Origin of the sequence: Paractinoplanes durhamensis (genome assembly GCF_016862175.1) — a bacterium.
Lineage (GTDB): Bacteria > Actinomycetota > Actinomycetes > Mycobacteriales > Micromonosporaceae > Actinoplanes > Actinoplanes durhamensis.
Genome location: NZ_BOML01000029.1, coordinates 1 through 56,372 on the forward strand (window position 1 = coordinate 1; position 56,372 = coordinate 56,372).

Annotated in this window: 52 protein-coding genes, 1 tRNA gene and 1 pseudogene; 20 read left to right on the plus strand and 34 right to left on the minus strand. The window is 70.5% G+C overall.

Annotated features, from left to right (window positions below; all coding sequences use genetic code 11):
- Window positions 1-682: 682 nt before the first annotated feature.
- From Adu01nite_RS47805 to Adu01nite_RS16885, 6 genes and pseudogenes are all read right to left on the minus strand, one after another.
- On the minus strand, window positions 683-1,063 hold the full coding sequence (locus Adu01nite_RS47805; RefSeq protein WP_239132469.1) for a DUF4240 domain-containing protein: 381 nt from the start codon (window positions 1,061-1,063) through the stop codon (window positions 683-685).
- 5 nt (window positions 1,064-1,068) lie between these two features.
- Window positions 1,069-1,230 (minus strand): annotated as a pseudogene (locus Adu01nite_RS48930) (DUF4240 domain-containing protein); the annotation flags it as partial.
- 840 nt (window positions 1,231-2,070) lie between these two features.
- A complete protein-coding gene (locus Adu01nite_RS16870; RefSeq protein ID WP_203727826.1) occupies window positions 2,071-2,736 on the minus strand; it encodes a hypothetical protein in 666 nt (221 codons plus the stop codon).
- A complete protein-coding gene (locus Adu01nite_RS16875) occupies window positions 2,733-4,652 on the minus strand; it encodes a M48 family metalloprotease (protein WP_203727827.1) in 1,920 nt (639 codons plus the stop codon). Before Adu01nite_RS16875 ends, Adu01nite_RS16870 begins: the two co-directional genes overlap by 4 nt.
- Entirely contained in the window at window positions 4,652-5,098 is a 447-nt protein-coding gene (locus Adu01nite_RS16880; protein WP_203727828.1) for a hypothetical protein, read from the minus strand. Before Adu01nite_RS16880 ends, Adu01nite_RS16875 begins: the two co-directional genes overlap by 1 nt.
- Window positions 5,099-5,241: 143 nt before the next feature.
- Window positions 5,242-5,412, minus strand: coding sequence for a hypothetical protein (locus Adu01nite_RS16885; protein ID WP_203727829.1), 171 nt, complete (start codon window positions 5,410-5,412; stop codon window positions 5,242-5,244).
- A gap of 800 nt (window positions 5,413-6,212) precedes the next feature.
- Here Adu01nite_RS16885 and Adu01nite_RS16890 point away from each other — a divergent pair.
- Window positions 6,213-6,929: an SMI1/KNR4 family protein gene (locus Adu01nite_RS16890; protein WP_203727830.1), complete on the plus strand. Its 717-nt coding sequence runs from the start codon at window positions 6,213-6,215 to the stop codon at window positions 6,927-6,929.
- Window positions 6,930-7,041: 112 nt separating this feature from the next.
- Here Adu01nite_RS16890 and Adu01nite_RS16895 read toward each other — a convergent pair whose 3' ends face one another.
- The 5 genes from Adu01nite_RS16895 to Adu01nite_RS16915 form a co-directional block, all read right to left on the minus strand.
- Window positions 7,042-10,314 (minus strand): hypothetical protein, encoded by a 3,273-nt coding sequence (locus Adu01nite_RS16895; protein WP_203727831.1) that lies wholly within the window; start codon window positions 10,312-10,314, stop codon window positions 7,042-7,044.
- Window positions 10,315-10,414: 100 nt separating this feature from the next.
- Complete coding sequence (locus tag Adu01nite_RS16900) at window positions 10,415-11,830, minus strand: Ig-like domain-containing protein (RefSeq protein ID WP_203727832.1); 1,416 nt, start codon at window positions 11,828-11,830, stop codon at window positions 10,415-10,417.
- Between the two features lie 362 nt (window positions 11,831-12,192).
- Window positions 12,193-12,762, minus strand: coding sequence for a hypothetical protein (locus Adu01nite_RS16905; RefSeq protein ID WP_203727833.1), 570 nt, complete (start codon window positions 12,760-12,762; stop codon window positions 12,193-12,195).
- Window positions 12,763-13,532: 770 nt separating this feature from the next.
- The gene (locus Adu01nite_RS16910; protein WP_203727834.1) at window positions 13,533-13,949 is read right to left on the minus strand and encodes a PIN domain-containing protein; all 417 of its coding nucleotides are present in this window, start codon (window positions 13,947-13,949) and stop codon (window positions 13,533-13,535) included.
- The gene (locus Adu01nite_RS16915) at window positions 13,946-14,164 is read right to left on the minus strand and encodes a type II toxin-antitoxin system VapB family antitoxin (RefSeq protein WP_203727835.1); all 219 of its coding nucleotides are present in this window, start codon (window positions 14,162-14,164) and stop codon (window positions 13,946-13,948) included. Before Adu01nite_RS16915 ends, Adu01nite_RS16910 begins: the two co-directional genes overlap by 4 nt.
- 311 nt (window positions 14,165-14,475) lie before the next feature.
- Here Adu01nite_RS16915 and Adu01nite_RS16920 point away from each other — a divergent pair, with 311 nt between their 5' ends.
- Window positions 14,476-16,809 (plus strand): 2OG-Fe(II) oxygenase, encoded by a 2,334-nt coding sequence (locus Adu01nite_RS16920; protein WP_203727836.1) that lies wholly within the window; start codon window positions 14,476-14,478, stop codon window positions 16,807-16,809.
- A gap of 72 nt (window positions 16,810-16,881) precedes the next feature.
- The gene (locus Adu01nite_RS16925) at window positions 16,882-19,395 is read left to right on the plus strand and encodes an IS1096 element passenger TnpR family protein (RefSeq protein WP_203727837.1); all 2,514 of its coding nucleotides are present in this window, start codon (window positions 16,882-16,884) and stop codon (window positions 19,393-19,395) included.
- Between the two features lie 392 nt (window positions 19,396-19,787).
- Here the strand turns inward: Adu01nite_RS16925 and Adu01nite_RS16930 are convergent.
- Both Adu01nite_RS16930 and Adu01nite_RS16935 read right to left on the minus strand, forming a co-directional pair.
- Window positions 19,788-19,862: transfer RNA gene (locus Adu01nite_RS16930), tRNA-Val, on the minus strand.
- A gap of 54 nt (window positions 19,863-19,916) precedes the next feature.
- A complete protein-coding gene (locus Adu01nite_RS16935) occupies window positions 19,917-20,318 on the minus strand; it encodes a TIGR02611 family protein (RefSeq protein ID WP_203727838.1) in 402 nt (133 codons plus the stop codon).
- A 276-nt stretch (window positions 20,319-20,594) separates the two neighbouring features.
- On the opposite strand from Adu01nite_RS16935, the gene Adu01nite_RS16940 reads away from it, so the two are divergent.
- From Adu01nite_RS16940 to Adu01nite_RS16955, 4 genes are all read left to right on the plus strand, one after another.
- Window positions 20,595-21,026: an SsgA family sporulation/cell division regulator gene (locus tag Adu01nite_RS16940; RefSeq protein WP_020514863.1), complete on the plus strand. Its 432-nt coding sequence runs from the start codon at window positions 20,595-20,597 to the stop codon at window positions 21,024-21,026.
- 198 nt (window positions 21,027-21,224) lie between these two features.
- Window positions 21,225-22,088, plus strand: coding sequence for a helix-turn-helix transcriptional regulator (locus Adu01nite_RS16945; RefSeq protein ID WP_379132033.1), 864 nt, complete (start codon window positions 21,225-21,227; stop codon window positions 22,086-22,088).
- Window positions 22,089-22,153: 65 nt separating this feature from the next.
- Window positions 22,154-22,609, plus strand: a complete 456-nt coding sequence (locus tag Adu01nite_RS16950) for an RrF2 family transcriptional regulator (protein WP_203727839.1) — start codon at window positions 22,154-22,156, stop codon at window positions 22,607-22,609.
- 71 nt (window positions 22,610-22,680) lie between these two features.
- Window positions 22,681-22,854: a DUF4236 domain-containing protein gene (locus Adu01nite_RS16955; RefSeq protein WP_203727840.1), complete on the plus strand. Its 174-nt coding sequence runs from the start codon at window positions 22,681-22,683 to the stop codon at window positions 22,852-22,854.
- On the opposite strand, the gene Adu01nite_RS16960 is transcribed toward Adu01nite_RS16955, so the two are convergent.
- On the minus strand, window positions 22,851-23,726 hold the full coding sequence (locus tag Adu01nite_RS16960) for a hypothetical protein (protein WP_203727841.1): 876 nt from the start codon (window positions 23,724-23,726) through the stop codon (window positions 22,851-22,853). The genes Adu01nite_RS16955 and Adu01nite_RS16960 overlap by 4 nt on opposite strands.
- A gap of 90 nt (window positions 23,727-23,816) precedes the next feature.
- Here Adu01nite_RS16960 and Adu01nite_RS16965 point away from each other — a divergent pair, with 90 nt between their 5' ends.
- The 3 genes from Adu01nite_RS16965 to Adu01nite_RS16975 all read left to right on the plus strand — a co-directional run bounded on the left by Adu01nite_RS16965 (window position 23,817) and on the right by Adu01nite_RS16975 (window position 28,663).
- Window positions 23,817-25,376, plus strand: a complete 1,560-nt coding sequence (locus Adu01nite_RS16965; RefSeq protein ID WP_239132470.1) for a fibronectin type III domain-containing protein — start codon at window positions 23,817-23,819, stop codon at window positions 25,374-25,376.
- A 98-nt stretch (window positions 25,377-25,474) separates the two neighbouring features.
- Window positions 25,475-27,058: a GGDEF domain-containing protein gene (locus tag Adu01nite_RS16970; protein WP_203727842.1), complete on the plus strand. Its 1,584-nt coding sequence runs from the start codon at window positions 25,475-25,477 to the stop codon at window positions 27,056-27,058.
- A 63-nt stretch (window positions 27,059-27,121) separates the two neighbouring features.
- Window positions 27,122-28,663, plus strand: a complete 1,542-nt coding sequence (locus Adu01nite_RS16975; RefSeq protein ID WP_203727843.1) for a hypothetical protein — start codon at window positions 27,122-27,124, stop codon at window positions 28,661-28,663.
- A 147-nt stretch (window positions 28,664-28,810) separates the two neighbouring features.
- On the opposite strand, the gene Adu01nite_RS16980 is transcribed toward Adu01nite_RS16975, so the two are convergent.
- The 6 genes from Adu01nite_RS16980 to Adu01nite_RS17005 are packed head-to-tail and all read right to left on the minus strand — an operon-like array spanning window position 28,811 to window position 35,429.
- A complete protein-coding gene (locus tag Adu01nite_RS16980) occupies window positions 28,811-29,554 on the minus strand; it encodes an endonuclease/exonuclease/phosphatase family protein (protein WP_203727844.1) in 744 nt (247 codons plus the stop codon).
- Window positions 29,555-29,556: 2 nt separating this feature from the next.
- Complete coding sequence (locus Adu01nite_RS16985) at window positions 29,557-31,014, minus strand: phosphatase PAP2 family protein (RefSeq protein WP_203727845.1); 1,458 nt, start codon at window positions 31,012-31,014, stop codon at window positions 29,557-29,559.
- Window positions 31,015-31,043: 29 nt separating this feature from the next.
- The gene (locus tag Adu01nite_RS16990; RefSeq protein ID WP_203727846.1) at window positions 31,044-32,843 is read right to left on the minus strand and encodes a KGGVGR-motif variant AAA ATPase; all 1,800 of its coding nucleotides are present in this window, start codon (window positions 32,841-32,843) and stop codon (window positions 31,044-31,046) included.
- Window positions 32,840-33,454, minus strand: coding sequence for a toll/interleukin-1 receptor domain-containing protein (locus Adu01nite_RS16995; RefSeq protein WP_203727847.1), 615 nt, complete (start codon window positions 33,452-33,454; stop codon window positions 32,840-32,842). The genes Adu01nite_RS16990 and Adu01nite_RS16995 overlap by 4 nt, the downstream gene beginning before the upstream one ends.
- Before the next feature lie 8 nt (window positions 33,455-33,462).
- Window positions 33,463-34,434 (minus strand): YihY/virulence factor BrkB family protein, encoded by a 972-nt coding sequence (locus tag Adu01nite_RS17000; RefSeq protein WP_239132471.1) that lies wholly within the window; start codon window positions 34,432-34,434, stop codon window positions 33,463-33,465.
- A 32-nt stretch (window positions 34,435-34,466) separates the two neighbouring features.
- The gene (locus Adu01nite_RS17005) at window positions 34,467-35,429 is read right to left on the minus strand and encodes a diacylglycerol/lipid kinase family protein (protein ID WP_239132472.1); all 963 of its coding nucleotides are present in this window, start codon (window positions 35,427-35,429) and stop codon (window positions 34,467-34,469) included.
- A gap of 53 nt (window positions 35,430-35,482) precedes the next feature.
- Between Adu01nite_RS17005 and Adu01nite_RS17010 the strand changes: the two genes are divergently transcribed.
- The 4 genes from Adu01nite_RS17010 (at window position 35,483) to Adu01nite_RS17025 (ending at window position 38,339) form a co-directional block, all read left to right on the plus strand.
- Window positions 35,483-35,983, plus strand: coding sequence for a DUF1990 domain-containing protein (locus Adu01nite_RS17010; protein WP_203727849.1), 501 nt, complete (start codon window positions 35,483-35,485; stop codon window positions 35,981-35,983).
- A complete protein-coding gene (locus Adu01nite_RS17015) occupies window positions 35,980-36,756 on the plus strand; it encodes an MBL fold metallo-hydrolase (protein WP_203727850.1) in 777 nt (258 codons plus the stop codon). Before Adu01nite_RS17010 ends, Adu01nite_RS17015 begins: the two co-directional genes overlap by 4 nt.
- Complete coding sequence (locus Adu01nite_RS17020) at window positions 36,753-37,334, plus strand: DedA family protein (RefSeq protein WP_203727851.1); 582 nt, start codon at window positions 36,753-36,755, stop codon at window positions 37,332-37,334. The genes Adu01nite_RS17015 and Adu01nite_RS17020 overlap by 4 nt, the downstream gene beginning before the upstream one ends.
- Window positions 37,335-37,409: 75 nt before the next feature.
- Window positions 37,410-38,339: a DUF2157 domain-containing protein gene (locus Adu01nite_RS17025; RefSeq protein WP_203727852.1), complete on the plus strand. Its 930-nt coding sequence runs from the start codon at window positions 37,410-37,412 to the stop codon at window positions 38,337-38,339.
- On the opposite strand, the gene Adu01nite_RS17030 is transcribed toward Adu01nite_RS17025, so the two are convergent.
- On the minus strand, window positions 38,314-39,150 hold the full coding sequence (locus Adu01nite_RS17030; RefSeq protein WP_203727918.1) for a serine hydrolase: 837 nt from the start codon (window positions 39,148-39,150) through the stop codon (window positions 38,314-38,316). The two genes, Adu01nite_RS17025 and Adu01nite_RS17030, sit on opposite strands and share 26 nt — an antisense overlap.
- 222 nt (window positions 39,151-39,372) lie before the next feature.
- Between Adu01nite_RS17030 and Adu01nite_RS17035 the strand changes: the two genes are divergently transcribed.
- Window positions 39,373-40,161, plus strand: coding sequence for a hypothetical protein (locus tag Adu01nite_RS17035; protein WP_203727853.1), 789 nt, complete (start codon window positions 39,373-39,375; stop codon window positions 40,159-40,161).
- Between the two features lie 312 nt (window positions 40,162-40,473).
- Here Adu01nite_RS17035 and Adu01nite_RS17040 read toward each other — a convergent pair whose 3' ends face one another.
- From Adu01nite_RS17040 to Adu01nite_RS17080, 9 genes are all read right to left on the minus strand, one after another.
- Entirely contained in the window at window positions 40,474-40,953 is a 480-nt protein-coding gene (locus Adu01nite_RS17040) for a DinB family protein (protein WP_203727854.1), read from the minus strand.
- Window positions 40,954-41,027: 74 nt separating this feature from the next.
- Window positions 41,028-42,068, minus strand: a complete 1,041-nt coding sequence (locus Adu01nite_RS17045; protein WP_203727855.1) for a S1 family peptidase — start codon at window positions 42,066-42,068, stop codon at window positions 41,028-41,030.
- Between the two features lie 178 nt (window positions 42,069-42,246).
- A complete protein-coding gene (locus Adu01nite_RS17050; RefSeq protein ID WP_203727856.1) occupies window positions 42,247-43,503 on the minus strand; it encodes an FAD/NAD(P)-binding protein in 1,257 nt (418 codons plus the stop codon).
- 25 nt (window positions 43,504-43,528) lie between these two features.
- Window positions 43,529-44,032, minus strand: a complete 504-nt coding sequence (locus Adu01nite_RS17055) for a winged helix-turn-helix domain-containing protein (protein ID WP_203727857.1) — start codon at window positions 44,030-44,032, stop codon at window positions 43,529-43,531.
- Between the two features lie 102 nt (window positions 44,033-44,134).
- Window positions 44,135-45,229, minus strand: coding sequence for an LLM class flavin-dependent oxidoreductase (locus Adu01nite_RS17060; RefSeq protein WP_203727858.1), 1,095 nt, complete (start codon window positions 45,227-45,229; stop codon window positions 44,135-44,137).
- 1 nt (window position 45,230) lies between these two features.
- Window positions 45,231-45,653, minus strand: a complete 423-nt coding sequence (locus Adu01nite_RS17065; RefSeq protein ID WP_203727859.1) for a cupin domain-containing protein — start codon at window positions 45,651-45,653, stop codon at window positions 45,231-45,233.
- Window positions 45,650-46,342, minus strand: coding sequence for an ABC transporter ATP-binding protein (locus Adu01nite_RS17070; RefSeq protein ID WP_203727860.1), 693 nt, complete (start codon window positions 46,340-46,342; stop codon window positions 45,650-45,652). Before Adu01nite_RS17070 ends, Adu01nite_RS17065 begins: the two co-directional genes overlap by 4 nt.
- Window positions 46,339-47,304 (minus strand): NrtA/SsuA/CpmA family ABC transporter substrate-binding protein, encoded by a 966-nt coding sequence (locus tag Adu01nite_RS17075; RefSeq protein WP_203727861.1) that lies wholly within the window; start codon window positions 47,302-47,304, stop codon window positions 46,339-46,341. Before Adu01nite_RS17075 ends, Adu01nite_RS17070 begins: the two co-directional genes overlap by 4 nt.
- A complete protein-coding gene (locus tag Adu01nite_RS17080) occupies window positions 47,301-48,143 on the minus strand; it encodes an ABC transporter permease subunit (RefSeq protein ID WP_203727862.1) in 843 nt (280 codons plus the stop codon). Before Adu01nite_RS17080 ends, Adu01nite_RS17075 begins: the two co-directional genes overlap by 4 nt.
- Before the next feature lie 144 nt (window positions 48,144-48,287).
- Here Adu01nite_RS17080 and Adu01nite_RS17085 point away from each other — a divergent pair, with 144 nt between their 5' ends.
- Genes Adu01nite_RS17085 through Adu01nite_RS17100 form a run of 4 tightly spaced genes read left to right on the plus strand, consistent with a single transcriptional unit; the run spans window position 48,288 to window position 51,418 of the window.
- A complete protein-coding gene (locus Adu01nite_RS17085; protein WP_203727863.1) occupies window positions 48,288-49,352 on the plus strand; it encodes an LLM class flavin-dependent oxidoreductase in 1,065 nt (354 codons plus the stop codon).
- Between the two features lie 15 nt (window positions 49,353-49,367).
- The gene (locus Adu01nite_RS17090; protein ID WP_203727864.1) at window positions 49,368-49,868 is read left to right on the plus strand and encodes a flavin reductase family protein; all 501 of its coding nucleotides are present in this window, start codon (window positions 49,368-49,370) and stop codon (window positions 49,866-49,868) included.
- On the plus strand, window positions 49,869-50,939 hold the full coding sequence (locus Adu01nite_RS17095) for an LLM class flavin-dependent oxidoreductase (protein ID WP_203727865.1): 1,071 nt from the start codon (window positions 49,869-49,871) through the stop codon (window positions 50,937-50,939).
- Window positions 50,936-51,418 carry an NADPH-dependent FMN reductase gene (locus Adu01nite_RS17100; protein WP_203727866.1) on the plus strand — a complete coding sequence of 161 codons (483 nt, stop codon included), beginning with the start codon at window positions 50,936-50,938 and terminating at the stop codon, window positions 51,416-51,418. The genes Adu01nite_RS17095 and Adu01nite_RS17100 overlap by 4 nt, the downstream gene beginning before the upstream one ends.
- A 143-nt stretch (window positions 51,419-51,561) precedes the next feature.
- On the opposite strand, the gene Adu01nite_RS17105 is transcribed toward Adu01nite_RS17100, so the two are convergent.
- Window positions 51,562-53,187, minus strand: a complete 1,626-nt coding sequence (locus Adu01nite_RS17105) for a S8 family peptidase (RefSeq protein ID WP_239132473.1) — start codon at window positions 53,185-53,187, stop codon at window positions 51,562-51,564.
- Between the two features lie 126 nt (window positions 53,188-53,313).
- Between Adu01nite_RS17105 and Adu01nite_RS17110 the strand changes: the two genes are divergently transcribed.
- Complete coding sequence (locus Adu01nite_RS17110; protein WP_203727868.1) at window positions 53,314-53,436, plus strand: ribosomal protein bL36; 123 nt, start codon at window positions 53,314-53,316, stop codon at window positions 53,434-53,436.
- 120 nt (window positions 53,437-53,556) lie between these two features.
- On the opposite strand, the gene Adu01nite_RS17115 is transcribed toward Adu01nite_RS17110, so the two are convergent.
- Genes Adu01nite_RS17115 through Adu01nite_RS17125 form a run of 3 tightly spaced genes read right to left on the minus strand, consistent with a single transcriptional unit; the run spans window position 53,557 to window position 56,211 of the window.
- Entirely contained in the window at window positions 53,557-54,186 is a 630-nt protein-coding gene (locus Adu01nite_RS17115; protein WP_203727869.1) for a response regulator, read from the minus strand.
- Window positions 54,183-55,313: a sensor histidine kinase gene (locus Adu01nite_RS17120; protein WP_203727870.1), complete on the minus strand. Its 1,131-nt coding sequence runs from the start codon at window positions 55,311-55,313 to the stop codon at window positions 54,183-54,185. Before Adu01nite_RS17120 ends, Adu01nite_RS17115 begins: the two co-directional genes overlap by 4 nt.
- Window positions 55,314-55,323: 10 nt before the next feature.
- Window positions 55,324-56,211, minus strand: coding sequence for a hypothetical protein (locus Adu01nite_RS17125; RefSeq protein ID WP_203727871.1), 888 nt, complete (start codon window positions 56,209-56,211; stop codon window positions 55,324-55,326).
- Window positions 56,212-56,372: the final 161 nt, after the last annotated feature.

The window sequence follows — 56,372 nt, forward strand, 5'->3', positions numbered from 1 at the left end:
GACGGCCCGAAACCGCCCGGCGCGGTCGGCCCACATCTGCGACCGAGCTCGGGTCTCCCCGAGGCTTCGGACCGTAACACCTCCTGCCGCGAACCCGTTCACGACTGCTCGGGTCGACGCGTCGATCCAGCTTCACCTGCCGGTTCGTCGAGAGCCGGGGCGCCGACCGCGACGCGCAGGCCCAGAACCGAGGGTTCGGGTCGGCTGATCAGCCGACCCGTCGACGGCACCGGGGCTGGAGAACGACACCGGAAGGCGCCGCTAGCCGGGAAGACACAGGCGGCGGCCACTGCGATGCCGTGATCTGCGCCCCGGTGACCAGCAGGGTGGGCGAGATCTGGTCGAGTAAGCGCTGCGCCAAACTGGCGTCGATCTTGAGGTCGGCGCTGATGCGAACATCGGCTTCGGTCCAGCAGGGCCCGCACGTTGTCGACCCGGCCATGCACACTCGCGTGGTACAACGGCATCGACCCGCCCGGCCCGGCCATGTTCGCCTCAGCGCCGTCTCGCATGAGGCTGACGACACACTCAACGATGGCCCAGCCCGCCGCCTCCGTGAGGCGCTGCTGCAACTTCTTTCGGCGACGCCTGTTCACCGCCCTATTGTTAACGAACGCCCCATTCACGATCCGCGGCTACCGCCCATGACGCGGTTGGCCGATCGGTAAAATCGTGATCGGTGTCAGCGAAGCTCAGGGGCCGCCCAGTTCAGGATGGGCATGCCGGAACGCGGCCAGACGCGGGAACCGTCAACGGACAGCGCCCGGATCGCCGAGATCCACGCGCCCACCGAACAGATCCTCCGGCCCGTCAGGATCCCGGCCAGACGGCCATACGGCCAGGTGCCGCTCACGATGATGTGCGCCTCGGTGGTGAACTCGTCAAACCAGCCGGCGCGGGCATTGCCCGCGTCGCCGGCAAGATCTGCCAAGCTGTCCGGATCACGCGCGATCCGCTCGACCGTCGTCCGACCGTACGAGATGATCCAGTCCTGAACATGGCACAGTTCCCCTCCTCCTCGACCCGGCCGAGCAGCAGGCAGGCCGCGTCGGTAACCGGCCATGAGTACAGGCCCGATCTCGCCCGCTCCCAGATCCGGACGAAGTCGATGACCTCGGCTGCCTCGAGCAACCAGAGACGACGGAACAGGACACGTGCGGTGAACTCGGTGTCGTTTCGACTCTCCCGCCGGCACTGCTCGATCAGCGCCCAGAACGTGTCTCCGCCCACGTGCGGAAAGTATCAGTCGATGCAGCTGCACGACCTGCGCAAGCTGCCGGGGATTTGCCGCGATCCGCTCGCCACACAGCGCTACGCCCGCTCGGACGGCCAACTCCCCGCCATCGACCCGGAGCATCGGGAATTCAACCCGCGAAGCCGAGGCCCAGACGACGCGGCTGGCCGACAGTTCGGCCGCTACGCGGGCCAGGCACGAGACCATAGTTGGACACGAACCGCCTAAACGTTTCGCATTTCCGCAGGTCAGGAAGGTCTTGGAAGCCCACAACCGGACGCCCAAAATGGGACATCCGGTTGAAAAGACCCGCTGGTGGGCGATACTGGGATCGAACCAGTGACCTCTCCGGTGTGAAAGTAGTGGACACAAGCCGCTGAACAGCATAAAAGCATTTAATTACGGGTGAAAGGACGCTACTGGGCGCTGTCCGACGCCGTTCGACACCACCTACCGCCGCCAGGACAACCCCGTCTGCTCCCCGAACAACCACCAGTTCGGGGAGCAGCAACATCATCGACCCGCTGCTGGGCCCAGATCTACTATCTGGGCACTCCCACATGCGAAACCCCTGAGCGCTGACCAGCACAAACGAGCTCACGGTCAGAAGTCCGATGCTCCCAGCGCGCAGCGACCCAATCGCCGAAGCCCGGCGATCGTTCCCGTCAGCTTGACTCGTCGCGAACAGACGCTCTCCCAAGCGAGCGCCATCGGGGTTCAGCGGACGCCCCAGAGATCGAAGCGACGGTTTTTACCATGTCGGTGCTCCCACCAGCACCCGCTTTCGACGACCTAGCATCACCGCAGGCAGGCCAAACATGCTCAACAGAGCATGATCACGTGCGCGGATGGGACTGTTCAGCGGCCTCCTGGGCGCCGGCTCGGGACCGGGCCTTGGCCGCGATGCTGCCGGTCAGGCCGGCGTCGGGTGGGGTCGGTCCGGTGTGCGAGAGCACGATCATCTTGTCGGCGATCCGCGCGACCGTCAGGTTCTCGTACACGGTGAAGGCCGCGGCCCCGGCGGTGATCGTCGCGGTGAAGCCGTCGGCCGTGCTTCTGGTGATCGTCATCGTGACCTGGATCTGGCCGCCTGTGGCGTAGGTGAGCAGGTACTGCGGGCACGCGGCGATCATGGTGCGCGCCGCGGTGACCTGCTGGCTGGCGTCGCCGCCGTAGGTGCGCACGATCTCCTGGACGCGGCTGACGCCGAGCGCGTCGGTGAAGTTCACCCGCTGCTCCGCGACGCCGGAGTCGGTGGCCGGCAGCATCTCCAGGTGGTCCATGGCCGGCCCGCACGACTTCGGCTCCGACACCGACGTCTCCACCGGCATGGCCGTGGTCTGGGTGAACCCGGCCGGCAGGTCGGACAGCCGCAACAGCCCGCCGTCCGGCGTGGGCTCGGGCGAGGGCTCCGTCCGCGTGCACGCCGCGACGCAGGTCAGCACGGCCAGGACGGCCGTCAACCGGCGTACGCGGGTGGTCGGGTTTGCTCGGTTTCTCATGCTGTCCGTTTCGGTAACGGCCGGTCGAGCGCGCTCAGCAGCGAGTCGCAACGCGCCAGCACCAGATCGAGAGCGTCGGCGGCCTGCCGCCGATCGGTGGTGCCCGCCCCACCCGGTCCGGCCAGCGAGGCCGCGGCCCGCCGCAGCGGGAGGTCGTCAACCGTGGACAGGAACGCGCCGACCCGGCCGAGGCCGGTGACCTCGGCCGGCCCCGGCAGGCCGGCCGGACCCAGATGGTTCACCCAGAAGCAGGCGTACGCGGCGTTGGTGGTGGCCGGCGGCGGCACGGAGTCCCACCGCGGCGCGGACGCCCGCACGGTCCGCACCGCCGCGCCGAGGGAGGGATGCACGACGATCGCCAGCACGGCCAGAACCCACAGCGCGGCCACCGCCGGAACCCGGCGGACGACCGGCTGCCGGGACGGCTCCCCCGGCGACGACGACGCCCCGCGATGCCCGAGCAGCAGGGCGGCCGCGGCGGCGGTGACCACCACGATCAGCGGAACCTGCCGCGCCGGGGTCAGCAACAAGCCGACGAGGACGCCGGGCGACCAGCCGGAACCGGCCGCCAACCGCACTGCCAGCAACCCGGCGGCCAGCGGGACGCCGAGCAGCGGGACGCCAACCAGCCAGATCACCAGCCGGTGCCGGGCGAGGGCGGCCGCCCACCCGGTCACCGCCACGCCGAGCAGCAGCGCCGCGCCCGCGATCGCCGCCGCGGTTACGGGCGTCGCGGCGAGGAGACTCAGCTGGGCGGCCCGGCCACCGGCCGCCGGGAACGTGCGCCACCAGTCGGCCGACGCCCGCGGCGCCAACTGGGTGCCAGCCAGCAGCCCCGCGCCGAACAGCAGGCCCAGCCCGGCCACCCGCCACCGGCTCAGCCCGGGCGGCAGCCCCAGCGCGCCGATCGCCGGAACGGCGGTGACCAGCGCCGCGGTCAGGTACCCCGGCCAGGCATTCGCCGGGAAGGCGAGCTCGACCAGCAACGACAGTTCGGTGCCGAGCAGCCCGGCCGCGACACCGGCGACGGCGGCGTCGTGCCAGGCGGGCCGGGATCGCAGCGCCGGATCGGCCAGGGCCGCGAGCCGGCGAGCGGGGCTCGGCGCGAAGTGCCACCACCGGTACCGGCGCGAGCCGATCGCCGCGACCAGCGCGGACGTCCGATCGAACGCCGGTTGGCCGGCGGCCGGCCCGCCCGCAGGCACCCGGGCGTCGGCCTCGAACTCGCGGGCCCGGCCGGTGGAGAGGACCGCCAGGAAGAGCACCGCCGCGACCACCAGCAGCCGCCAGGTCAGCTGGGGCACGGCCGCCCCGGCCATCGGCAGCAGGCGCCACGCGTCGACCGCGATCGGCACGACGACGACCAGCAGCGACGCCCGCCAGCAGGCGATCACCGCGCCGTGCCGCGTCGCGTCGCCCGACCGGGCGTGGCCGATCTCGTGGGCGAGCAGGGCCAGATCGAGGGGCGCGTGGTTGACCACGTTCTGCACCGACGGCACCGGCACCGCCAGGCGGTACGGCGGCCAGGCACCGTACACGAACGGCTCCTGCTTCTTGGCCAGCTCGATCAGCGGCGGCCGCCGCAATCCGGCTGCCGCGGCGAGCGCCGCCACCTCACGGCGGAGCGCCGTGTCGGCCGGCACCGGAACGCCGGTGATCACATGCCGCCACCGGGTCACCGCCGGACCGGCCAGATAGAACCCGGCCGCCACCGCGACCAGCACCACCGGCCCCACCAGCACGGCCCCCGCCTCGGCCCACCGCGCCCGCGCGGCGCAGGCCGCGAAATCGGCGGCCGTCGCGCAGGCGCGCCCGGAGCCCGCCCGCAGGCCGAAGAACCAGTGCCCGGCGAACATCGCGGCTGCCACTGTAGTCAACGCCACCGACACGAACCGGGCGATCGACGGGGCGGGCATCAGGACCGCCGCGGTCGCAGCTTCGTGACCACCGCGTCCGCGAACTGCTCGGCCGACGAATCGGGGAAGCCCCGGTCGAGCGCCGCCTGCAGCGCCGCCCCGCGCACCTCGGCCAGCCGCCGCTCCTCGAGGTCCGCGGGCACCTCGACGGTCAGCCGGGGCTTCGGTTTGCGGAGCCGGGCCAGCAGCGACCGGCCCCCGGCCTTGGCGCCCTCCTCGACCACTAGGGTGGCCAGGACCTGGCCGATGAAGGCGGCGACGAAGGCGCTCCACGAGGCCACCTGATCCACCGGCAGCCCCGCGCCGGTGGGGTGCCCACGGCCGCCCTCGTCCGGCACCGCCGGCCACGGGCTGCGGCGATAGGCCGCGAGCACCATGCCGATCTGCGACACCTCGTGCGGGGCGATCTCCGCGAGAACCGCGCGAACCAGATCCTCACCGGACATCGGGGCAAAATCGTCCATTGTGCACACCAGATCATCGCGTCGGGGGCTTCATTGCCCGAACGCATCGTAGCGACGGCACGACCCGCGCCAGCGAAATTCGAGTGCCACGAACGGGTGACAAACGGCCGTTGCCAAGATCGCCCTCAGAGAGCGATGCTGAGCGCGAAGACGTGCAGGGCCGGCAGCCATTTGAACGGGCCGCCGGTGTCCGGCAGTTCGATGTGGTCGACGGTCCGGCCGGCCCGGAGCGCGATCGAGACGGCGTACACGTTGACGGCCTTGGCGGCCTGCGCGTTGCCGGGCTGGTTCCGCACGCCGGTCGGGACGGCCGGGGTGACGCCGGCTGCGGCCCAGTCCGGCGCGGAGATCGAGTAGAGGTCGCTGGTCCCGTCGCCCGACCAGGGATGCCCCGCACTGACCGCTCCCTCAACACGGAGATAATTGGGGGAGCGAGCGCTAGTAAAGCGCTCACGCTCTTCGGTGCCGCTGAGCAGTAGAAACAGCTCTTCGACGCTGTTGGGCGCTGTTCGTGGAGCACCCCTGTGTGAAGGTAGTGGACACAAGCCACTGACCAGCATAAACGTAAGTAATTGCGGATGAAAGGACGCTGCTAGGCGCTGTTCGACACCGTTCACAGCCGCCCGCCGCCACTGGTGACAACCCCATCTGCTCCCCCGCAGATCACTAGTTTTGGGAGCAGCAGCGCATGGATCACGCCGTACGTCCCGAATTCACCGCGACGGTGCTCCCCACAGCCGCCCTCGACAGCCTTGACCAGGCAAAACACGCTCCTTTCCGGGAGCGCGGTGCTCCCCGTGATGCAGCCTGTCGGTCAGCGTCCCGGTACTGCCGAACTCTGATGGCTGCTCCCAGCGATGGAGCCGCCTTGGCTGCTCCCAGAAAACGCCGGCCGTGTGGCCTCGTAGATGGAGCCGCCTCGGGAGCATCACGCCGACCATGAAGATCGAAATGGCCGCGTTTCTATAACGGTGCTCCCCGGGGCGGTTTGGACGCCAACCACCGCTTTCCGTCGCCCTCTCCAGACGGATCGGCCGGGCGCAGGCGTAGGGGGTGCGGAGTCAAAGGGACGGCTGTGGTCCATATGGTGTCCCGCGTGAACGACGGATTCGATCTCTATTCCGAACTTGTCGAGGGGGTGCGCGATGCTGCCGCGGCTCGGCGATTCATCCGGCGGTTCGCCGCGCGCTACGCGAGTCCGGTCGTCGCGGGTGACGGCTGTGATCAGGAGGAATTGCGGGCCGCGGAAGACCGGCTGGGTTTCCCGTTGCCGGTGGCCCTTCGTGAGGTCTATGCGCTGATCGGCCGGCGGCTGGACTTGACCCGCAGCCAGGATCTCCTGCTTGCCCCGCATCGGGTCAGCGTCGAGGAGGCGGCCCGGGTGCTGGTCTTCCGCTGGGAATGTCAGCACGTCGCCGAGTGGGGTATCCCGCTGTCGGCGGTGACCGAGTCTGACCCGCCGGTTGTCTCGCGGCACGACGGGGAGCAGGTCTGGCATCCGTTCCTTGACCGGGTCTCCTTGGCGTGTGTGGAGATGGTCCTGTCGGAGTGGCTGGCCACCGGCGACGCGTTCGGCGCCAACCTTCACCTGGACGATGAGACCGTTGCGTTGTTGGAGAGTCAGTTCCGTCGGCTGCCGCTACCTGACTATCCACGGTGGGCCGATATGCCGCCGGTACGGTGGTTCGAGGGGCTAGGAGCGGTTCTCCGTGAGGATGCCGGTACGTGGCTGTGGGTCCGCGCGCCGTCGGCGGACGCGATTACCGCAGTGCAGCGCGCATTGCCCGGAGATTGGTCGACCGACGAGGTATAGCGCAATGGCAACCGTGTTGAGATCAGCGTCCTGGTGCGGCGAGGCAGGATGCATTACGCGTTCGCGACGTTGTCATCGCCTCCTGGTCGGCGCTCCTCCCGATCGGCGGCGCTCAGCTCATGTCGATGGCGTACGCCTCGTCGCGCACGTCTGCGTCCGGGTGCCGCCGCAGTCCGATCAGCAGGTCCCGCCATGGTGCCTTCCAGCCGAAGCCGGCCCCGTGCCGGACCAGTGCCACCGCGAACAATCCGCCGGCCAGGTCGCCGCGCCCCGCCAGCCGCGCGACGGTGCCGGCGAGGACCGTCGGGTCGGGCCAGTCGCGCAGGCCTCGCAGGCGGGCGCCGACGTGTTCGGCGGTCCGGATTGCGAGGACGGGCCGGGCCGCACATAGTCCGGCTATCTCGTCCAGATTGTCCAGCCGACCAAGGTCGACCAAGAGCCCAGCGGCCGTACCGGCGAAGCCGGGATGGCCGGCGAGCCACCGCGCCGATTCGACCAGCGCGGTCCGGTCGGCATCGGCCGGCCGGCTTCCGGACCGGATGATCGCGCCCCGTGCCAGCAGGTTGATGCGGCGCCGGGCCGGGCGGTCTGAGGCCGGGTCGCCGGGATGGTCGTCGGCCGCGTCGCGGTCCACGAGCCGGGCCAGAGCCGCGCCGAGTACCGCGTCGCCGCCTGCCTTGAGCAGGTTGGCGACCTCGATGTGCACCATCGTCTCGCCGAGGTCGGTGACCCGGTCCACGACCATCGCGGTGACCCCAGTGAGCCACGGCGACCATTCCCCGAGCTGGCCGAACGCGGCGCGCCGGACCTCTCGGTCGGCTGCCTGGCACGCCTCGACGACGAACGCGCCGTACCGCGGGCGGTGCCGTTCCGGGATCGTGTACGGGTACGCGCCGAGTACCGCGCGGCGCTCTTCCCGGCTGCCGTCGACGGCGGTCTGCAGGATGGTCCAGCTCGCTTCGGTCTGCAGCCGTTGCCGGGCGGCGCCGACGATCGCCGCGCGCAGGTCTCGGTGCGCGTCCGGGTTCGTGTACGCGTCGAGCAGCGTCGCCATCACCCGCGGCGGGCCGTAGCGGGCCAGCAGCCGGGCCGCTTCCTTCCGGCTGGTGATCTTCGCGGGACCGGTCAGCACCGCGCCGAGCACATCGGGCAGCTGAGACGGCGGCGTGTGCCGGGCCGCCCGGCTCGCCGCGTACAGCGCGACCCGCGCCCGGTCGCCATCGGCGTACCGCAGCAGCACCGGCAGTGCTTCGTCCGGCCGGTCGGTCCATACCAGTGCCCCCAGCGCCGCCTCGGCGATCGGCACCTCCCGGGCGTCGAGGTGGCGCAGCACCAGCTCGCGGCCAGCGCCGGGAATACCGGCAGCGGCCCGGATCGCCGCCGCCCGCTGCCACACACCCTGCCCGGTGTCGGCGACGATCAGCTCCTGCATGCCCACGAAACGGGTCTGCTGGCGCGGCAGCCAACGCTCGGCGTGGTGCGCCCACCCGGGCACCCAGCGCGTCCCCGCTTCCACGAACCGACCGCGCGGAGGACTACTCAGCACCCGGTCGAGCAGATCGGTACGGGATGCGCAGATGGTCGGCCACACCGGGTGGATCGTCACCGCCGACGAGTCGGTCTCGAGCACCTCGGCGACCCGTTCCGAGCGTGTCCGCGGGTCATCGAGCCACAGCCCGATCGCCGTGCGAGCCACCGACGGCAGCGTGTGCGGGCCGATCGCCTGGCGCAGGAGGTCCTGCAGTTCCGAAATCTGCCAGGCGCGCTTGCCGAGCGCGTGGGTAAGCGCGAACAACGGACCGTATTGGCCGCGGGTGATGCCCGCCTCGACCCAGCCGCTCAGCCGCTCGAAGACCATCGTCTCCTGCCCCCGGCGCAGCACCGTGTCGAACCGGCGCAGCACCGGCACCTGCGCGCCGGTACTCACCAGGTCGATCGTGAGCAGCGCCCACTCGCGCAGCTGCGGCACGGAGACATGGTGCTGCAGGACGTCGGCGGCGAGCGTGCTCAGCGCGGTCGTCGTGGCGGCGGACACGTCTCGGGCGTCAACCGCGTCGGTGGTCAGCTGCGTGAGCCCGGCCACCGTGTCCGAGGTCAGGAGCGGCGCCACCGTCGCCAGCGCGGTAAGCGCGGCTGCGCGTACCGGATCCTGCTCGTTACGCAGCCGACCAAGCCGGACGATCACCTCGGCGACGGCCTGCGGGTCGCGGGACCGGCGAGCGGCCTGCACGAGCAGCGCATAGCCGGACGCCCGCTCGTCGGCGTCACCGGAACGGAGCGCGACATCCAACGCCGCGGACGCGTCCGGCCACGCCAGGTACGCGCTCCACGCGAGGACCCGGGCTTCGCGCTCCTGGGTTTTTACCAGGCCGAGCACCCGGGTCGCTTCGCGGGTCCGGACCGTGGCCGGCAGTACCTCCATGATCTCGGCAGCCGGAATCAGCGATGCCGTGTCGGACTCCGCCAGGGCCCGGTCGTACAACTCCCCGCGCCGGGCCGGTGCGACCGCGCCGAGCAACGCCGCGAGCGCCCGGCTGTGCTCGCGGAACCGGACGGCCAGCGCCGCCAGCTCATCGGTGGACAGCGCCGCGAGGCGGCGCAGCAAGGCCGGCGGCAGCACGGTCCGCTGCAGCCAGGCCGCGCGGTCGGGAGCGGTGAGCAGGTAAGCGACGCGACTCGCGTCGTGTGCCGCGAGGATGCCGTACGCGACCAGCGGGCCGGGCAGCGACTCCCCCGGCGCATACCGTTCAAGCAGGTCGAGCGCCCGCGCTGGGTCACACCGCAGCACCGCACCGGCGGCATCGCCCCAGACCCGGCCACGCAGCTCGGCCGGAGCCGCGGCCAGCCGCTCACCGACCCGGTCCAGCAGCGGGCCGGGATGCCGCCGAACAAGCCGCTCGAGGTTGAGTGCATGCTCCAGGTCGGGCAGCAACCTCCGTACCGTGTCGGCGCCGCACGCGGGCAGCAGTGTGGCGGCCTCCTCATCGCCGAACTCGGCACGGACCACGGTGATCAACGCATCAGCGACGCCCGGTGAATGCCGGCGGCGCAAGGCACGATAGACACGCCGCCGCTCCACCGCCGGCCGATCGACATGATCACCAGGCAGGACTCCGGCACGCACCGCCGCGGTAAGCGCGGCACCCCTGATCGACGGCTGCGGATCACCCGCCGCGGCGGCGATCCCGTCCGTGTCTCGGACCACCATCGCGGCGACCAGAGCAAGATGCCGCTCGTAGGGGCCCCGCTCGCGCAGGTCGGCGCAGACCTGCACACGGTCGGACGCGGTCCGCGCCCACTCCGCGAGCCGGTTCATCCGCCGGCGGTACGACAACGAGTCCAGCGACCTCAGCAGGGTACGAGTGGCGGTGAGCACGGCGTACATTGTGCCCGCGAACCCATCAGGATGAGATCGAATATCGCTTCGCCCTGCGGCCGCCGGCCCGCCCTCGCTACTGCGGAGACCGGGCCATTCACGGTTCAGGTCAGCGGTACCAGGTTCGCGTCGCCGCCGTAGTCACGTTGCCTGCTCTGTCGTACGCACGTAGTTGGATCTTGATGGTCTTGCCGTATTTCTTGGGGTTGACCGAGAACTGGTAGGCCGCCTTGGTGTCGGTCGCGACCACCTTGCCGTTGACCAGCAGCTGGACCCGGGCGACGCCGTTGCGGTCGCTCGCCGCGGCGGTCACCTTCACGGTGCCCTTGACCTTGGCCTTGTTCTTCGGCGCCTTCGCGAACGCCACCGTGGCCTTGGTGTTGTCCACGGTCACCGTCCGGCGGACCACGGTGGTGTTGCCGAGCCCGTCCCAGACCGTCCAGGTCAGCGTTCGCGTGCCGTCCTTGCCGGCCGCGATCGTCGACGAGTAGGGCACGGCGGTGTCCGCCGCCGTCCCGGAGAGCTGGGCCTTCGAGACTCCGGACGGATCCGCGGCCTTGACGCCCGACGTGATCCGGGTGCCCCGGACGAGGACTCCGTTCGCCGGGCCGGCCCAGGTGACCGTAGGCCCGGCGTTGTCCACGGTCACGGTCCGCTCGACCAGGGTGATGTTGCCAACCTTGTCCTGGACGCGCCAGGTCAGCGTCCGAGGGCCGTCCTTACCGGCGGGCAGCGACGCGGCGTACGGCGGCTCGACGTCCGGGTAGACGCCGACGAGCTCCGCCAGGTAGACGCCGGATTCGTCGTCGGCTTGCAGGCTGCTGTGCACCACGCTGCCGCGCACCCGGCTGCCGTTCGCGGGCACCACGGACGTCACGGACGGGCCGGTCGCGTCGACCGTGAGCGAAAAGGTCCGCTCGCCCCAGTTACCGGCTCCGTCCATAACCTGGATCCGGAGGAGATAAGGCTCGCTGCGCGGCGGGTACGACCACTTCCCCTCGTCCATCTCAGGGATGATCACGCCGTCGATCGACCAGACGTCGTCGACCGTCCAGCTGCTCTCCTGAACCCCGTAGATCAAAGTGCCCACCGGTCCCACCCGGCCATCCACCGGGAAACCTCCACCGGGGAACTCGAAAGACAAGTAATCCACGACAGGTGGCTCGTCATCGAAGCGGTAGCTGGTCTTCATCAACGCTCCGGCCTCACCCGAGGTGCTGACCGGCTGGAAATTCGGCGAAACACTGCCGGCGACCGACGTCCAGACATACCGCCAGGGCTTCCGTGGCTCGCCGGTGAGCTGGGCCAACTCCGCCCCGGTCGTGCCGTCGTAGACCACCACGTGGTCGACCTCCACAGACGCCCGCACCTCGATGGTGACGGCAACTCCGGTCCGGACATACGAACCCGGGAAAGGCGAGATGGAAGCCACCGTCGGCGCCACAGCCGCGGCGATGATCTCGCCGGCCGACGCCGGTACCTGGGTCGTGACGGTGAGAAGAAGCGTGGAAAACGCCGCAACCACGACTTTCCGCAGAACACTCAAGACAAGCCCCCGCTGATCAGATATGCGCGGCAGCCTATCTCCTCTCAGCTACCCGGGTCGGTCTTCAAACGGGCACGGCCGCCCGCGCGAGTCGGTGTCGCCGGCCGGCCGTAGACCGCGGAGGCTGCCGCAATCCATCGGGGTGGGCGTTTCTGAGGGCCGTTAAGTCCAGCGAGGAGGCCCATTCACGCCAGTAGTTCCGGCGCAAGCTTCGCGCGGGCGTCCAGCACCTCGATGCCCGGCTTCGCCCTCGTACGCCAACGAATCCTGCTCGCGTGAACCCGACCACCGTTTCTGCGTCAGAGCCGCTTTCATGACACGGTGGTGGGGTGAGAGCCGTCCTACAGGTGCCAGATCGCCACGGGCCGGGCCGGGTCCAGGCCGATGACCAGCCGGTCCGGCCTGGTCGTTTCGAAGGCCACCGTCCGCTGTCCGGTGGGGTTGCCGAAGCCAGTCGAACACTCCGGGATCGGGCTCAGGGCCGTGCCGTCGGAGTCCAGCAGGGCGAAGTTGTTGAGCGAAACTGCCGACGTCTTGTCCGGCTCCACCAGCACGTCGACGCTGACCAGGGAACCCGTCCGGCAGCCGTTCGAGACGGCGTTCAGCCGCTGCGGGGTCACCTTGAACTCGGCCTCTCCAGCGTGCAGGACGACGGCTTCGCTGAGAGATTTGTTCCGCGCGTTCACGTCGTCGGTCTGGATGTCGGCGGCGCCGAGGAGAAGGTTGAATGCTTCCTGACCCGAGACGGCCTCACCGCCCGGCGCGCCCGTGGAATCGGCGAAGGGCGTCTTCGGCTCGTCGGTGTGCAACACATCGCGGACCAGCACCGCTGCCAGGACGAACAGCGCCACCGCGACCACCAGGCCGATCAGCTTGCGGGGAGTGATAGTGATGGTGCTCTGCTCTTCCACGCAAACCCCTATGATCATCATTGCAGCGCGAACAGATGATATATGCACGCTCGACCGGAGTCTCCGGAGGCAAGTCCGGCATCGTCCTTCTTCGCTGTCACAACATGAGAGATCCGCTGGCAGCGACGCGAGACCTCCACAGCGAAGAAACGGCTGAAATAGGATCAACGCCGGCAACGACCGGCCACGGTGACGCGTGCTGTTCGTGCTCACCCACCGCACCGCGGACCAACCGGCGCCGGAGACCGGGTTCCGGTTCGTCTCGGACCTGACACGGCGCAGGCGGGGCGTCCTCGTCCCGGTCCCAGCCGAACTCGCAGACGGTTTGCCGGAATCCACGGCGCCGCAGAGCGACGGCCTCGCCATCGTCATCGCCGACCTCGGCAAGGACCACGCGGCGCGGCGCCTGACCACTCCGCAATGCAGGTTGTGCTCATTGGGGCGGCGGAAGGAGTGGTCACGGTCGTACGTCGTTGCCGAGCCCCGTTCGCCGCCATTCAGCGCTCCTCGACGCCGGGCCGACGGACTCTTCCTAGATGGAGCTCACCGGAAGGCTCGAACCTCTGCTCCCAATCTGCTCCCAGAAGCATGACAAAACGCTCGGACTAGTGGATCACCAATCCGAGCGTTTTCGCAGCTAGAAGCACCTGTGGACCATAGTTGGCAGAATAAGAACCGCATACCCGCAGCTCAGGGCCCGATCGTGACGCTATCAGCCGTACGTCGTCGCAGAACCTGATCAATTCACGGCTGGTCGTCGTCCGTGCCGCTCAAGGGGCATGCGGCTGGTCGATCCGGACCATCGCGATGCCGGGACGCACCTTGGCGATGGCGTCAAAATCGGCATCTACGTGCGCGAGGGTCAGACCGTGCGCCTCCGCGGTCAGCGCGATGATGAGGTCCATCGGCGACGGCCCGCGGTGGTGGCCGATCTTGATCAGATCCCGCTGAACCGCAAGCACTTGCCGCCAAGGATCGTCAAGCGCCGGGACCCAGGCGAACGTGCGCCGCAGCACCGCAGTGAAGGGTTCGAAGTCGCGGCCAGCCCGAACACCGACCATGAGTTCGGACTCGACCGGCGGGCAGATCGCGACAACGCCTTGCGCGACCAGCCGGGGCCACGGCCCGCCGATCTGCCCGCGCAGGAGCCGCCACACTGCCGAGGTGTCGGCCAGATAGTCGGTCATCGACCCGAGCGCTCATACTCGTCCAGTGCCTCGAAGTCGAGGTAGTCCGCGGCGTTCTCTTGCAGCCAGGCGAGCCCGCGGGCACGGTCCTCGCCGTTGGTGCCAGCCGCGATGACCAACGCCTGATTGATCGTTTCCCGCTTGGTCTTGGTGCCCAACTGCCGCTGGGCCAGTGCAAGGCTCGCTTCGTCAAGGTCAACTACGGTCCGACTCATCAGCGGCTCCGTCCTGATATACAGCCCAGCATACGGATATCAGTGTAGACGCAATTGTAGGCGACGTGCGAGGTGATGCTCTCTCGCGGAGAGGGCAGCGACCGTGGACTCCGCTCGCGTCGTCAGGTAACCACCCCGACAGGCACACGGCTGATGCTCAGGGGCCGTGCGAGGCATGGCTGCCGGGGAGATGGTGAGCGAACTCGAAATCCGCTGGCAGTGAGCGTGGGCCGAGGCCGCGGCGCCGTCCCCGGGTCTCGGTCGGGCTACTGCCGTGGCTCCGGCTCGTGGATGGTGGCTAAAGTTCGGCCATGCCTTCGCCGGTTGTTTCCCCGCGTGACCGTTTAGCCAGTCTTTTGGGCGAATCGGTGGCTGCAGGCGCGTTCAGCGCGCGCCGCACTGCCCGTCCGGATGATCTCCGATTGGACGTACAGGGTGTCGGCCCGATCGTCTTTCCCGTAACGGCCGGGCAGGCGAAGCAGTTGTGCCTGATCGGTCGTCCGGCTCGATTCGGCAAGGGCGAGCAGACACTGACGGATGCCGGGGTGCGTGACACCTGGGAGATCCCGAAGAGTCGCATCGGCATCGACAAGCGGCGGTGGGACGAGACGCTTCGACCGGTCCTGCAGGGCCTCCGCGATGACCTCGGGCTGCCGCGGGGGTGTGAGCTGGCGGCGGAGTTCCACTCGATGCTGGTGTACGCGCCGGGCCAGTTCTTCGCCGCGCATCAGGATTCGGAGAAGGCTGATGCGATGATCGGCACGCTGGTGGTGACGCTACCGTCGGCGTCGAAGGGCGGCGTGCTGTCCGTCGAGCACGCCGGCCGGGCCGAGACGTACCGGGCGTCGAAGGAATTGCTGACGTTCGTGGCGTTCTACGCGGACTGCCGGCATCATGTCGAGCCGGTGACGTCGGGCTATCGGGTCGTGCTGACCTATAACCTGCTGGTCCGGGGTGACACGGTCGCGTCGGCCGCCGGCAGCGTGGATCCGGGCCTGGTCACGAAGGTGACCGATTGCCTGGTAGAACACTTCGCTGGCTCGGCCGACGAGCCGGGCCGGCTGGTGTACTTCCTCGATCACGAGTACACCCAGCGGGCGTTGGGCTGGGATCGACTCAAAGGCGACGACGCAGGTCGGGCCGCGGTGGTGCGGGCGGCGGCGCAGGCCGCCGGCTGCGAGGCCACGCTCGCCCTGGCGGAGGTGCAGGAAACCTGGAGCACCTCCGAGCCTGAGCAGTCGTGGAGCCGGGGACGCTACGGCGGCCGGTACTGGGCGGACGAGGACGAGGAAGAGGACGACTTCGACGGCGGGACCGAATCCGGTGAGTACGAGCTTGAGGAACTGATCGAGTCGTCGATGACCCTTGACTGCTGGCTGGAGGAGTCGGGCGAAGCGGTGCCCACCTCGTTGCGGGTTTCCGACAAGGAGGTCTGCGCGACGACGCCTACGGGGGATCTGTCACCCCATTCGTCGTCGCACGAGGGGTACATGGGCAACTACGGCAACACGCTGGACCGTTGGTACCGGCGGGCAGCCATCGTGGTGTGGCCACGGCGATGGGCCTTCGCCGTCCGCGCGCAGGCGTCACCGGGATGGGCCTTGGACCGGCTCGCCGACCTGCTGCGGGCCGGGGACGTGCCCGGTGCCCGGGAGAGCGCTGCCACGCTGGCCTCGTTCTGGCGGGTAGCGGCGGGCGGCGAGCTGGTGGTGGGCAAGGCGCTGGCGGTCGGGTGGGAGCTCGACGAACCAGGCCTGGCGGCGATGCTGTTGGCGCCGTTCCGGGTCGAGGCGCTGGCACCGGCGGACGCCCCGGCACTGGCCCGCCTGGCGGCACGCTACGGCGAGTCCTGGACCCGGGAGCGGGTCGAGGGCTGGTTCGGCCGGGACTGGATCACCCGTTCGTCGATCTTCAACCGGGAGGTCCCGAACTGGATCGCTTCGCTGCCCGCGATGGGCGCGGCGCTACAGGAGGCCCCCGAAACCGGTCTGCTGGTGGGTCGGCTGCTGGTGGCGGGCGTCTGGTCCGAGTTGCACGGGTGGGCCACAGGGCTGCTCCGTTACGAGGCGCCCGGCTACCGACGTCAGCATCTTGCGGAGCTGGGCCCGTACATCGCCGGGGTTCTGGCCGGTGCGGCAAACCTCGATGATGCGGACCTGCGGGACGCCGTGGTCGGATTCCTGTCCCAAGACGAGGATGACGTGATCCCGTGTGCGCTGTCGACACTGCGAGCCGCTCGGACCGACTCCGCCGTCAGCCCGAGAACGACAGGTCTCGACACAGTCGCCGCGCACACCGCCCGACGGATCGAGCAGCGACTCGCCCTCCCAGTCCGGGCCGCCGCCGACTGGTCGATCAGGCTTCCGAAAGGATGCGACTGCGAGTTGTGCACGACCTTGGGCGCCTTCCTCGTCGATCCCGCACGCCGCGCGTTCGAATGGCCGCTTGCCGAAAAACGCCGTAGCCACATCCACTCCCGGATCGACCGGGCCGAACTGCCCGTCGACCACAAAACCCGGCGCACCGGGCGACCGTACACTCTGGTCCTGCACAAGACCGACGCGCTCTTCACCGGCGAACAAGAAGCGCGGCGACGCGACCAGGACGATCTGGACTGGCTCACCCGCACCCAACCTGACCGGTGACCGGGTAAACGGCCGTCACCCACGTTGGTCCAGACATCACCCCGTCACGAGAACAGGTACAGGAACCCCGGCATGTCGATCAGGCAGGTCCATCAGATGGCCTACTTCCCACCCGCGTCGTACGAGCAGGTATGGGAACGTGATCTGCTGGACGCCACCAGCTACCGGGACCATACCGACTACCGCCGCGAGGTCGAGCAGCAGTTGCAGGCGATGTCCGCCGACGGGCGGGGTCCGATGCGGATCATCGCGCTCGACGTGCCCGGCCTGCTGACGTACGCGGAACGGACCGGCCAGGACCCGGCCAGCCGGCAGACCCGGCTGGGCTACGTGAACGCTCTCGGTGAGCAGGGCGCCGACACCGTCGCCTGGCCGCCGGAACGCAACGCGGCGTGCTGGTGCGGTTCGGGTCGCAAGTACAAGAGGTGCTGCGCCGCACCCTGGTTTCTCGCGATCGAGCCCGCCGATCCGGCATCGCTGGTACTGACCGTGGAGGTGGACAAGGTGACGCCGCGGGTGTGGCGGCGCGTCGCGATCCCGTCGAACACCACCCTGGACCAGGTCCACCGGATGCTCCAGGACGCTCTCGGCTGGTCCGGCGAGCAACCGTATGCCTTCCGCACCGACGGATACACGATCGTAGACCCCCGATCGGCGTACGAGGGCATCGCGGCCGACCAGGAACGGCTGGTCTCGGTCGCCACCGAGATCGGTGACCGGTTCACCTACCTCCATGACCTCGGCGAACGGTGGAGTCACACCGTCACCCTCGACGAGATCCGGCCCGGCGGCCCCGACAACGTGCTCACGCACCTGACCGGCGGCGGCCCCTGCCCACCCGGGAACATCGGTGGCGCCCATCGGTATCAGCGTCTGCTGACCGCGTTCACCGACCAGGACGACCCACACCACGCCGCGGCCGTCGACATCCTCGGCGCGGACTTTGACCCCACGGCAGCGGTCGACCCGGGCAAGCCCGAAACCCGGCAGCGACGCGCCGTCACGGCATCAGTCGTCGCCCAGGTCGCCGCCTGGGCCGGCGATACGCAGCCGGGGCCGAGTCTCGGCGCTCAGGTCAGGCAAGCAATGGGCGGCCTGTTCGGGGTGACCGCGGCCAGCGACGACGTGGTGTACGCCGAGGCCGAGGCGTTCCGCAAGTTCGGCGACGACGCGCACCCGCTGGACGTAGAGATTCATACCGCGCAACTGCTGTACCGGTTCGAGCAGGAGCAGCCGTCGGGGTCGTTCGGGCTCGCGATGGGCGCGTTCACCCTCGCCGCCCGCTCTCCGCAGCCCCACGTGGCAGCCTTCGTCGCCGCCGTGAACCACCTGTTGCCAGGCATGGCCTCCCACATGGCTCTGGCCGACCTGGCCCGGCAAGGGATCCTGCCACCGGCGTGGGCCGAGCGGCTTGGCGACGTGGAACCGCGCCGAGCATGGCGCTACCGCGACGCCTTCGGCGACCAAGAGGCCCTGCTCGTGACCTTCAGCTATGACGACGCCGAACACGGGATCCTCGTCGAGATCGTCACCTGCCCGACACCCATGGCTCGCGTAGTGCACCTCTCCGGAACCGTCGACGCATTGCGGGACGTCCTCCAACGGTCCGCCGACGATGCCCACGGACAGGTGACTCTGGAGGCGATCACGCTGGACCAGGCGTACGCGTCATTGACCGGCCCGGTACAACAACCCCACCCCGACATGACACCCCAGAGCCTGGCCTGGCTTCCGATCGTGGCGCACCGGGTCGGACTGCTCCCCGAACCCGAACCGGTCGACCCGGCTCGTTCCACCCGGGCCGAGCGGGCAGCAGCGGTGGAGACGTTCCTAGCCGACACCGCGCCCCTGCCCGGTGTGGGCTATGAAGTCCTGCGGTTCTGGGCGCAGGTCCTGGCCGGCTACACCGGGACGGACGGATCGGCACCGACCCGGATCGGCCCGGTCTGGCTCGGCCACGTACTCGGCGAGCACGTCCCGCGCGCCTTCGAGCTGACCCCCGCCCAGCGGTCCGGGCTCGCCGCGGCGGTCACCGCCTGGGCCAGGTGGGCGACACGGCAGCAAGGCCTGCCCACCGCCGCGGCCGACCTGCTGGCAGCCCGCATCGCCGAGATCGACGAGGCGTTCGACCGGGTCTACGCTGACCTCGAACGCACAACCAGCCGCAGCTACCTGAGCGACATCACGGCGACCACCGCCGACGGCGAGGACCTGCGGCGCGTGTTCGCGTTGCGCACCACGGCCGTCCCGCTACCACGACACGGAAGTCTGGCAGAGCAGGCACTGCGCGTTTCCGACCCGGCTGACCGCCACCGGATCCTCACCGCCGTGCTCGAATCCTGGGAACTGGCACCGGGACAATCCGTGCTGGATTGGATCGACGCGCTCGTGTCCGTCAGCGACCAGCTCTGGAACCCGGACACCGACCTCGCCCGCGAGACCATGGACTTCCTGGACCTGGTCGGCTCGGACAGCGAGTTGCTCGGCGATCTCACCGAACTCGCCCTCGAACACGGCCACGACACCACCGGCTACCACGAGGCCTCCCTTGACCGCGTGACCCCGGATCCCGAGGATTTCGACTGACCGAACGCGCCACGGCCATGTCCCGAGAGCACCAAGGACATGGCCTCGGGCATCGTCGGCGAATGTCGGCGACAAAATCCTGACCGAAGACACGCGACCAACGCGATCTCAGCTATGAGGACACCGATCCTGACCGCCGACTACCCCGACGACGAGCACCGCCGCCGGTGCGCGCGTGACGCGTCACCGGGGACGGCTCGGCATTCAGAGTGATCGGCCATATCTCGATCAGCTATCGCGCCTTCACAACTACCAGGACGCCTGGCTTCAACGCCGGATGGTCGCCAGTAATCGCTCGAGTTCGCGGCATACACCCAGCTCACCGCACATCCCGACCGATGCGGTTCTTATTCTGCCAACAATCGATTCACATTTGCCCTGGTCAGGGGCTTTGGTGGGCGATACTGGGATCGAACCAGTGACCTCTCCGGTGTGAACGGAGCGCTCTCCCGCTGAGCTAATCGCCCTCAACTGCAGGACAGACTGTACTAGACGGCGCCAGTCGGTTGCTAATCCGGGGGTCAACTCAGCCAGTCGCGGGCCACCTGGAACAGGTCTACGCCGAAACTCAGCTTCACCGACACCCAGACGATGGCGGCTACGAAGATCATGCCGACCACGCCGATGACGGCTCGGACGCCGAGGCTCTGCCGGCCGATCCAGCTGGTCCATGACTTCACGTGGCGCCGGGTGAAGTCGAGCAGACGTTTCGCCCATAAGAATTCCAGGGACCAGATGGCCAGGCCGAGGATCACGATCGCCCAGCCGGGGCCGGGAAAAGGGATCAACACGATGCCCAGGGCGACCACCAGGGTGCCCAGGACGCCAATTCCGATCTTGAGGGTTAGGCGGCCGGTCGGGTTGGCTCGGATCTTGTCCAAAACACCCATCGGCGCCTGATCCTCGTCCGCTTTCGCACGCATTTCATCCCCCAGTGTCCCGGAGCCCCGTCACTACCCGGGAGGAATGGACGTTACCGGAGTAAGTCAACTGCTGGACCACCCGACGCCGGGCAGTACCGAGTACTTGTGCAGAACAGGACAAGATATCTCTTTACGTCTTGTGCGAAGAGCTTTTCGGAACCGTCTTCCCACTACTGGGTGAGATCAGCGTATGGCGGAGCGTAACGACAGGGATCACCTGAGTATGGGAAACGCGGGGTTCACCAGCCTCGCAGCGGTGCCGGGGGGAGTTCGTCCATGAGTACCATTCGTCCAACGACCGTCGAGGTCGAGACCTCGCTGCGGCTCGTAGCGCCTGATGCCACGGCTCTGCCCGTGCGCGCCAGTCTCCGTTACGACCCAGCGGACCCGTATGCGGTCCACGTGTTGTTCCATGCGGAATCAGCCGGTGGGGAAGCCGTGAGCTGGTCCTTCGCACGGGAACTCCTCGTGACCGGGCTCGATGAGCCCGCGGGAATCGGCGATGTCCGGGTGTGGCCGTGGGCCACGCCTCGGGGGGATTTTGTCGCCTTGGCGCTGTCGTCTCCGGACGGCAACGCGCTGTTCGAAGTGCCCCGTAGTGTCCTCGTCCGATTCCTTCGTCGCACCTATGTCGTGGTGCCTCGGGGCCGGGAATCCGAACATCTGGACGTCGATGCCGCGGTCAACCGCCTGCTGGCGGGTAGATAGCGGGTAGATAGATCGGAACTGGTTAAACGACCCGCGCGGACACTGCCGATCCGCGCGGGTCGTTCTTTTCTTCATAGAAAAGAAGTAACCGGACAAATAGCGCGAGAAACGGACATTGAGCAGGGTTTTCGAGCAGATTCCCGTCAACCCGCTTTTTAGCACGTGCGTCGTTGGTCATCGGCAGTTACCGTCGGCGCGATGACCTCTACCGGAACGCGCGGCAAGTCCGCCACACCGCTCTCCCCGCCCGGATGGGCGGGAGTGGGCACGTGCGCGCTGCGCGAGATCCGGCCGATGCCGCCGTGGCGCCCGCCGTTTCACGCGTTGGTGCTGGCCACGGCCGGGCACGGCACGATGGAGGTCGACTTCGACCCCAAGGTCTGCCGGCCCGGCACCCTACTCTGGGTCCGCCCGGGGCAGGCCCTCCGCCTCGGTTCCAACGGCCTGGCCGCCTCGGTGGTCACGTTCGACGGCCGGCTGGCCGGCGACCACTGGCCCGACCAGCCCGAGTCACCGAGCCGCTGGCAGCTCGAAGGCGAGGACGAGGACGCGGTGATCAGCGAGTTCGCCCAGCTCGCCGTCGACTGCGAACGGCACCGGTCCGGGCCGCTCGCCGCCGACCTGCTGCGGCACCAGCTGACCGTGCTTCTTCTCCGGATCGCGCTGCTGACCCGATCACCCGCCGTGCACGGTGCCGAGGCCCGCACGTTCGCCCGCTTCCGGCGCCGGCTGGAGTCGGGTCATCCGCGCAGCCGCCGGGTGGAGGACTACGCCGAGGAGATGGGCTGCTCGGTGCGCACCCTGACCCGGGCGAGCCTCACGGTCACCGGGCGCACCGCCAAGCAGGTGGTCGACGACCGGGTCGCGCTCGAGGCGCGCCGGCTGCTGGCCTGCACGCCGATGTCGGTGGCCGAGGTCGGCCGGCACCTCGGGTTCCCGGAGCCGACGAACTTCGGCCGGTTCTTCCATCGCGAGGTGGGCCGCAGCCCAGGGCAGTTCCGCGCGGACATCGGCCTCAATCATCACGGGGTCGTCCCGGAGCAGCGACGACCACCTGACTGAGGGTAATTCCCACTTTCCCATGGGGTATGTGCGAGTCGTTGACAATGAAGGAGCATGATAGGGGCGTGCAGATCTCCGCGCGTGGTGATTACGCGGTCCGCGCCGCCCTAAGTTTGGCGCAGGCCTATCCGTCCCTGATGTCGGCCCAGGCGATCGCTCAGGATCAGGACATGCCTCGGAAGTTCCTCGAGGCGGTGCTCGCCGATCTGCGCCGCGCGGGTGTGGTGCGAGCTCAGCGCGGCGCCGAAGGCGGCTACACCCTGTCACAGCCCCCTCGCGACGTGACAATCGGCCAGATATTGCGAGCCGTCGATGGCCCGCTGGCCGGCGTGCGGGGCCTCCGTCCGGAGGAGACCCGTTACGAAGGCGCCGCCGAAAACCTGCCGAACCTGTGGGTGGCGGTGCGGGCCGCGGTCCGCGAGGTCGTCGACGAGGTGAGCCTGGCCGAGCTGATCAGCGGCCGGATGCCGGCCCACGTCCGCAAGCTCACGACTCGTCCGGACGCGTGGCAGCCCCGATAAGGGTTTGTAAAACGCGACTATCGGGAATCGATCGCCCAACCGAACTTACCCCCCAAGGGAGGGACGTACCGATGGGCATCGTCTTCCGTAGCCGCAAGAAGTTCGGGCCGCTGATCCTGAACTTCACCGAGAACGGTTACTCGTCCTGGAGCTTCAAGATCGGTCGTTGGTCCTGGAACTCCCGGACCCGCGCCCACCGCGTCGACCTGCCCGGCCCGCTGTCCTGGAAGCAGGACAAGCGCTAAGGGAGTCCGATCACGACGTCCCCGCCCAGCCGCCCCGCCGGCGGCTGGCGGGTGACGGCCCCCGCGTCGACGAGTGTGTGCAGCACCCGGGTGGCGTCCGCCGCCCGGTAGACGGTGTCGGTCAGGGCGAACGTCCGTAGATCGGTCACCGTCGCCGAACCCACCCGGCCCAGATGAGCGAGCAGCTCACGCTTCAGCGGCCCGGGGTGCGGCGTCAGCGAGATGTCGATCAGGTGCCGGTCCGGATCACCGGGATCGCGATAGCGCACCCCGGCGAACTCGTCGACCGCCCACAATGCCTCCTTGAACCCTTCGAGACTCTTGCCGGATGTGGTCCCGTAGGCCAGCAATTCCCCCGGTTCGTCCCCGGTCGCCAGCTCCACCGAGCTGAACAGCGGCCATCCCGCGCGGTACGGCTCGAGCGCGGTGCCGGGCGGCAGCACCAACAGGACCTCCGCGGGCTTCCCCGCGGTCAGCGCGGCCACCGTGGTCACCGCCGGCGGCTCACCCGCGCTCGCATCCAAGAATCCGAGCAGGGGTACGCGCTGGGCACCGGCCGCCTTGAGCGCGACCGCGAGCCGCGCGTCGGTGCCGCCGGACACCGCGTGCACGGCCAGGGCCGCATCGCCGATCACCGCCGCCAGCCGTTCCCGCACCGGTTCGGCCTGCTCCCCCACGACCAGCATGGACAGCTCGCGACCGCGTACGAAATCGGTCTGTTCGACCAGCACGCGCGCCGCCGCCTCGGCCGACTCCCCGCCGTCCGCATCGGCGAAGCCGTGCGCGTAGAACACCCGCCGCCCGCGATGCAGTGCGGCCGGAGCCCACGCCTCCAGATGCCGGACCAGTAGTTCCCGCTTAACCGTCGCCATCACGTTCTCCATTGTCGGCTTTCCGGATGCGAAAGTGCTGCGCGGCTGCGGGGTTGTACCTAGGGTGTTCAGGCGAGCACTATGGGACACATGCCTTCGGCCCCGATCGCCGACCTCACTCAGCGCGCGCAGACATTGACGTCTGCGGGCGATCTGGTCGGTGCCCAGCGCGTGCTGGCCTCGGCGCTCGATCCGGCCGACGCCGCCGATCCGCGCCAGGCCGACGCCGACGTGGCCCTGGCCGCCGCCCTGCACGCCCGCATCCTGATCGCCCTCGGCGACCCGCACAGCGCCCGGCAGTGGGCCGCCTACGCGCACGAGGCCGAGGAGCGCCTGCACGGGCCGCACCACGAGCGCACGCTGGCCGCGGCCGCGACGCACGCGGCGGTGCTGCAGCGGGTCGGCCACTACGGCAAGGCCGCCCAGGTCTACCAGCGGCTGGTCGCCGAGCTGTCGGCGCGGGAGGGCCCGGATTCGGCCCGGGTGCTGGCCGCCGAGGCCGACCTGGCCACCGCCGAGCACGCGGCCGGCCAGTGCCAGTCGGCCCGGGAGCGGCTCGCCGACGCCTGGATCCGGCACCGCCACCAGCACGGCGACGCCGCCCCGGCGGGCATCAAGATGCTGGCCCGGCTCGGTTCGATGGAGCGCGAGTGCGCCCGCGACGCCGAGTCCCGCGAGCATCTGGCCCTGGCCCAGGAGCTGTGCGCACGCTATCTGCCGGCCGACCATCCGCTGGTGCGCCAGGTCGCGGCGCTGGCGGTCGGGGAGTCGAGCGGCCGGCACACCTGCGGCCGGGTGGAGCAGTCGGCCGGCCCGAGCACGCAGGACCAGCCGACGATCCAGCAGGTGCCGTTCCCGCGCCGGCCGACGGTGCCCGACCCGGGCGGCGAGGGCTTCCCGCCCGACGACGACCCGCTGCGGCCACCGCCCGACAACCGGCCCACCGACCCGAACGGCACGGTCTACCAGCAGCCGCTCTACCTGGCCGACGTGCACCAGGCGCCGGGTGACCTGATGGGCCGGCACGCCCGGGCCGACACCCCGCCGCCGATGCCCGGCCACATCCCCGACTACGGGCCGGACGGGCGGCCGCAGCCGATCGGTTCGGCCCCGGCCAGCACGCTGGCCACCCCGCCCAACTCGGAGCGGCTGCTGCCGGTGCGCACCGAGCAGCCGGTCCGTGATCGCCGCCGCCAGCCGTTCCTGCTGGTCGCCGTGCTGATCGCGGGCATCGCGGTGGCCATCGCCATCGTCGCGCTGACCCTGCCCGACGCGGACGGCGCGACCGGCCCCAAGCCGACCGCGGTGGCCCCCACCGCCACCACCGTGTCGGTGGCCCCGAGCACGGCAGGCAGCAGCGCGACCGTGCCGGTGGCCGGTGCCCCGGGCGCGCCGACCACCGTGAAGCTCCGGGACAACCGCGACAGCGTCGCCCTGACCTGGGTCTACCCGAAGGACGCCGAGGGCCCGGTGCTGGTCTCCGGCGGGCGCACGGGGCAGCAACTGCGCGCGTTCCAGCAGCTCCCGGCGGGCACCGCCGACTACATGGTCTATGGGCTCAACCCGACCCAGAATTACTGCTTCACGGTGGCGGTGGCGTATGCCACCGACCGGATAGCAGCGTCGGCCCCGGTCTGCACCAGCCGCTGACACACTGCAACCTGGCGGCACCCGACCGGGACCCCGTCTGCTCCTTCCGGGCCACAACATGGGTCGTCACGGCACCCTCCCGGCAGGAAGCAGGCGATGTGACGACGAAGGCGGCGGAGCGCGACCACGCCCCGGTCGACGACGACGTCCGTGCGGCGTTCGCGGCCACCCTCATCGAGCTGGAGACCCGCGGGGTCACCGAGTTCCGCACCGTGCGGGAACCGGCGGCCGAGGTGGAGCGGGCGGCGCGCGAGGCCGGCGACGAGGAGGCCGCCCAGCGTGCCGCCGTGCTGCGCGCCGACGTGCTGCTGCGCGAGGGCCGGGTCGGCGAGGGCGGCCGGATCGCCCACCAGGCGCGGGCCTGGGCCGAGGCGCACGACAGCCCGTACGTGCTGGCGCGGGCGCACCGCGAGCTGTCGATCTTCTACCGGCTGGTCGGTGACTTCTCCGACGCGCTCACCCACGGGGTACAGGCGGTCTCCAACCTGACCGAGGACGTACCGCTGGGCATCCGGGCCCGGCACCTGATGACCCTCGCGGTGGCGCTCGACGACGGCGGCTCCATCGAGGAGGGCGACCGGCGCTCCAGGGAGGCGCTGCGGATCGCCGAGGAGATCGGCGACCACGAGCTCGCCGTGGTCGTGCTCAACAACATGACCTACACGGCGTACGAGAACGGGGACGAGGCGGCGGCCATCGCGCTGGCCCGCGCGATGGAGGTGGCCTCGATCCGCTGCGCCCGGCCGCTGGCCGGGAACGAGCTGGACACCGTGGCCCGGGTCGAGATGATGGGCGGCCGCTACGAGTCGGTCGAGGCCAAGCTGGCCGGCATCCTCGACGGCAGCATCCCGGTCAACGAGGGCGACGCGGCCGGCGAGTGCCTGCTGACCCTGGCCGAGGCCCGCCGCCGGGCCGGCCGTTTCGCCGACGCCCAGGACGCACTGGACCGGGCGATCATGGAGTGCGAGTCGAACGGACTGGGCCGGCTGCGCGCCCGGGCCCGCGAGGAACAGGCCGCACTGCACGCGGCCCAGGGTGACTTCCAGCGAGCGTACGAGGAGCATCTGCTCTTCCACGCCGACGCCACCGCGCTGCACTCGACCCAGCGGGAGGCCCGGGCCCGGGCCCTGCAGGCGGTCTTCGAGGCGAACGAGGCCCGCCGGGCCAGCGAGCGCTTCCGCGAGATGGCCCACCGGGACGCGCTGACCGGCCTCTACAACCGCCGCTACGTCAACGAGCGACTGCCCGCCCTGCTGGCCGAGGCGGCCGCCCGCCGTGGCCCGATCTCGGTCGCGATCGCCGACCTGGACCACTTCAAACGGATAAACGACACCCTGTCGCACGCCACCGGCGACACCGTCCTGCAGCACATCGGCAAGCTGCTGCAGGAGGCCGCCACCGGCCCGGCCATCGCGGCCCGGATGGGCGGCGAGGAGTTCCTGCTGATCTTCCCGGGGCTGGACAGCGCTGCGGCCCGGAAGCGCTGTGAGCTGCTGCGACTGCGGATCCGTACGCATGCCTGGCAGCCGGTCACCGGCGCCCTGCCGGTCAGCACCAGCATCGGCGTGACGACCGTGATCGATGGTCGCGCGACCGTGGCCGCGCTGCTGTCCCAGGCCGACCGCAACCTGTACGCGGCGAAGCGGGCCGGCCGGGACCGGGTGGTCGCCGACCCCGCGTAGCGCGTCTCCCCCTGGTACCTTCGGACCTGTTCGATGGCCGACGACCGGGATGGGGACCGCGACGTGAGATCCTGGCGCCGCGCGGTCCTGGCTGTGGCCACGACCGCCGCGACCCTGCTCACGTCGGCAGCGTGCAGTTCGGACGATGACGCCGCCGCACCGTCCTTCGTCGAGGCACCGGCGGTGGTCGTCCCGCCGGATATCGAGTTCACCAACCGCGATCTCGCGCTGGGCCACTCCGACAAGGTGCCCGACCCGGCCGGCCCCGGCCTGCTCCGGGTCGAGATCCCCTGGCTGACGGTGCAGCCCACGGCGGGCACCACGTTCGACTGGACCCAGCCCGATTACCGGATCGGCCGGGCCACCGCCGCCGGGATGAAGATCCTGCTGCTGCTCACCTACTCGCCGGAGTGGGCGAGCGGGCAGCACGGCAAGGGCGGCGGCTGGTTCCCGACCACCGAGTTCGACCCGGCCTGGAAAAACTTCGTCGACCAGGTGGTCCGGCGCTACGGCAATCGGGTCAAGGCGTTCGAGATCTGGAACGAACCCAACCTGGCCCGCTTCGGCGACTACGGCAACGGCAGCGACGCGGTCCGGATCCGCCGCTACTGGGACCTGGTCAAGATGGCCAACACCACGCTCAAGGCCGCCTGCCCGGCCTGCCTGGTGGTCGCCGGTGCGTCCGCGGGCGGCAGCCGGCGGGCGAGCCTGCCGCAGCCGGCCGCCTCGAAACCCAACCCCAACTCGCCCGCGGCCTGGCTCGACTGGGCCTACCGCAACGGCTACGGCACCGACTTCGACGCGGTCGCCCACCACCCCTATCCGATCTGGACGCACGGCGCGGGCCCGGCCCAGTCCAATTGCGCCCGTCCCGACCTGGTGCTCTTCGGCCCCGCCTACAAGCCGGGCAAGCCCTGGCAGAAGCAATGCGGCGAGCTGTCGGCACTGCGGGCGGTGATGGTCGCGCACGGCGACACCGCCAAGAAGATTTGGGGTACGGAGTGGGGGTACCCGATGGCGTCGTACCTCGGGCCCCTGCACGTCTCGGCCGAGCGGATCCGGGATTACACCATCGAGGGCCTGCAGATGTGGCGCAACCTCGACTACACCGGCCCGCTGGTCCACTACGAGTACGCCGACTCGTGCACCCGCCCGGCCGACTCGGAGTGCAACTTCGGCATGGTCGACGCCCAGGGCCGGCGGAAGGAGCCGATCTACTCGGCGCTGATCACCGCCGCTCAGGGCCTGCAGCCGGTCTTCCTGCCGTCCGGCCAGAGCCTGCGCCGCTATGAGTCGCTGCAGTCGGCCAACCACCGCTACACGCTGACGCTCAAGGGCAACGGCGACCTGATCCTGTACGACACGGTGGACCACCGCACCACGTGGTCGCTGACCGGGAAGTTCGGCCGGCAGCTGGTCGCCCAGCCGGACGGCAACCTGGTGCTCTACCGCGACCCGGACCATCCGATCGCGGTCTGGTCCTCCGGCACGACCGGCGGCGCCGGCCGGCTGCTCCTGCAGGACGACGGCAACCTGGTGCTCTACCGCGACGCCGACGGCACCGCCTACTGGGCGACCGAGACTGCGCTAGGCCCTGTTTCGTAGTCCGGCCAAGTGCGAGGCGAGGTCCAGAGTGTGTCTGGCATCGTCGGCGAAATGTCCGCATACCGGTGTTGTATTCGGGCATTTCGCCGACGCTGTCAGGCGCGCTCTGGGCCTCTCCGCAGCCCTGGCCGGACTACGAAACAGGGCCTACAGGTCGAGCTCGGCCAGTAACGGGTAGTGGTCGGAGGCGTTCTCGGTGGCGCCGCCGCGCAGGACCCGCACCTCGCGGACCCGCTCGGCCACCGCCGGGTTGCCGAGGACGTAGTCGAGGCGCATCGGCCCGAACTCGGCGCCCCCGCACCCGGTGGTCGGCACGCTCCGCCCGTCCCCCACCCCGGCCCGCAGCCACAGGTCGGCGAGCCCGCCGCGCTCGAACGCGGCCAGCCCCCGGGTGTCCACCGTGCCGTCCGGCGCGAGATGCCGGCGCCGATAGCGTGGAGCCAGGCTGCTGATCGCGGCGGTGTGGTCGGTGTGCGGGTCGAGCCCGTTGAGATCCCCGGCCAGCAGGGCGAGCCGGCTCGCCCGGTGGAAACGGGGCGCCAGCCAGGTCGCCTCGCGCCGCCGCCGCTCCGGCGCGAACGGGTTGAGGTGCGTACTCACCAGGGTCAGGTCACCGAAGGTGAGCGCCGCGGCGGCGTGATGCAGCCGCCAGGTCACCGAGGTCCGCCGGGTGATCCGCCGGGCCATGACCGCGACCGGCTGCCCGAAGACCGACCGGGCCAGATGCCCCTGCAGGCCGAGCTCCGCCGCCAGCCGGCCGAGCCGGGCCTGGTCGAAGCCGCGCAGCTCCTGCAGCGCGACCAGGTCGGGCCGCTCCTGCCGGAGAACCTCGGTGATGGCCGGCAGCCGGTCCCCGCCGCCGGTCCGGATGTTCCAGGTGAGCAGCCGCATCGCTACACCGTTTCCAGCGCGCGGGCCTCGTCGCGCGCCTCGGTGGCGGTCTCGGCGTGCGCGTTCGGCCGGACCGTGAACCACAGCACCGACAGCCAGCAGGCGGTCAGCAGGGCCGCGCCGGCGACGTCGGTCGGGTGGTGCATGCCGCGGTACATCCGGGACAGCGCCACCCCGAGCGGCATGATCACCGCGAGGGCCACGAACACCCAGCGCCACCAGTGCCGCACCCGGGCCAGCACGATGATCGCGATGGTGATCCAGAGGCACATGGTCGCGGCGATGTGTCCCGACGGGAACGACGAGGTGGGCATCTGCCCGTCCAGCTGTTCGACCCCCGGCCGCGGCCGGCCGACGGCGGCGGCGCTGGTCAGGAAGAGGGTGAGCTCGCCGAACATGGCCAGCACCAGGAACAGCACCGGCCGCCACTGCCGCCACAGGGCCAGCGCGATCGGGCAGAACACCAGCGAGACGAGCAGGATCGCGTGCGTGTCACCGGCCTTGCTCCACAGCCAGCTCAGGTGGTCGAGGCCCGGCGTGCGGAACGTCTGCAGCCAGCGCGGCACCCCGTCGTCGAACCCCGGGTTCCATGTGGTCACCGCGGTGCCGAAGGCCCACAGCAGGCCGAACGTGAGCACCCAGCCGACCAGGATCTCGGCGCCCTTCGCCCACGGGTGCGGCAACAGCGGCCCTTCGGCCGGGGCGGGGGCGAGGTCGGCGGCGGCTTCCGGTTCGAGGCCCTCCGCCAGCGGCGGGTTCCGATGGCCCGCTTCGCGGCGCCAGACCCGGAAGGCGTACGCGGTGACGCTGATCCAGGCAAGACCGAGGAACCAGCCGCCGAGTACGTCGGACAGGAAGTGCACGCCGAGCGCGATGCGACTGAGCCCGATCAGCACGATGACCAGCGCCGCCGCCCCGATCAGCCAGCCCCGCCACTTCTTCCCGGTCACCGACAGCAGGACCAGGGTGAGCATGCCGTAGGTGATCGTCGAGCCGAGGGTGTGCCCACTGGGGAAGCTGTTGCCGGTGCCGTAGGCGATCGGGTCGGCCACCACCGGCCGCACCCGCCCGACGAGGGCTTTCAGCGACGGGTCGAGCAGCATCGCGCCCAGCCCGGTGACCGCGAGATAGATCGCCGGCCGGGGCCGGCGCCGGATCAGCAGCAGGACGACCACCACGGTGACCAGCGGAATCAGCCAGCTCGGCCCGCCCACCGTCGAGATGCCCTTGAGCACCTGAACCGCCCACCCATGCGGGGCGACCCAGTTGTTCAGGCCATCGGCGATCGATTGGTCGAGACGCAGCATCGGCGTCCAGTGAAAGCGCACGAGCAGCAGCAGCGTGGCGAAGCCCAGCCCGGCTGCCACCACGGCGATCAGGCCGAGAACGCTGCGCTCGGCAAAGTGCCGGACAGGCGCCCAGCCGGCCCGCTCCACCACCCGGTTGTCGTCGACGGTCATGCGGCGGCAATACCCGCCGGACTGTCCGGTTACACGGAGCGCAGCGAGGCGGCAATTTCCCGCAGTGGACGATTGGCCGGATAAAGCCGAACAAAAACCTCAACGAGCCGACCGACGCCGCCCTCGACGATCCCGTTCTCGAGCTCGACCAGAACCCTTTCCCAGAAGAGCCGAGCCGATGTGTACGCCGAGTAGTCCGGCACCCGCTGCTCCGGAAAGTCGATCTCCTCCAGGACGAACCGCGCCGACACCTCGTCCTCCGCGAGCCGCGCGAGCTGCTGGACGAACTGCTCCCGCTGATGCGGCCCGAGCCCGGCGTGCACCGGGTCGCCGAGCGCCCGCAGTTGTTCCACCGGCAGATCGGCATCGGCCCTCAGGAGCGAGAGGCCGATGCCGGTTCCCTCATTGACGGACCCCGTCCACCATCCCGCGACGATCCCGATGACGGCCCCTCTCGTGCTGGACCACACCGCCGCCCCGGCGAAACCGTCCTGGACCCCGACCCGGGAGTCCGGGTCGAGCTGGAGGAGGCCACGCTCCGGGCTCCCGGCGATCGTCCCCCAGCTGGTCAGCCCGAGATCATGGGGGATGCCGAAGGCCCACCAGCGATTTCCGGCCAGCTGACCGGCCGGGACGAAACCGAGCGGCGCCGGCGTCACCGCGCTCGGCACCGGCTTACCCAGGTGAATCACCGCAGGCTGGGACTCACCCTCGACCGTGGGAGCGGTGACCCGGAGAACTGGATATCGCGTGCCTTCGTCGATCTTCGGGAACCCCACCGAGAGATCATCCCTACCTTGCACGACCCAATTCATCGTCAAGAGTCGCTGCCGGTCGATCGCGAAAGCAAGCCCATGCGCCGTGTCGCCGGAGTACACGACGGCGATCCAGGAATCGTCCGCCGGAGCGGCCGACGTGACGGTCTCGATCGCCTTCGATGGGCTGACCCGGCCGGGCATTACTCCGGACAGGTCGGACATGCCACTGTCGATCAGGGTGGCGATCGAGTCGAGGGCGAAGCCCAGCGAATCCGGATCGGACACCCCCTGCAGCAGCACGGCCAGCTTCTCGCCGAAGCCGAAATACGCCACGTACGGCAGCTTGGTGCGCTCCAGGATCTGGCGCGGCTCGATCTCGGCCGGGAGCCAGTCGACGTAGAACTCGCCGAAGCTGTTCGCCGCCCTGGTCAGCCACTCGTTGACCGACTCCAGCTCGGTGCGGCTGTCGAAGCGGGACAGCACCGGCAGCACCAGCGCCGGCGGCCGGTCGTAGGCCAGGTCCTGCCGGCCCTGCTGGGCCCGCCGGAGCACGTCGACCACGCCGTCGACGTTCTGCGCATTGGCCACGAACACCGGGACGATCATGTCGGGGAGCAGGATCGTGCAGACGCCGCCGATGTCGGTGACCCCGGTGCGGCTGTCGATGAGCACGAAGTCGTACTCGTCCTGCCAGGCCTTTCGCAGTTTTTCGAAATACTCCCCGCCGTCGCGCTCGGCGAAGAACGCCGTCCAGTCGAAGCCGAGCAGCCGGGCCGGGTAGTCGGCGTCCTGCCGGCCGCTGGTCAGCAACGACACCGGCTGGGCGCCGATCCGGATCGGCGTGACGCACTGCCGCCAGTCGGCGACCTCGCCGGTCAGCAACTCGAGCAGGCCGTCGCGCTGGTCGAGCCCGCGCTGGTAGTCGGCGAAGTAGCGCCAGATGCCCGGCGCCTCCAGATCGAAGTCGACCATCAGCACCCTGCGGCCGGCCTTGGCCAGCAGCACGGCGATGTTGGCGAGGGCCATCGTGCGGCCGGTGCCGCCCTTGTAGGAGTAGAACGTGACGATCATGACGGCCTCCCGCCCAGGCTCGGCACCGTCGTCTGGCGGCTGGTCTTGCGGTAGACGTCGACGAACTTGTCGGTGGCGAGCTTGCTCCAGCCCGGGTCGTGTTCGGGGGCCCGCTCGATCGCGTGCGCCACGTGCGCCGCGAACTTCCGGATGTGGTTGGAGAGCTCCTCGGCGGCCGGGCTGCCCGGAGCCATCCACGGGTTGGCGAACGGCTGGATGTTGAGCCGCTGGATGTCACCGAGGCCGGCGTCGATGTGTTCGCCGTCGTGGATGACGGCCGGCAGCACCAGCGGTGGCGACGCGCCGGTCAGCTCGGCGACGGCGTCCCGGCGGGCCAGCATGTGGGCCAGCTCGGCCAGGCACCAGTCGCTGCCGAAGTACTCGCGCGACCACAGGCAGAGCATGACCTTGGAGCCGGCCAGGCCGTCGGCCAGCACGCGCGGCCACAGGTGGCCGGACTCGACCATGCCGACGTCGAAGAAGATCCGCGGCGGACGGTCCATCTCGGCGCTCAGCCAATGCCGGAACATCGGCAGGAAGGTGCCCTCGATGAACCTCGGCCACTCGTTCGATCGCCGGTAGCTGACGAAGACCTCGTACTCGTACGCCACGCCTGAATCTATCGTTTCGAGCGCAGGCCGCGTCCACGCGCACGGGGGATCTCGCCGGTGAGGCCCGGCTTCCAGCTGTCCTGTTTGGCCGGGCGGCGCACGCCGACCCGCTGGGCCTCCAGCTGGGCGGCGAACGCCACGCCGAGAAACAGCGCGATGCCGGTGAGGTTGGCCCACAGCAGCAGCGCGATCACGCCGGTGAGCGGGCCGTAGGTGGCGCCGAAGCCGCCGCTGACCCGGACGTAGCCGGCCAGCAGCAGGCTGACCAGCCACCACAGGACCGTCGACACCACCGCGCCGAACAGCAGCCAGGACAGGCCGGGCTGGTGGCGGCGCGGGGCGTACCGGAAGATCAGGCCGACCGCGAGCACGATCAGGGCGAGGCTGACCGGCCAGCGCACCACGTCCCAGGCCACCCGGACGTGGCCGCCCCAGCCCCAGTGCCGTTCGGCGGACTCGCCGAACGGGCGGCCGGCCACCAGCAGCACGAAGCCGAACAGCGCGGGCAGGCCGGCCAGCACCGCCAGGATCGCCGACCGGATGTATTTGCGCAGGGCCGGGCGGTCGCGTTCGATGCCGTAGATGCGGTTGGCGCCGCGTTCGATCTGGGCCATCGCGGTGGTCAGCGCGACCAGGCCGGTAAGCAGACCGAGGAGCAGGGCCAGCTCGCCGGTTTCGCGGCTGCGCTCGGTGTCGGCGAGCAGCTCGCGGACCAGCGACTCGCTGGCGCCGGGGGTGATCGACCCGATCGTGTCCGCGACCACCTGGCCCGGGGTTTCCGCGCCGAGGTCGGCGGCCAGGCCGGACACCGCGATCATGAACGGCAGGGCGGCCAGGCAGAGCTGGAAGCCGAACGCCCGGGCGTGACTGAAGCCGTCGCCGTAGCGGAACCGGATGAACGCGTCCCGGATCAGCGGCCACCGGCCGTAGCGGCGCAGGGCGAGCCACGCGTCGTCGGCGGAGAGCTCGTCGCCACTCATGTCCCGGGTTTCCGGAACCGGCTCCGTCGAACTCACGAGGCCGCGTCGCGGATGCTTTCGGCCTTCCGGGCCGCGGCCGACGCGTCGTACGCCAAATCGGGATCGCTGTCCGGAAGTGGCACGCAGAGCAGGAGTGCCCCGGGTTTGACGCTGATCTTCATGACCTGGCCCGGCTCGATCAGGTCGCCGTCGAGCTGCCGCTGCTGCTTGCCCTTGGCGTGGATCTCGATCCGCTCGGCGGTGAACGTCTCCATCAGCGGCACCCGCTCGCGGCGGCGCAGCACCGCCCAGGCGAGGCTCGCCCAGTGACCGAGATTGTTCGGGCTGAGGATGGCCACGTCGAGCTTGCCGTCGGCCGGGTCGGCCTTGCTGAGCAGCCGCACCCCACCCTGGAGGCGGCCGACGTTGCCGACGATCACGGTGCGCGGGCGGCGCGGCAGCGAACGCTCGCCGTCCAGCACGATGCGGGCCCGCATCGGGCGATCGCGCAGGTGGCGGACGGCGCCCACGACGTACGCAAGCCAGCCGATGGTCTTCTTGGCCTTTTCCGACGTGCCGGCGAGCATCTGCGCGTCGAAGCCCATCCCGGCCATCACCGCGAAGCAGTGCTCGCCCATCACGCCGACGTCGATGCGGCGGCGGCCGCCGTCCAGCGCCACCTGCACGCCGGTGGCCGGATCGCCGGCCAGGCCCAGGTTGGCGGCGAGCAGGTTGCCGGTGCCGGCCGGCAGCACCGCCATCGCCACGTCGGTGCCGGCGAGCGTGGTCACCGCGGCCATCACGGTGCCGTCGCCGCCGCACACGAAGACCAGCTCGGCACCGTCGCGAATGGCCTGTTTCGTCTGGCCGCGGCCCGGGTCCTCCGGCGTGGTCTCATACCAGGTCGGCAGCGGCCAACCCTTGCTCGAAAGGCCCTCCTCGATGATGCGACGCAGCTGATCGGCGTCGGACACCTTGGTGGGATTGACCACGACCGCACTACGAGGACCTGTCACGCCGTCAGTGTGCCGGAAGCTTGAGTCGGCGGCGACTCGGGAATCATGCAGGGGTGAGTGACTTGACCTACTCCCCTGTCGGTGGCACGCGTACGTCCGAGCGGCCGCCCGGCTTCCGCCATCTGTTCTTCCGGATGCCGCTGGGCACCGGCGCCTCGCGGTATGCGCAGGCCGGGGCGCACATTCTGTCGTTCCGGATGCATCGGGCGACGGGTGCGAAGATCGTCGCTTCGGCCGCGACAGCCGCCCCGGGCGTGCAGCTCACGGTGGGTCTCGGCCCGCTGCGCGCGCCCTGCGAGATTGTCTGGGCGGAAAAATCAGAAAAAAGGACCGGTTGGGGGTACGGGACTCGCCCGGGTCACCCCGCCTCGGGTGAGGAGGCGTTCTTCGTCGAGCACGACGAGCGCGACCGGGTGTGGTTCACCGTGGTCGCCTACAGCCGCCCGGCGAGCCTCCTCATGCGTCTCGGCGGGCCGTTCGCCGTCGGTTTCCAGCACCTCTACGCCCGGCTGTGCGGCCGCGCCCTGAAACGGCTCTGTACGGTGAACTCGTGAGCACGACGTCGGTCACCTGGTGGGGACACAGCACCGTGTGGCTGGCCGACTCCGGCACCACCCTGCTGACCGACCCGGTGCTCACCGGCCGCGTCGCCCACCTGCGCCGGATGGCCGGCCCCACCCCGCGGCTGCCCGCCCCGCCCGACGCCGTGCTCCTCTCCCATCTGCACGCCGACCACTTCCACCTGGCCTCGCTGCGGATCGTCCCCGGCTCGCCCCGGCTGATCGTGCCGCGCGGCGCCGCGGCGTTCGTCGCCCGCAACCTCGGCCCCGGCTTCGCCCGCCGCTGCGTGGAGCTGGCCCCCGGCGAGGAGACCACGGTCGGCGCGGTGAAGGTCCGGGCGGTGCCCGCCGCCCACGACGGCGGCCGCGGCCCCTGGTCACGCGAGCGAGCCCTGGCCGTCGGTTTCGTCGTCGAGGGCGCGGCCCGCACCTGGTTCGCCGGCGACACCGGGCTCTTCGACGAGATGAACGACATCGGCCCGCTCGACCTGGCCCTGATCCCGGTCGGCGGCTGGGGCCCGACCCTGGGCTCGCACGGTCACCTGGACGCGGCCGACGCGGTCGAGGCGGTCCGCCGGGCCAAGGCGGCGCGGGCGGTGCCGGTGCACTACGGCACGTTCTGGCCGATCGCGATGGGCCGGGTCCGCTCGCACATGTTCCACCAGCCCGGCACCCGCTTCGCCGAGCTGGCCGCCGAGGCCACCCCCGACCTGCACGTGCGGGTCCTGGGCCAGGGCGAGACGATGACCATCGGGCGCGGCGAGTGATCGCCTATCTAGGGGCGCTGGCCTGGCTGTTCGGCGTGGTCGCATTCGGGGCCATCATCCCGATCGTGCCCACCGGCGCCGCCGTGAGCGGCGCCGCCACGCTGGCCTTCCACGAGCACCACCCGTTGACCATCCTGCTGGTGATCGCGGCCGGCGCCGCCGGCGCCTACGTGGGCGACCTGGTCATGTACGGGATGTGCCGGGTCGGCGGCGAAAAACTGGCCCGCCGTCTGCGCTGGTTGCGCGACGAGGAGCACCTGGCCTCGGTGAAGACCCGGCTGGAGAAGAGCCCGGTCCCGGTCCTGCTGGTGTCCCGGCTGATCCCCGGCGGCCGGGTCCCGGTGCTACTGGCAGCCGCGTTCCTGGGCCTGTCGTGGCGCACGTTCGTGATGGCCAACCTGCCGGCCTGCGCCCTGTGGGCCACGGTCTACGCCGCGGTCGGCGTGGCCGGCGGCTCGATCTTCCCGAAGCCCTGGGAGGGCGTGATCGCCGCGGTGATCCTCATCCTGGTGGTCAACCAGAGCATCTCCTGGTGGCAGAAACGCCGAGAGGCCCGGGCCGCCCCCTCCGAGGCTTGAGTACTCGCACTCTGTCGGCTGCGACCGCTACCGGGAATTCTGGTCAGACCCGAACGCACTGACCAGGAGGACCCCGTGGAACGGCTTGATGCGGCACTTGATCGGCTCGTGGAGCGGGGCGTGCTCAGCGTCGCGCAGGCCGGGGCCGTGCGGCAGGAGTATGCCGGGCTGGCCCGGCCTCAGGGCCTGCGGCGGCAGCTCGGGGAGATCGCCGGGTATCTGGGGGCCTCGTTCGTGGTCGGGGCGTTGCTGCTGTTCCTCAGTGAGCAGTGGGAGGCGCTCGGGCAGGCCGGGCGGGTCTCGATCCTCGCCGCTATGGCCGTGGTGCTGGCCGGCGCCGGTGTCGTCGTGCGCCCCCGAGCCGCGGACAGCGTTCGGCGCAGGCTGTCGAGCACGCTGCTGACCGGGGCCGGCCTCGCGACCGGGGCTGCAGTGTTCGCCGGCTTCGACAACGCCCCCGCGGCTACCGCCTCCGGGCTGGCCGTGGTGGTCGCGGGGTATCTGCTCGCCCGCAGTGCGCTCGGGCAGCTCGCCGCGGCCGTCGGGGCGTTCGCGACCGTCGCGAGCGTGCTCTCCGATCTGCACGTCGAGGAGATCGCGGTACTCGGCGCCGGCGCGCTGGTGCTGGGCCTGGGGTGGGTGTGGCTCGGGTGGCGCCGGCTGGTCGCCGAGCACCGGTTCGCGCTCGCGATCGCGGTGACGTTCGGGCTGGTCGGGGCGCAGTTGGTGATGGACGGAGCCAGCTACCTCGGGTATGCGCTGACCGCGATCGTGGCGGCCGCCTGCTTCACGGCGTACGCGCGGCTCCGCGAATGGGTCGTGCTGGCCGGCGGGGTCATCGGCGCCACCCTCGTGGTGCCGGAGTTCCTCTACGACGTCACCAGCGGCTCGCTCGGGGTCAGCGGCGTGATGCTGGCGGCCGGCGTCACCCTGCTCGCCGGCAGCCTCGTGGGGCTGCGGCTTCGCAAGAGCGACGCCGTCAGTACTTCAGGTACTGCCGGGTGATCTTCGCGGCCTGCTCGACCACCGAGATGCCGCCGGACATCGATGCGTGGTTGTGCGACAGCACCGCGATCGACACGTCGGTGTCGTCGCCGGTGAGCCGGCCGACCGTGTTGATGATCCAGCGGTTGCCCTCGGTCGAGCGGGGCAGCCAGCCGTTCTTCACGGTGAACTTGTCGCCGGTGGTGGCGGCGGCCGGCACCCCCCAGTCCTGGGCGGCGTCGACCGTGCTCATCAGCGTGTAGGCCAGGTCGCGCGAGTCGGTGTCGAGCGGGCCCTTCGTGTCGACCAGCTCGGACAGCAGCTTCACCTGGTCGTCGACCGTCGTCCTGGTCAGGCCCCAGGCGCTGTTGACCGTGGTCTGGGTGAGGCCGAGTCGCTTGTTGCACTTGGTGATGCCGGGCGCCTTGCCGAGCTTGGCGAACAGCGACGTCGTGGCGTCGTTGTCGCTGAGCCGGATCATGCGCTTGGCCAGGGACAACTCGGTCGCGGTGAGGTCGCGGCTCTTGTCCTGCGCGGTCAGCAGCAGGCAGGCGAGCACCTGCACCTTCACCACGCTGGCCGTCTCGTACTTCTCGGTGCCGCGGAACGAATACTTCTGACCGGTCTTCTTGTCGAGCACCGCCACCGAGAACTCGGGCACCGTCGCCGCGTACTTCGTCAGCGCGGCATCCAGCGCCTTCACCTGTTTCGCCCGCGCGGCCGCGGCGAGTTCCTCCGGGGTCGGCCCGGTGGGCGTCGGCGAGGCCTTGCTGTCGGCCGAGTCGAGGAAGGCACCCGCCAACGACTTGGCGCCGCCGTCGCCGTGTGTCATGCCCACGCCGACCAACCCGGCACCTCCGAGGACTCCCACAGCCGCCACCGCCAGAACCCAGATTCGCGTACGCACTGAGCCATAGTGCCGTGTTCGCGCCGATTTTGGGCGTCCCCACCCCCGTCGCATACGAAGTTGACAGAGACTTTCCACCCACGGAACATCCGTGCTCACGGCGTGTGACCGATCGCGGGCCGAGCGAGCCGGGCGCATCATGGGGAGATGCGCTTCCCGTTGGTGTCACCCGCGACGCTCGCCGATCTGGCCCGCACCACGATCGGCCAGGTGGTCGAGACGGCCGCCGCGGCCGCCACCCTCCCGCTCCGGGTGCTGAGCGCGCTGGGCCAGGCCGAGTTGCTGGTCAGCCGGATAACCGTGCTCGCCGACCAGGCCGAATCGCTGATCAGCCGGGTCTCGGTGATCGTCGGTGAGGCGGAGACGACGGTGCTGGAGGCGCGGGTGATCACCGCGAGCGCCACGCAGATCACCGACGCGGCCTCGACGGTGGTCGGCCAGGCGGGCGGGATCACGCACGCGGCGTCGGCCATCGTCGGCGAGGCGGCCGGCATCACCGACGCCGCATCCGGGGTGATCACCCAGGCGTCGAGCCTCACCTCGGCGGCCGAGGGCGTGATCACCAAGGCGACGGACATCAGCACCGATGCCGCCGCGGTGGTCCGGCAGGCGGAGGCGGCGGCCACCGATGCGATGGAGCTCCTTGAGGCGTACGCCCCGACGCTGCGCAAGGGCGCCCCGCTGGCCGCCCGTTTCGTCGACGAGCTGTCGCCGGAGGAGGTGACGGCCGCGATCCGGCTCGTCGACCAGCTCCCCCGGCTGCGCACCCACCTGGTCGAGGACGTGATGCCGCTGCTGGCCAAGCTCGACCAGGTCGGCCCCGACCTGCACAAGCTCCTCGAGGTGACCGAGGACCTGCGCCTGGCCATCAACGGCATCCCGGGCCTGCGCATGCTCCGCCGCCGCGGCGAGGAGAAGGTCGAGCAGGGCGACTGACTGTCAGTCCCGCCCGCGAGCGCAGACCCCGACATCCTGAAAGTCGGCGTCTCGGACGCGAAGCGAGACCCCGACATCCTGGAAGTCGGCGTCTCGGACGCGATGCCAGACCCCGACATCCTGGAAGTCGGCGTCTCGGACGCGATGCCAGACCCCGACATCCTGGAAGTCGGTGGCTCGGACGCGATGCCAGACCCCGACATCCTGGAAGTCGGTGGCTCGGACGCGAAGCGAGACCCCGACATCCTGGAAGTCGGTGGCTCGGACGCGATGCCAGACCCCGACATCAAGGAAAAGGTGGCGTGGCGGGACCTAAGTCCGCCCGCGCACCACGTCGAGCATGAGATCGAGGTGTCCGCGGTGCTGGGCCGTCTCCCGGATCATGTGCACGAACACCCAGCGCAGGTTGACCGGCCCTTTCCCGAACGACGGCCGCGCGGCCAGGGCGTCCAGGTCGGGTTGCCGCCCGGCCACCGCCCGGCTGCGCGCGCATGCGGCGTCGTAGAGCGCCGCGAGCTCGGCACCGGTGTCCAGCGCGGCCGACTCCCAGGCCCACTCTTCGCGCTCGCCGTGCGGCCAGGGCGGCGGCCAGTCGCCGCCACCGAACTTGACCGTGAACCACAGGTCTTCCATCTGCGCGAGATGCTTCACGATCCCGCCGACGGTCATCGGGGTGTCCGGCAGCAGCCGATCACGCACGTCGGCGTCGGCCAGCCCGTCGAGGGCCCGCCGCACGCCGGCCCGATGCTCGTCGAGGAATTGTTCGAGGGTGGTCCGCTCGTCCGCCCGCACGAATTGCCTCCCAAGAAAGAAAACGGCCCCGCCGCCGAAGCGACGAGGCCATTTTCCGCCTAGCAAGGTATGGATCAGAAAACGCTGACGCCGTAGACGCTCAGCGCCTCGGTGACCGGCTGGAAGTAGGTCACGCCGCCGGAGGAGCAGTTGCCGCTGCCGCCGGAAGTCATGCCCAGGGCCGTCGTGCCGGAGTAGAGCGAGCCGCCGCTGTCGCCGGGCTCGGCGCAGACCGTGGTGCGGATGAGGCCGGAGACCGAACCCTCGGAGTAGTTGACCGTCGCGTTCAGGGCGGTCACCCGGCCCGAGTGGATACCGGTGGTGGAGCCGCGGCGGTACACCGTGGCGTTGACGGCCGGGGTGCCGGCCGAGGTGATGTCCTGGGAGCCGACGCCGCCGGTCTTGGTGACCGTCGTGTTGGTGTAGCGGACGATGCCGTAGTCGTTACCCGGGAAGCTGGTGCCGGCCCGCGTGCCCAGCGTGGCTGAGCCGTTGGTCCAGGTGGCACCGGCGTTCGTGCAGTGCCCGGCGGTCAGGAAGTAGTAGACGTTGGCGCTGGTCTTCACGTTGAAGCCGAGCGAGCAGCGGGCGCTGCCGGTGTAGATGGCGTCGCCACCCGAGATGGTGGTGCCGAGCGTGCCGGGGGTGGTCTCGATGCGGGCCTTGTCGCCGAGCTTGGCGACGATGGCCTGGACCGCGGCGAGCTTCGCGCCGGTGACGGTGCTGTCGACGCTGACCACGACCTGGTTGCTGATCGGGTCGACGGCGAACGCGGTGCCGACGGTCTTCAGGTTGACCTTCAGCGACTCGTCGACGGCGCTCAGTTCGGCGCCGCTGTGTGCCACGTAACGGGCAACTGCCCCGGACGCGGTCACCTGGGCCGCCGTGGCGGCGTCGGTGACGTTGACGGTGACCTTGCCCGCAGCATCGATGTACGAGCCGGCGGTCTTCGCGCCGAACTGCGTGTCGATCTTGGAGGCGAGGGCGGACGGGGCGAACGACGGGTCGATGCCACCGACCGCGGCCGACGCGGGTGACGCGACGGCGAACGTGGTGCCGACCAGCACGCAGGCAGCGAGGCCGACGATCGGTCGACGCAGCTTCCGGTTGAGCACTTGGTTCCTCCCAGGGGGGTGGGGGGTACGCCTACGGCGTACCGTGCTCCTGCAGTATTGAGAGTTCTCAATACGCCCACAAGCTGTGTCGATTGTTGCCAAGATGCCCGTCAATGCAGCTCTGACCTGCGGAAACAGGCCCGTCATACCGCCGGACTATGACCGAGTCGGGATGGACCTATTTACATCGGTCAATCAATGCGTGGGCCTGTGCGCGAATTTCCGGCACCGCGGTGGTTTCCCATTGGGCACCGCGCCGCAGCGGTCCGATAAGCCACAGCCCCTCGCGTGCCTTCCCGTCGGCGCCGATGAGCCGGCCGTCCGGGTCGATGTCGAGACCGAGGCCGTGCGGGCCGACCCGGGCGTGGCCGGCGTCGAGCAGACTGCCGGCGAACGACCCGGCCGCGGCCGGCAGCCGGCCGGGACCCGCGCAGTTGACCACCGCGCCGAACCACTGCACGCCGGCCTCCAGCTCGACCAGCAAGCCACCGGGCGGCGGGGCGGTCATCGACCGGATGCCGCCCGCCCGGACCTCGAAGCGGCCCTCCTCGCGCAGCGCGTCGATGGTCGCGCCGACCGACGGGGCCATCCGGTGCCGGTGACACTCCCACGGGCGGGCCAGGTGGCGCAGGAACTGCTCCTGCTCCTCGTTGGTGAGGCTGCCCCAGATCTGGTCGATGTTCGGCCGCAGGCCGTCCACCACGGCCCGCCAGTCGCCGGCCTTCTCGGCCTCGGCCCGGACGATCCGGACCAGGTCACGGAGCGTGTGCCGGGCATCGAGCGGCGGCGCGAACGGCGGCGCCGGCAGCGGGGTGTGGGCCAGCGGCAGTTGACCGCGGCGACTCACCGCGGTGATCGGGGCGTCCCGGCGGCCGTCGGCGGTGAGCGTGAGCACCACGTCGATGGCGGTCAGCCCGGCACCGACCAGCAGCACCGGCACGTCCGACGGGATGGCGTCGAGCACGCCCGGCCGCCACGGGTCGGGGATGTAGTCGGGGTGGTCGGGGCGGGCGGCGGGCTGGGCCGCGGCCGGGTTGCCGGTGGCCACCACGACCTCGTCGGCGCGCACCTCGCGGCCGCTCTCCAGCGCGACGCCGTGGGCGGAGAGACCCGTGGCGCGCTCCTGGATCACCTCGACCCCGGACAGGGTGCCGAACACGTCGCGCAGGTAGCGGCCGTACTCGGCGCGGGGGCGGAACTCGGCGGTCGAGCAACCGGCCCAGCGGGCGAAGTGGCCGGGGTCACCCGGGTCGGCACTCATCGCGCCGGCCCGAGAGTTGAGCAGGTGCCACGGGCGGGCGGTGCCGTAGGCGAGGCCGCCGCCGGGCTCGTCCGGCTCGATCAACGCGACCCGGTCCCCGCCGCGCAGCAACTCCCGGGTGGCCAGCACGCCGGAAGCGCCGCCGCCCACCACTGCCACGGTGCGCCCTGCCATCGTTACTCCCTATGCCTCAACGGTGCTATACCTCAACAGTGATGGCCGCGTCGTCGGCCAGCCGGTAGCCGAGACCGTAGACGGTCGTGACGACCTCAGGGTCGTCAAGCTTGGTCCGCAGCCGGCTGACGTGCACGTCAACGGTGCGGTTGGTGGTGTGCGTGTGGCCCCACACCTGGGCGAGGAGCTGGCTGCGGCTGAACACCTGCCGCGGGTGCCGGGCCAGGAACAGCAGCAGGTCGTACTCGAGGCGGCTCAGGTCCAGCTGCTCGCCGTCGCGCAGCGCCGTGCGGGCGCGCGGGTCGAGGTGGATCGGGCTGCCGGTCTCCGGCACGACCGCCTGGACCTCGACCTCGGCGCCCGGTCCGGCCGCGTCGACCAGGTCACGCAGGGCGGCCAGGACGCGGTCGCGCCCTTCGGCCGCACCACCGGCGATGCTGATGGTCACGGTCACCGGGGGTTCCGGCGGGAGCGCGGGGACGGGTCGCAGGTGTACGCGGCGGGGGTGGGCGACGGCGAGCGCGGACATGAGCTCCTCCTAGGTGCGTTGTGTGCCGGCCGCCACCGGGTCCCGGCGACGGCCGTACGATACATGTCCCATATGTTCTATAGGTTAATGGACACGCCAAAATCAGGCTGCGACGAGCTGAGCTGCGTCCCGCCGGGCGATCTCGGCCCGGACCGCGGGGATCAGCTCGCGGCCGTAGTCGATGGCATCGTCCAGCGGGTCGTAACCGCGGATCAGGAACGTGGTGACACCCAGGTCGTAGTAGTCGAGCAGGGCCTGCGCGACCGTCTCCGGCGTGCCGACCAGGGCGGTGGAGTTGCCGGCCGCGCCGCTGGCCTTCGCGGTGGCGGTCCAGAGCGCGCGGTCGTGCCGGTCGGACTGCGACGCCGCGGCCAGCAGCCGCTGGGAGCCGACGTTGGCCGGGTTGTCGCGATCGCGGTTCCGGAAGAAGCGCGGCGCGGTGACCGACCCGATCCGGCCCAGGATCGACTCGGCCCGCTCCCAGGCCAGTTCCTCGGTCGGGCCGAGGATGGGCCGGAAGGACACCGAGAAGCCGGGTGCTGTCCGATTTATCCGGGCGGCTTCCGATCGTACGCTCGCAATTTGCTCTTGAATCTGCGCCAGCGGCTCGCCCCAGAACATGTAGACGTCGGCGTGCTCGGCTCCGGTGCGGTAGGCCGCCGGCGAACTGCCGCCGAAGTAGATCGGAATTGTCGGATTCACCGGCTTGACCTGGGCGACGAAGTCCTCGAAGCGGTAGTGGCCGCCCTCGTGCGAGAACGGCTCGGCCGAGGTCCAGGCGCGGCGCAGAATGCCGAGGTATTCGCCGGTGCGGGCGTACCGCTCGTCCTTGGTCAGGTAGTCGCCGTCGCGGCGCTGCTCGGCGTCGTGCCCGCCGGTGATGATGTTGAGAGCCACCCGGCCGCCGGTGAACTGGTCGAGCGTGGCGAAGGTCCGGGCGGCCAGGGTCGGCGCCACGAAGCCGGGCCGGTGCGCGACCAGGAACCCGAGCCGCTCGGTCCGCGCCGCCGCGTACGCCGCCACCTGGGCGCCGTCCGGGTAGGCCGAGCTGTAGCCGAGAAGCACCTGGTCGAAGCCGGAGTCCTCGTGGGCGCGGGCGATCCGGGTGGTGAAGGCCGGGTCGATCAGCGCGGTCGTGGCCGGCGCGCTCTCCGACCCGTCCTGGGTGGCGATCAGCCCGATGAAGTCGACCGGCATGTCAGTCTCCCGGCTTCAGTGACGGCAGGTTGACCACGATGGCCTCCTGGGTGGTTCGGGCGATCACCACGACCGCCTCGTTGTCCGGGTCCGGGTTCTCCTCGCGGTGCGGCACCCACGGCGGCACGAAGATGTAGTCGCCGGGCTTGGTCTCGTGCCGCTTCTCGGCACCGGACTCCTGGTCGTAGAAGACGAAGACCGGGTTGCCGCTGACCACGTAGATGGCCGTCTCGGACTCGCCGTGGTGGTGGTCGTCGCTGGCCGTGGCGGCGGCGACGTGCGTCTCCCCCATCCACAGGTTCTCGCTGCCCACGGTCTTGCCGCTGATCGCCTCGACCCGGGTCATCCCGGTGGTCTGCGCGGTGTCCCCGGACAGCCCGGCCGGGATGACATGGTGCAGCTTCTGGTGGAAGGAGTCAGTCATGCCTCGGATACTCCCAACTCACCCAGCAACGTGCCACGCAGCGCGGCGAACGACGCCGAACCGCGCTCTCGGGCGGTGGCGGAGACCTCGTGCACGGCCGCGATCCGGCCGTCCCGCATGGTCAGCACCCGGTCGGCGAGCAGGATCGACTCGTCGACGTCGTGGGTGACCAGCAGCACCGCCGGCCGGTGCCGGCTGGTCAGGTCGCGGACCAGGCCGTGCATCTTGATCCGGGTGAGCGCGTCCAGGGCCGCGAACGGCTCGTCGAGCAGCAGCAGCTCGGGCTCGCGGACCAGGGCCCGGGCCAGCGCGACCCGCTGCGCCTCGCCGCCGGACAGCGTGACCGGCCACGCGTCGGCGTGGTTGGCCAGCCCGACCTCCTCCAGCGCCGACTGGGCCTTGGCCCGGGCGGTGGCCCGCGGCAGCCCGATCGCCACGTTGCGCCACACCTTCCACCAGGGCAGCAGCCGGTGCTCCTGGAAGACGACGGTGCGCCGCTGCGGCACCGACAGGCTGCCGCCGTCGACCGGGTCGAGGCCGGCCAGCGCCCGCAGCAGCGTGGTCTTGCCGCAGCCGCTCTTACCGAGCAGCGCCACGAACTCGCCGCGCTCGATGGCGAGGTCGAGTTCGTGCAGGACGGTCCGCTCGCCGTACCGGCGGGTGATCTTCTCGGCGAGGACGGTGCTCACAGCTTCACCGCGTGGTCGGCGATATTGATCTTTCCGCTCAGCACCTTGTGGTCGGTGAGCCAGTCGGCGCCGGCCTGCAGCTGGCTGATGCCGTCGTCGTTGATCAGGCTCCAGGTGACCTGGACGTTGTTCTTGACGAGCAGGTCGACCACGGCGTCCGGGTACTTGGCGACCGCGTTGCCGATCTTCTGCGCGTCGGCCGGGTTGGCGTTGGCCCAGTCCTGCTCGGCCTTGTAGGCGGCGATCACCTTCTTGATGGTGTCGGCCTCCTTCTTGGCGTAGTCCTCGCGGACCAGGTAGGTGCCGAAGTCGATCTGCTTGTCCAGCTCGGTGCCGTCGGTGAAGATCGATTTCGCCTTGTACTGCACCTGGGCCAGCTCCAGCGGGCCGGACCAGATCGACCAGGCGTCGACCTTGCCGCTGCCGAACGCGGGCGCCGCGTCCGGCGGGTTCAGGTAGGTGAAGGTGACCGAGTCGCGCGGCACGTTGTACTTCTCCAGTGCCGCCACCAGCAGGAACTCGCCGAGGCCGGCCTTGTTCACGGCGACGTTCTTGCCAGCCAGGTCCTTGACGCTGTTGATGCCGCTCTCCGGCCGCACGATGATCGCGCTGGTCCGCGGGGTCGAGCTCGACCAGGCGACGTAGACGAGCTTGTTGCCGGACAGCAGCGCCTGGTCGGCCGGGGTGGAGCTGCCGCCGAAGCTGAAGTCGGCGGTGTTGGTCGCGACCGCCTGCAGGGTGGGTGCGTGGTTCGGGAACGGGCCGACCCACTCGACGTCGATGCCCTGGTCGTTGAGGGTCTTCTCGAACACGCCCCGGGTCTTGGGGACGGAGATGGCGCCGTAGGTCAGGCGGACCTTCTTGCGACCATCGGCGGAAGCGGCGGCCTCGTTGTTGCCGCAGGCGGCCAGGACGGGCAGAGCCAGCGCGGCGCCGAGCAGATTGCGGCGGGACAGGGTCACTTTCTTCCTCCGGATGGTGCGTAATTGGGGTGCCAGGCCAGGAGACGGCGCTCCAGGCCTCGTGCGATGAGGTCAGTGGTGAGGCCGATCAGCGCGTACAGCACGATGACCAGCACGATCACGTCGGTCTGCAGGAACTCGCGGGCGTTGGTGGCCATGAAGCCGATGCCGGCGGGCGCGCCGACGGTCTCCGCGATCACCAGGGCCAGCCAGGCGTTGGTGAGGGCCAGCCGCAGGCCGAGCAGGATCGACGGCAGGGCGCCGGGCAGGATCACGACCCGGACGATGTCGAGCTTGGACAGGCCGGCGACGCGGCCCATCTCCAGCAGCTTCGGGTCGACCTGGCGGATGCCGAGCACGGTGTTCAGGTAGATCGGGAACAGCGTGCCGAGGGCCACCAGGAAGTAGCGCCCGCTCTCGCCGACGCCGAACCAGACCATCACGAGCGGCAGGATCGCCAGGAACGGGATGGCCCGAACAATTTGAATATTTCGGTCAATAATTGCCTCGAACAGCTTCGAGAAGCCGGTCAGGATGCCCAGTACGAGACCGACGCCGGCCCCGATGAACAAACCGACGGCGGCCCTCTTGAGGCTCTCCCACAGGTGGCGGGGCAGCTCACCGGTCTCGGTCAGGTGCCACGCGGTGGTGCCGACCGAGCTGGGCGCGGGCAGCACGTTGGGCGCGATGACGCCGGCCCGGGCGAGCAGCTCCCACCCGAGCAGGAGCAGAACGGGGACGGTCCAGGAGATCGTCCGGTACGGCAGAGCCCGCTTCTTCGAGGGCGTCGGCCCGGTCTCCGCCGTGGCGGCGGGACCGGCGATCGCAGTAGTGGACATGGCCGCAACTTTGACGGCCGCAAGTCCGCCATGTCAACCATACTCTCTAGGTTTACTAGGATATGGGACGAGCATTGACGATGCTGGCTCAGGCGGCGGAGAGTGGGGATGCATTCGTCCACGATCCCAAAGGGTGGAAGCAGCATGGCAGTCGAGTTCGTCGGCATGATCGGCACTCGGGACGTCTCCGAGACCAGGGCGCCCGCGGGCCCACCGGTCGACCCCGCCTACGTGCGGCGGTTCGCCCGGGCCCACGAGGAGGCCGGCTTCGACCGCATCCTCGTCGCCTACTCTTCGTCCAGTCCGGACGCCACCCAGGTCGCGGCGTATGCGGCCGCGACCACCGAGCGCATCGGGCTGCTGGTCGCACACCGGCCCGGATTCCTGGCACCGACCCTGGCCGCCCGCACCTTCGCCACCCTCGACCAGCTCACCGGCGGCCGGGTGGCGGTGCACACGATCACCGGCGGCTCCGACGCCGAGCAGCGCCGGGACGGCGACTACCTGACCAAGGACGACCGGTACGCCCGGACCGAGGAGTACCTGACGATCCTGCGCCGGGCGTGGAGCTCCCCCGAGCCGTTCTCGCACGAGGGCCGCTTCTACAAGTTCGACGACTTCGCCCTGCTCGCCCAGCCGGCCCACCGCATCCCGCTCTACTTCGGCGGCTCCTCGCCCGCCGCCTACCGGGTGGGCGGCGCCACCGCCGACGTCTACGCGCTGTGGGGCGAGCCGCTCAAGGAGACCGCCGAGCAGATCGCCAGCGTCCAGGCGGCGGCCGCCGCGGCCGGTCGCGGGCCGCTCGGCATCAGCGTCTCGTTCCGCCCGATCCTCGCCGCCACCGACGAGCTGGCCTGGGAGCGGGCTTCGCGGATCCTGGCGGCGATGACGCCCAGCACGGAACGAGTGCTGGTGGAGAACGTCGGCTCGCAGCGCCTGCTCGCCGCCGCGGCCAAGAGCGACCGGCACGACCGCGCACTGTGGACCGCGACGGCCAAGGCCAGTGGCGCGCAGGGCAACTCGACCGCGCTGGTCGGCTCGCCGGAGACCGTCGCCAAGGCCCTGCTCGACTACGTCGACCTCGGCGTGACCACCATCCTCATCCGCGGTTACGACCCGGTCGACGACGCCGTCGACTACGGCCGCCACCTGATCCCGCTGGTCCGGCAGGAGCTGCGTCACCGCGCGCTCGCCGGCGCCGCTCTCTGATCGCAGGAGGACCCCGTGACCGTCACCTCGCTCGTGGACGCCGATCTATTCCGGGCGCTGCTGCGCCGGCACGCCGCTGCCGTCGTGGTGATCACAGCGCCCGGCGAACCCCCGGCCGGCTTCACCGCCACCTCGTTCACCTCGGTCTCGCTCGACCCGCCGCTGGTCTCGTTCTGCCTCGCGAAAACCGCCTCGGCCTGGCCGGCCGTGGCCGAGGCGGACGTGGTCGCGGTGCACGTGCTGACCCAAGAGCAGGAGCACGTGGCCCGCACGTTCGCCACCCGCGGCATCGACCGGTTCGCCGCGCACGGCTCCTGGGAGCCCGGCCCGGGCGGGGTTCCGCTGCTCGACGGGGTGCTGGCCCGGATCGTCTGCCGGGTGGTGCGCCGGGTCGAGGCCGGCGACCACAGCATCGTGCTGGCCGCGCCGGAGACCGGTGATCATCACCAGGACCTGACCGCGGCACCGCTGGTGTACCACGATGGGCACTACGCCCATCTGCGGAAGGCTGCCTGAATGCCGTTCCACTGGTTCCTGCCCACCGCCGGTGACAGTCACGACATCGTCAGCGGCGGGCAGGCCTCGCTCACCGCCGACACCTCCCGGCCGCCGGACATCCGCTACCTGGCGCTGGTCGCCCGGGCCGCCGAGCAGGCCGGCTTCGAGGCGGTCCTCACCCCGACCGGCACGTTCTGCGAGGACGCGTGGCTGACCACGGCCGCGCTGCTCGGCGAGACCGAGCGGCTCAAGTTCCTGGTGGCGTTCCGGCCCGGCCTGATCTCCCCCACCCTCGCCGCCCAGATGGCCTCGACCTACCAGCGCATCTCCGGCGGACGGCTGGCCCTCAACGTGGTCACCGGCGGCGAGGCGACCGAGCAGCGGCGCTTCGGCGACCACCTCGGCCACGACCAGCGGTACGCCCGGACCGCGGAGTTTCTCCGGGTGGTGCGGGGTGCCTGGTCGGGTACGCCGTTCAGCTTCCGCGGCGACCACTACGACGTGGAGAACGCCACCGTGCGGGACGCCCCCGACCCGGTGCCGCCGATCTTCTTCGGCGGGTCGTCGGCGGCCGCGCTCCCGGTCGCCGCCCAGCACGTCGACACCTACCTGACCTGGGCCGAGCCACCGGCCGCGGTGGCCGCCAAGCTCGATGCCGTGCGCACCCTCGCCAAGGAGGCCGGCCGGCAGCTCACCTACGGCATCCGGCTGCACGTGATCAGCCGGGACACCGCCGACGAAGCGTGGGCGGTGGCCCGCTCGCTGCTCGACCGGGTGCCGGCGAGCGAGATCGAACGGGCGCGGAAACAGTTCGCGGCGACCGAGTCGGAGGGGCAGCGCCGGATGGCCGAGCTGACCACCGGCGACTCGCTCGAGGTAGCGCCCAACCTGTGGGCCGGCTTCGGCGTGGTGCGGCCGGGGGCCGGCACCGCCCTGGTCGGCAGCCACGCCGAGGTGGCCGCCCGGATCGCCGAATATCAGGCGCTCGGCCTCGACCACTTCATCCTGTCCGGCCAGCCGCACCTGGAAGAGGCGCTGCGGTTCGGCGAGAACGTCCTGCCCCTGCTGAGCAAACTTGGAGAGAGATGAGTCGCACCGTCGTCGTCTCGGGCAACCCGAGGCCCGGATCCCGCACGTCCCTGCTGGCCATCGCGGTCGGCGAGGCCCTGGCCGGCGGGTTCCCGCCCACCGTGATCGAGGTCGGTGAGCTGGGCCCGGGGCTGCTCACCCCCGGCGACGAGGCGACCGCGGCCGCGGTGGCGGCGCTGCGCGAGGCCGAGCTGCTGGTGGTGGCCACCCCGACCTACAAGGGCAGCTACACCGGTGTGCTGAAGGTGCTGCTGGACCAACTGCCGGCCCAGGCTCTCGCCGGGAAGACCGCGGTGCCGGTGGTGACGGCCGGGGTGGCGCCGCAGGCGGCCGCGGCCGAGGCGCTGCTGCGCCAACTGCTGACCGAGCTCGGCGCGGACGTCGCCGCCGGCCTGCCGGTGGTCGAGGCGGACCTGCCGGAGACAAAGACGATCGCCGATAAGTACGCCGCGGCACACAGCGATCGCACAGCTTCGTGACAGCGCGCTGACAAATCGCGCCCTTAGCGTTCTGCCCAGTTTGACGGCGGTCAACTCTCACAGGTCAGCCCGCCGCCGGACAGAACCCCGGCTCCGCTCGCCGACCTCAGTGCCCCCGGGTCTACGAGCGGAGCCGGTCCTTCTTAAGCCACGTCGATGGTCAGCTCCGACCGGGCGGTCTTGCCCCAGCCGTCGGTGAACTCGACCGTGAAGGTCGCCGACTCGGTGGTGGTCGCCACGCCGGTGATCAGGCCGTCGTCGGCCAGGCTCAGCCCGTTCGGCAGGTCACCGTCGCTCACCGTCCAGGTGCCGCTGCGGTCCGCGGTCAGCTGCTGGTAGTAGTAGCCGCCCCGGGTGCCGTCCGGCAGCGCGGTGGTGCGGATCACCGGCGTGGTGACCGTGACCGAGACCGTGATGGTCTTGGTGACCGAGGTCGGCACGTAGTCGGTGAAGCGGACCTGGACGGTGCCGGTGCCCGGCCCGGTCGGCGTGCCGGAGACCACACCGGCGGCGGAGAGCTTCACCCCGGTCGGCAGGGTGCCGGCGGCGAGGCTCCAGGAGCCACGCCGGCTGGAGGCAAGAGCAAGCTGCCCGGCGTACGCCGTACCCGAGGTCATGGTGATCGCCGAGGTCTTGATCACCGGCGCGGCGGGCGGGGCGGTGACGAACAGCAGCCGGTTCGGCGAGCCCTTGGTCCCGGACACCTTGCCGGTGGTGGCGTGCGCCACCAGGTAGTTGCGCACCTGCAGCGGGCTTGCACTCGGCGATGCGTCGAGCACGAGCGCGGCCGCGCCGGCCACGTGCGGTGACGCCATCGAGGTGCCGTCGGCGACCGCGGTCGCGTAGTCGCTGCCCATGTAGGCCGACTTGATCCCGACCCCGGGCGCGAACAGGTCGAGGACGCTGCCGTAGTTGGAGAACGACGCGCGCTTGTCCTTGGCGTCGGTGGCGCCCACGGTGATCGCGGCGGCCAGGTTGGCCGGGCTCTCCTTCGCGGCGTTGACGTTCTCGTTGCCGGCCGCCACCACGACCGTGACGCCCGAGTTGATCAGCTTTTGCAGGGCGGCGTTGAGCGCGGGGCTGGAGTCGCCGCCGAGGCTCAGGTTGGCCACAGCCGGCTTCTGCGCGTGCGAGATCACCCAGTTGATGCCGGCCAGGACGTCGGACAGGTCACCCTCGCCCTTGCAGTCCAGCACCTTGACCGCAACCAGCTTCACCTGCTTGGCAACCCCGTAGGACTTGCCGCCGATGGTGCCGGCCACGTGCGTGCCGTGCCCGTTGCAGTCGGACGCGGTGGTGTTGTAGTTGACGAAGTTGAAGCCGTAGGTGGCCCGGCCGGCGAATTCGTTGTGGCTGATCCGGATCCCGGTGTCGATCACGTACGCGTGCACCGCGCTGCCGTCGTCGCTGGGCGTGTACGTCCTGCTCAGCTTGACCGGCCGCTGATCGATCCGGTCCAGCCCCCACACCGGGCCTCGATAGGTGGTCGCCTCGATGTGCAGCACGCGGTCCTGCTCGACGGACTGGACGTTCGGGTCGGCCGCGAGCCGCCGGGCCTGCTTCGCCGACATCCGGGCGGTGTAGGTGGCGGTGTGCCCGGCGCCCTGTGCCGAGAGTCCCCGGGGAGCCTTCTTGGTGACGATGTAACGCCCGGGAATCGCACCCGGCGCACCCGCCCCGATGACATTGCCGGTCGCCGCCTGAGCGGGAACGGCCGCGCCGGCCGCGGTGATCGCGGCGGCGGTAAGAAGGGTCCCGAAGACTCTCATTCGCATGGCAGGCCGATCGGTCGCACCGGGCGCCGACCTGACGGCTGCACGCAGAAATAACCGGGTGGCAACCGGCGTTGTCGTCATCGCGCCGGTGCAAAGGCCGGCCCGGAAAGAGGTTCCGCCATGAAGGTTCGCAACTCGCTCAGGTCGCTGAAGAGCAAGCCCGGCTCGACGCTCACCCGCCGCCGCGGCCGCCTGGTTGTGATCAACCGGAAGAATCCGCGCTGGAACGGCCGACAGGGCTGACGCCACACGCGATCAGCCGGACGAATAGCCGGGCGAAAACCGCGATCACGCGATAGCTTTGATTAAGCGAAAGGCCGGAGAACCGCCGCCACGGATCTCCGGCCTTTCGCTTACCTTTCGTCAACGAGCGTGTGCGACCAAAGCGAGCCGCACCCGATTGGGCGCACCGGTTTTCGCCATCAGGGCCGTCACGTGCGTTTTCACCGTGGTCACCCCGATGTGCAGCCGCTCGGCGATCTCCGCATTGGACAGTCCCGCGCCGACCAGATCGAGCACATCCCGTTCCCGGCCGGTCAGCCCGGCGACCGGCCGCACCGGCCCGTCGGCCCGGCTGTCCACCGCCCGGCGCACCAGCCGCGCCAGCACGTCCTGGCTGAACGGGCTGTCCCCGGCCGCGGCCCGCCGGATCCCGTCGAGCAGCTCGGCCGGCGGCGCGTCCTTCAGCAGGAAACCGCACGCCCCGGCGGTCAGCGCCGGATAGAGATGGTCGTCGTCGCCGAACGTGGTCAGCACCACCACCCGGGTCGACGGCCGCTCGCTCAGGATGCGGCTGGTCGCGCTGATCCCGTCGACGCCGGGCATCCGCAGGTCCATCACCACCACGTCCGGGGTGAGCCGGGCCGCCAGGGTCACCGCCTCCCGGCCGTCGCCGGCCTCGCCGACCACCTCGAGGTCGGCCTCGGCGTCGCACAGCATCCGCAGCCCGGCCCGGATGAGCTGCTGGTCGTCGGCGAGCAGGACCCGGATCACGCGGCTGCTCCCGGCAGCACGGTCCGGACCCGCCAGCCGCCGCCGTCCGGGCCGGCGGTGAGCACGCCGCCGAGGACTTCGACCCGCTCGCGCATGCCGGTGAGCCCGTGTCCCCCGCCGACCGGTTTGTCGGACGGCGCGGACCCGCCGTCGTCGCTGACCTCCCAGCTGACATCGCCGCCCTGGACGAACACCTGCAATCGCGCCCGAGCAGCCGGGCCCGCGTGCTTGGCCACGTTGGTGAGCGCCTCCTGGGTCAGGCGGAGCACGGCCAGGCCGCGGACGGCATCGACCGTGCCCACCGCCTCGTCGATCTCCGCCTCGACGGTGATCCCGGTCATCCGGGCGGTGTCGACGGCCGCGCCCAGCGCGGCGGGCAGCGCCCCCGGTTCGATCGCGGTCAGCGCGGCGGCTCCCCGGTCGCCGGAGCCGCGCAGCACCTCGACCAGCCGGCGCAGGTCGGCCAGCGCCGCCGTCCCGGTGCCGTGCACGTCGTCGAGCACCTCGCCCACCCGCGGGTCGACGCCGGGCAGCACGTGCCGGGCCACCGAGACGCGCAGGACCATCGACGCGACGTGGTGCGCCACCACGTCGTGCAGCTCGCGGGCGATCATGCCGCGCTCGTCGGCGCGCGCCGCCCGGCTCTCCGCCTCGGCCCGGCGCTGGGCCTGTTCGCCCAGCTCGCGGGTGGTGCGCAGGACCAGCCCGATGAGCAGCGGCAGCCCGATCGGCAGCACCACGATGCCGTACAGCTCGCTCCGGCCCGGCGTCGCCAGCACCACGTAGACGGCCAGCAGCAGGCCGGCGCTCAGCCAGATGGTGCGCGGCCGGACCGCCCACAGCGCCAGCTCGCCGATCGCCCAGCTCGCCCCGACCTGGTTGATGGTGGCGTCGTCGATCACCACGAGCGCGACCGCGAGCAGCGCGGTCTGCACCAGGAAACAGATCAGCGGCCACCGGAACAGGGTGAGCGCGACGGTGAAGGCCAGCCCGGCCAGCACCAGCTGGGTGGTGGTCGGCTGCCGGCCCTCGGTGCCGACGAACAGGTAGCTCAGCCCGCTCAGGTCGAGCAGCACCATGCGAATCCAGGTGTCCCGCCGGTCGAAGAGGCGCCGCGTCCAGCCCATGCCGGTCAGCCTAGGCGTTCGCGCGACGGGCCAAAGCCAACCACGTGGCGCCCGCGGCCGCGGCGAACAGCGCGGCCACCGCGGTGAGGGTCAGGCCACCGGGCTTCAGCAACGGTTCCGCGCGCAGCGCCTGCCAGGTCAACAGCGTGACGAGTACGCCGTAAGCCGTGCCCGCGATCCGCAGCAACCGCACCCGGGTACGCACGTCGAGGCTGGCCGGGAACCGGTTGAGCAGCAGCGCCAGCAACGGCAGGGCCTGCAGCGCGTGCAGCCCGACGAAGTGCCCGATCCGCAGGTCTCCGCCCGTGGTGCTCCACCCGGTGAGCGGCAACCCCGGACCGCCGTCCGGCACCCCGACACTGTGCGCGCCGTAGTGCGGCCCGTAGACCATCGGCCCGGCGGCCAGCATGCCCAGCAGGGAGAGCCCGAGCCCGAGCCGGATGCCGGTGGCCACCACCCGGTCCGGCAGGCGCTGCCGCAACGCCCCGATCGAGATGACCAGGTGGGCCAGGAACAACACCATGATCGACGTCCCCATGGCCGACCACAGCGCCGCGTCGAACGCGGTCGACTGGTTGTAGTGGCTGGTCGTGCCGCGGGCCGCCTGCAGCACGATGATCCCCTGCTCGATCACGGCGACCCCGACGATCACGGTGGCCGCCCACTCGGCGACCCGGCTGCGGCGCGGCAGCACCGACAGCATCCAGGCCAGCGTGAACCCGTAGACGGTGAACGAGACGGCGAACTTGAACGGCTTGGCCCAGATCGGCATACCGGTGAGCACCCGCGGATCGAGCAGGATGCCGAGCGCGGTGACGACGGCCAGCGCACCCATCGCCGCGGTCAGGATCAGCAGCGGCCGGTGCGGCCGCGGAACAGTTGCGGCTGTCGTTGTCATAACCGCAGCGTCGCGTCCGGCGGCGGCGGTTTCGCCCGCCCGCGGGTCGCACTCGCGGCCGCTGGTCCGACACCGCCTCCTACCGCGGTAGGAGGCAAACCCCTTACTGGCCTCTCTACCGGAAACTCTGCGGCAACACGAACGAAGCTCACCCGGCGTTA

What these genes read in the sequence shown, in the direction of transcription:
- Adu01nite_RS16955 (WP_203727840.1), top strand. Translation starts at nt 22,681, where the DNA reads ATGGGCATCGTCTTCCGTAGCCGCAAGAAGTTCGGGCCGCTGATCCTG.
- Adu01nite_RS17080 (WP_203727862.1), bottom strand. Translation starts at nt 48,143, where the DNA reads ATGTCCACTACTGCGATCGCCGGTCCCGCCGCCACGGCGGAGACCGGG.
- Adu01nite_RS16880 (WP_203727828.1), bottom strand. Translation starts at nt 5,098, where the DNA reads ATGTCCGGTGAGGATCTGGTTCGCGCGGTTCTCGCGGAGATCGCCCCG.
- Adu01nite_RS16940 (WP_020514863.1), top strand. Translation starts at nt 20,595, where the DNA reads ATGAGTACCATTCGTCCAACGACCGTCGAGGTCGAGACCTCGCTGCGG.
- Adu01nite_RS17060 (WP_203727858.1), bottom strand. Translation starts at nt 45,229, where the DNA reads ATGCCGGTCGACTTCATCGGGCTGATCGCCACCCAGGACGGGTCGGAG.
- Adu01nite_RS16895 (WP_203727831.1), bottom strand. Translation starts at nt 10,314, where the DNA reads ATGTACGCCGTGCTCACCGCCACTCGTACCCTGCTGAGGTCGCTGGAC.
- Adu01nite_RS17030 (WP_203727918.1), bottom strand. Translation starts at nt 39,150, where the DNA reads ATGACACACGGCGACGGCGGCGCCAAGTCGTTGGCGGGTGCCTTCCTC.
- Adu01nite_RS16985 (WP_203727845.1), bottom strand. Translation starts at nt 31,014, where the DNA reads ATGACCGTCGACGACAACCGGGTGGTGGAGCGGGCCGGCTGGGCGCCT.
- Adu01nite_RS17095 (WP_203727865.1), top strand. Translation starts at nt 49,869, where the DNA reads ATGCCGTTCCACTGGTTCCTGCCCACCGCCGGTGACAGTCACGACATC.
- Adu01nite_RS16945 (WP_379132033.1), top strand. Translation starts at nt 21,225, where the DNA reads ATGACCTCTACCGGAACGCGCGGCAAGTCCGCCACACCGCTCTCCCCG.
- Adu01nite_RS16960 (WP_203727841.1), bottom strand. Translation starts at nt 23,726, where the DNA reads ATGGCGACGGTTAAGCGGGAACTACTGGTCCGGCATCTGGAGGCGTGG.
- Adu01nite_RS16965 (WP_239132470.1), top strand. Translation starts at nt 23,817, where the DNA reads ATGCCTTCGGCCCCGATCGCCGACCTCACTCAGCGCGCGCAGACATTG.
- Adu01nite_RS17050 (WP_203727856.1), bottom strand. Translation starts at nt 43,503, where the DNA reads ATGGCAGGGCGCACCGTGGCAGTGGTGGGCGGCGGCGCTTCCGGCGTG.
- Adu01nite_RS17035 (WP_203727853.1), top strand. Translation starts at nt 39,373, where the DNA reads ATGCGCTTCCCGTTGGTGTCACCCGCGACGCTCGCCGATCTGGCCCGC.
- Adu01nite_RS16875 (WP_203727827.1), bottom strand. Translation starts at nt 4,652, where the DNA reads ATGCCCGCCCCGTCGATCGCCCGGTTCGTGTCGGTGGCGTTGACTACA.
- Adu01nite_RS47805 (WP_239132469.1), bottom strand. Translation starts at nt 1,063, where the DNA reads ATGGCCGGTTACCGACGCGGCCTGCCTGCTGCTCGGCCGGGTCGAGGA.
- Adu01nite_RS17000 (WP_239132471.1), bottom strand. Translation starts at nt 34,434, where the DNA reads ATGAGTGGCGACGAGCTCTCCGCCGACGACGCGTGGCTCGCCCTGCGC.
- Adu01nite_RS16910 (WP_203727834.1), bottom strand. Translation starts at nt 13,949, where the DNA reads ATGACCGACTATCTGGCCGACACCTCGGCAGTGTGGCGGCTCCTGCGC.
- Adu01nite_RS17065 (WP_203727859.1), bottom strand. Translation starts at nt 45,653, where the DNA reads ATGACTGACTCCTTCCACCAGAAGCTGCACCATGTCATCCCGGCCGGG.
- Adu01nite_RS17110 (WP_203727868.1), top strand. Translation starts at nt 53,314, where the DNA reads ATGAAGGTTCGCAACTCGCTCAGGTCGCTGAAGAGCAAGCCCGGCTCG.
- Adu01nite_RS16870 (WP_203727826.1), bottom strand. Translation starts at nt 2,736, where the DNA reads ATGAGAAACCGAGCAAACCCGACCACCCGCGTACGCCGGTTGACGGCC.
- Adu01nite_RS16915 (WP_203727835.1), bottom strand. Translation starts at nt 14,164, where the DNA reads ATGAGTCGGACCGTAGTTGACCTTGACGAAGCGAGCCTTGCACTGGCC.
- Adu01nite_RS17055 (WP_203727857.1), bottom strand. Translation starts at nt 44,032, where the DNA reads ATGTCCGCGCTCGCCGTCGCCCACCCCCGCCGCGTACACCTGCGACCC.
- Adu01nite_RS17125 (WP_203727871.1), bottom strand. Translation starts at nt 56,211, where the DNA reads ATGACAACGACAGCCGCAACTGTTCCGCGGCCGCACCGGCCGCTGCTG.
- Adu01nite_RS17085 (WP_203727863.1), top strand. Translation starts at nt 48,288, where the DNA reads ATGGCAGTCGAGTTCGTCGGCATGATCGGCACTCGGGACGTCTCCGAG.
- Adu01nite_RS17100 (WP_203727866.1), top strand. Translation starts at nt 50,936, where the DNA reads ATGAGTCGCACCGTCGTCGTCTCGGGCAACCCGAGGCCCGGATCCCGC.
- Adu01nite_RS16980 (WP_203727844.1), bottom strand. Translation starts at nt 29,554, where the DNA reads ATGCGGCTGCTCACCTGGAACATCCGGACCGGCGGCGGGGACCGGCTG.
- Adu01nite_RS17105 (WP_239132473.1), bottom strand. Translation starts at nt 53,187, where the DNA reads ATGAGAGTCTTCGGGACCCTTCTTACCGCCGCCGCGATCACCGCGGCC.
- Adu01nite_RS17120 (WP_203727870.1), bottom strand. Translation starts at nt 55,313, where the DNA reads ATGGGCTGGACGCGGCGCCTCTTCGACCGGCGGGACACCTGGATTCGC.
- Adu01nite_RS16925 (WP_203727837.1), top strand. Translation starts at nt 16,882, where the DNA reads ATGTCGATCAGGCAGGTCCATCAGATGGCCTACTTCCCACCCGCGTCG.
- Adu01nite_RS16920 (WP_203727836.1), top strand. Translation starts at nt 14,476, where the DNA reads ATGCCTTCGCCGGTTGTTTCCCCGCGTGACCGTTTAGCCAGTCTTTTG.
- Adu01nite_RS16935 (WP_203727838.1), bottom strand. Translation starts at nt 20,318, where the DNA reads ATGCGTGCGAAAGCGGACGAGGATCAGGCGCCGATGGGTGTTTTGGAC.
- Adu01nite_RS16990 (WP_203727846.1), bottom strand. Translation starts at nt 32,843, where the DNA reads ATGATCGTCACGTTCTACTCCTACAAGGGCGGCACCGGCCGCACGATG.